Raw genomic sequence first — 57,671 nt, forward strand, 5'->3', positions numbered from 1 at the left:
TTAAATCAACAGTTTATGTGCTTAGCCTGACGGCTATGGCCTGCCGGCAGGCAGGGATTCTTGTCGAAGCTACTCTTAAAACCGCTGAAAATTCAGAGGTTTTTTTTGCCAAAGCCTTCCTACCTCAATCTACCGGTTCCCCTTCTTTTTTAAGGCTTTCTTCAAATTCCTCCTTCAGTCTTTTTTCTACTTTTAAATCAGTAAATACTGCTTGGACAAATTGTTCATCTTTGATAAAAAGGTTGATCCTTCTTTTTCCGTCTATTTTGTAGTAAACTTTTCCCTGTGTGGGATGATTGAGTAATTTAAAATCATCTCCATACCATTCCTTGTATTTTACCAATACTTTTCCCAAAAGGCTATCCGCCCAATACTGCTTGTTCCAGGGCGCCCAAGCGATGTATGAATAAGTTACAGGCATTTCAAAGATTTTATTGTCAATAAAAGTAGGGAAAAAGCGCATACTGACTTCATTGTCAAACTCGTTCTTGATCCTGTGTTCGACATTGGTATTTCCGCCCGGCCCTTGGGTAATCATCTGTTGCTTATTGAGTTCCGTACAATGGTCAAAGAAATCTTTTTGGGCCATACCCAAATGAATACCAAAGAACAAGCTGTCTGTTTGACTAATCTTGTCTTCCCCAAACCTGAACGAAGAGCTGTCACAAGCTTGAATACTGATCAGCCAACCTGTGATGAAAACTATCGAAATATTATTTTTGAGCAGTCTATATAATGACCTACGTTGATTCTTATAATTCAAATTCATTTGGATCTGGGTGTTTATAGAATTAAGGCCAAGTAAATGATTTTCCATTAATTCTTCAATCTCTCTTGTGATTTTTCTCTTGTGATTAAGATCTGGAAATAAAAAAGCAAGCTGAAATAAACATCTCAGCTTGCTCAGAATTTCTGGAATTTATTTTTTTAATTATAACCTGGGTTTTGACTCAAGTTAGGATTGGCCAAAAGCTGTGGTTCAGGAATAGGGAACAATTCCCAATGGCTACCTGGAGCATGAACTCTCTTTGGACGGTTCATTCCCTGGAATGGCCACCAAGCTTCACCATACTTCTTGAATCTGATCAGATCCTGTCTTCTTGTCATTTCCACATACATCTCTCTTCCTCTTTCCTCAAAAAGGTTTTGTTCAGTAAGTGTAGTAAATGGTTCGAGATTACCTGCCCTTTCCCTGATTTGATTGACCAAAGCAAGTGCTTCTGCTGTCTGTCCAAGTCTAAATCTAGCTTCAGCCAAGGAAAGAATGGCATCAGACAGCCTAAAGACAACAAAGTCATTGCTCATGTTGTTAGTACCACCCATTTCAAACTCGTATTTTGCAATTCTGGCACCTGCTTGTCTCAAACCTCCTGGAGAGATCTCATTTAGGAAAGGCATAAAGGTAATTGGTAAACCATCAGGATCATTTGTTTCCACTCCCGGATCTTCCAATCTTGATCCATCAGATCTAAATTGAGGACCAACCAAGAAATTACTTAACCTTCCATCAACTGTACCTACTGACTGTTCCAAGGCAAGACCCTTCCAAACAGGTCCTTGAACTCCAGGATTTTGGACAGGATCAACATAGGAATTATAAAACTCTTCCACAGTCTGATATCCATTCCATGGCTGTTGGGTAAGGTTGAAAGTTGCCTGACTGGCAATGTGCAAGGTCATCATCACCCAGTTAAAGCCCCCTGCAAACACCTTGTCATAAGGATAAACAAATATATTTTCAGCAGATCCTGCATTATTAATAGCAAAATTACCTTGATAAGTTGGGTTTAAACTATAAGGACCGGTATTGATAATCTCTTCTGCATCAGCAGCTGCCAAGGCCCATTGCGCTGTACCTGTATACACTTCAGCATTGAGATACATTTTCATTCTGATCATCAAAGCTGACCACTTGGTCATTCTGCCATAGGTAGTACCATCTTTTGCAGTAGGCAATAACGGAATAATCTCATTCAACTCAGAAAGGATGAAATTATAGATTTCTTGTCTTGGCTTTGTTGAAGGAGATTCCAAATCAGTAAAATCTGTCACCAAAGGTACATTCCCAAAAGCATCCATTGCCCAATAATAGTACAAAGCTCTTAATGCCCTCAATTCCGCTATAAACGCTGGAGAATTGGGATTATCCAAAGTCTCAAAGGAGAAAATCAACCTGTTACAGGTATTGATTCCACCAAAAAGGAAGTTCCATGAGTTTTGGAAGAAGGGATTATCAGGCAGAAAGTCATGTTGGTGCAATTGCAACAAAACCCCTCCATCAAACCAGTCTCCACCTTTATGAGAAACAACAATCTCATCTGATGATATCTCATTGATGGACCAAAGGCCCGAATGGTTTCCTAATCCACCTAAGGACCTATATGCTGCACCCAATGCTGAGATAAACTCTTCTTCAGTCTGAAAGAAGTTGTCTGCAGTTACATCACTGAATACTTGTTCCTCCAAATCAACACAGGATGAAGCGAAAAAACTCATCCCCAGGCCAATTAGGAAGTATCGTATGTTTAGTATATTTTTCATAAGATCTTAATTGTTTTAGCTTAGAAACTGACGTTAATTCCAAGTGTGGTGATAGTAGTAGTAAAATAAGTTGCTCTACGCTCGATTCCTGGCGCCAATGGGTCACCATTTTCAGAATCAAGGTACCTAACTTCGGGATCAACACCAGTGTATCCTGTAAACATGAAAGGATTCTGCACAGATATGAACGTCCTCAATCTGGAAACACTTCTTCCTTGTCCTATATTAAAATTATAACCTAAGGTCGCGTTATCCAAAACCACAAAATCTGCTTTCTCCACATGACTGCTGTTATACTGAGCCACGTTGATGGAAGGGTCATAATATTTAGTATTTACAATGTTATAGTTTTGAACTGTGGTACTTTCAGTGTTTTCATAGAAACCTCTATAACTGTTGATCAAGTAGTGACCGATAGAACCTCTAAAGAAGAAATTCAAATCCCAGTTTTTGTAGTTAATCGTATTGTTGAAACCAAAGTTGAAAGTGGGATAAGCCGTTCCTAATTGAGTCCTGTCATCGTTACAGTTACAGTACACCGGATTACCGTTATCATCAACAGCGGAACCGTCGATAACTTTCAATCTTGGGCTACCATTTTCATTGACACCGTCAAATAATGGCCCCCAAATCTGACCTAAAGGACCATTTTCCTGAACCCTGATCAATTGGGTCAGGTTTTGTCCAGGAGACCCGAAATTTGAACGGTAATTCACCTCACCAAACGAAAGGTCTCCCGCGGACAAGCTACGTAGGTTTGTTCTCAAAGTAGAGAAATTCAAACCTGTAGTCCAGCGGAACTGTCCTTTCTGAACAGCTTGATAGTTGACCATAAATTCGATTCCTGAATTCACCATTTCTCCTATATTCAAAACTGTTTGCGGGAAAAGGTTTGGTGGAACAGGAACGTTGATAGGAAGAAGCATTCCTGTGGTTACCCTCGTATAATAATCAAAGGAACCGTCTATTTTGTTATTTAAAATTACAAAATCCATTCCGAAATTGTATTCATCTTTTGTTTCCCAAGCCAAGTCAGGATTGGGATTTGATACAGGGCCAAACGAAGGAACGAAATTACCATTGTAGAAGAAGTTACCTTGACGACCAAATCTTAACAAAGAAAGATAAGATTGGCCAGGTTGAGTTCCAGTCCTACCATAACTTGCTCTTACTTTCATGGCACTTACGGTGGGTATATCTACTAGATTGGCGATGTTCACGCCGGCACTGATGGCTGGGAATAAACCCCACTTATTGTTGGCACCAAATCTAGAAGAACCTTCATACCTAGCACTGACAGACAATAAATAAGTATCGTCCCAATTGAAGTTAGCACGACCAAAGAAAGCTACCAACCTATTCTGATTTGCAAAACTTGAGACATTGGCCAAACCATTTGCTAAATCTAGGGCTGCGCCTACATTATTGTAAGTAAATACGTCTGTTAAAAAGTCTCCCGCCTCGATAAAGCTCCCCTGATTGAAAAACTCCTGGAATGAATATCCACCTAAAAACGCCATATTTAGTTTCCCTGCATTGGTATCATAATTTAGAGTTGTTTCAAACAGGTCATTCAACCTCTCTTGATTTCTGACTGAAGCCAATCCATTTCGACCAAATCCGCCTCCAAATTTAGCTGTTTTTGGAGAATAATTGCCCCTCCAATCACTTTCACGCTGGGTTGCGTAGAAAACAGCAGCACGGAATTTACTTGTAAAATTATATTCGCCTCGAATACTGGCCAATAATCTACTGTCACGTCCATCAGCTATATTTTGCTCAGCGATAGAAACAGGGTTGAACCAATCAAAAATATCCCGCTCATAATATCCACCAAAATCAGGGCTTTGTGGATTAGGATCAAATACGGGAACTGTTGGATTACTTACAATGGCATAACGGAATGAATTATCATTTCCGAACCTTCTGTCAATAGAAGTATTTGAAATATTGACGGTAAAAATTGCTTTATCCTTCAAGGCCCTTTGGGTAAGGTTTAACCTTGCATTCAGTTGGTTAAAGCCTGAGTTGATACCTACTCCCTCTGCATTTCTGGAGTTGATGGAAACCCTGTAAGCGGTAGTAGCAGAACCTCCACCTAGGGATAAATTGTGAACATTGGTATATGCAGTACTGGTAACTTCATCCAACCAATTGGTATTTCCACCTAAGTCAACCATACCCGGTACTTGACGGTATTCGTCAGCCGTCATGACCGAAATGGTTCTGGCTACATTTTCTACAGCACCGCTTCCATTGTATTCTACAACAGTCCTACCAGTTTTACCTGTTTTGGTCGTTACCAGAATTACACCGGCTGAACCCCTTGTTCCATAAATAGCCGCAGCTGAACCATCTTTCAATACATCAATGGATTCGATGTCATTGGGATCAACAGTCGCCAAAGAACCACCGATTACACCGTCAATTACTACCAATGGTTCAGCATTCTCACCAATGGAGGAGATCCCTCTCAAACGCATATTGAAACCTCCATTTGGGTTTCCACCTGGTCTCGCTATATTAAGGCCTGCCACTTTACCTTGCAGCAATTGCCTCGGGTCATTAACTGTACCTTGGTTGAAGTTTTCAGCTTTGACACTCGTTACTGCACTGGTAATTTCCTTTCTTTCTTGAGTTCCGTAGCCTACGACAATGACCTCGTTGAGGGCTTGAACTGAAGGTGATAAAGCTACATTGATGATAGACCTATTTCCAACTGCTTCTTCAATGGTCGTGAATCCAATAAAAGAAAATACCAAGACGTCACTGTCACCTGCTGAAATAGTAAAGTTTCCGTCCAAATCTGTAATAGCACCTCTAGTGGTGCCCTTTACAATAACACTGACTCCAGGAATTCCCTCTCCGGAATCCGATTCAGCCACTTTTCCTGTAATCTGTCCCTGCTGGGCGTAGGCAAAATTAATCACCGAACATCCCATGAGAAACAACAACAGGAAATACCTTGTAAATTGTTTTTTCATTGATTAATGGGTTTAATTGATGGGTTTGAATATATTTAATGAATGTTCTTTTTTTTCAAGAAGTAGATTTGTTAGACCTATTTCCTGTCAAAAAGACAATTATTCTGGAAAAGATATTGAGTTTTTTTTAAATTAAGGTAATCAATTAGCGTTTTATTTTGTAAAAATGTAAAAAACCCTGAATTCATACTTTTATGATTCGATTGCATACAAATATAATTTGGAATTTACATAAAATATCTATTCTCAAATCAAAAATGATTTTAACAATTCCTGTTAAAGGATGTTAATTTTTAACTTTATTAATAAAAAATATTAATAATTATATTTATTTGGAAATAAGCTATCTTTTTTACTTAATGTCATAGCCCTCGACTTATGTATTTAAGACCATGCTTTTCTCAGTAATCCTATCCAATTACCGAACATCACCCCTTCTATTTCTTTGGTATTATATCCTCTTTTGGTCAAAAGTGATGGTATAGATTGTAAATCTGCAATGGATTCCAAATCATAAGGACACTGCTCACTACCAAATGCCCCATCCAAATCGGACCCAATGCCAATATGATTGGCATTTCCTGCAAGCTGGCAGATATGATCCATGTGGTCAATCATTTTTTCAAGGTTGCAATCCATTGCTTTAGGGGTTGACTTGCCCCTTACCCAGCCGGGCACCATCATCCAAGCATCCAACGCTCCTCCAATCACGGCTCCTCTCTCAATGAGTACTTTAATCTGTTCATCTGAAAATTGACGGTTATGATCCACCAATTTTCGGCAGTTACTATGGCTTGCCCAAACATGGCCCTGAAAAACATCCATCGCTTCCCAGAAACTGTCATCACATAGGTGGGTTGCGTCCAGAATGATATTCAATCTTTCCATCTCCTTTAAAAGTTCTCTTCCATCAATGCCAAGTCCCCCCGTTGCATCAGTTCCATTGGCATACCTCCCTGGGCCATAATGCGCCGGCCCTAAGGCTCTCAGTCCATGCTGATGGGCTTTTTCAAGGTAATTTAAATTGACAATAGAATCTGCCCCCTCCAAAGAAAGGATATATCCTATGGGTTTTGTGCTCCATGGCAATTCATGCAACCAAAGCTGAAGATGTTTTTCAAGGCTTTCAAGATCATTGACCTGAACCATTTCTCCTTGCTCTTCCATGGCTTTGTACCAGGCCAATTGTCCTTGGGTCTGTGCCCATGCCTGTTCGGGAGAATGCCAGCCCGGCAAAGGATTGTCTTTCTTTACATATCGGGCAATCTGAGTAGCGACTACCAATCCGATATTCCCTTTTCTCAATTCAGGAAGGGATACGACCGCATTGCCCCTATCAGGTTTGTCTTTAAGCCCCTTCTCCCTTAAATTGATTTCGGCAACAGGTCTTTTAAGATCCCTGTTCCATTCCAGGGCGTTCATACTGAGGTCGAGGTGGGCGTCTATGGTGAACATTTGGAGGGTAGATTGTAGATTTTAGATTGTGGTTTGTGGTTTGTGGTAAAATTAAGAGGGCTCTTTATGTTTGCACTTAAGAAAACATGAAAAGGTCAAATTCTTAGTTTCACGCTACTTCTATCTTCGAGCTTCCGTCTCATTAATCTACTTCAACTCAAACATCGCTTCAATTTCCACGGGAATATTATCCGGCAAAGATCCAAAGCCAACTGCACTTCTAACTCCTATTCCATTCTCTGATCCCCATACGGAAGCAAAAAGCTCACTGCATCCGTTGATGACATAAGGATGTTTTTCAAAATCTGATGTACAGTTTACCATACCCAAAACCTTAATTACTCTTTTTACCTTATTAAGACTGCCAATGTTTGCCCTTATGGTGGCCAGCATGGCCAAGCCTACTTGCCTTGCTGCAAGTTTTCCTGCTTCAATATCTAAGTCTTCACCTATTCTGCCTATAATAAGGGTCCCATCTTTTTGAACTGTGCCATGCCCTGAGAGAAATAAGTATTTGCCATCTACCAAACAAGGCTTATAAACCCCAAGAGGTTTTGGTGGTGGTGGAAGTTGTAGACCTAGATCTGAGAAGTTTTCTTCTGGTGTTTTCATTTTTTAAGATATGAGACGTGAGACATAAGACCTGCTGACCTGTAGTCAAATGGTAGACAATAGATCGCTATCCTTTAGGAGATAAGATGAGTTTTATATTTTAAAATTCGTTTTTGGCTTTGGCATAGATATTATGTAAATATCAAAATGGATACCTACAATGATACAAGTATTTGTCAAAACCCAATAGTTTATTTGTTAAATTTTAGATTTTATCATCGTAATGCAGGCAGCGGATGCTCATCCGACATCTTTCACCGATCATCATTCAGATCTAATTTATCAGATAAAGGCATCCAAAATCATTACCCCGCCAAGTCCAACTACGGCCACAATGGTTTCCATCAATGACCAGGATTTGAGGGTGTCCTTGACGCTGACGTTGAAATATTCTTTGAATAACCAGAATCCAGCATCATTAAAATGAGAAAACATCAGACTTCCAGCCCCGATAGACAATACCAACAAGTTGGGATCGACGGAACCACCCGAGACCAAAGGGGCAATAATTCCTGCGGTGGTCAGGCCAGCGACAGTGGCAGAACCTACACAAACCCTGATGATCGCAGTAATGGTCCACGCCAAAATCAATGGGTGGACATCCCAACCTTGGAGAGAATCTGCTATGGTCTGACTCACCCCCGAATCCATCAATACCTGCTTCAGTGCACCTGCCCCGGCAATAATGAGCAAAATCATGGCCACATCTTTGGAAGCAACCACATATATGTCCATTAAAGTAGGAATAGAAAATTTCATCCTGACACCAATTGTAAATGTGGCAAGCAATAAAGAGATCAACATGACCATTCCGGGATCTCCTACGAATTTGATATATGGAAAAAGCCAATGCTCATTGGACATATTCAAAGTGAGAACCGTGGTGCCGATCAGAAAGAAAACCGGAAACAAAGCAGAGAAGAAACTATTAAAAGTTCCAGGAAGGTCTTCCTCAGCTTTAGGCTTGGCCTGAAAAGTCTCCAAAGGTTTGGCTTCAATATTCTTTAGAAATCTGGCAAATACCGGACCTGCAATGATAATTGTGGGAATTACGATGATCAGGCCATAAGCCAAAGTCAAACCCATATTGGCACCAAACTGTGCGACCAAAGCCGCCGGTGAAGGATGTGGCGGTAAAAATCCATGAGTTACAGATAGCGCTGCCAACAACGGAATCCCTACATAAACCGCAGGAAGTTTATACTGATAGGAAACAGTGAAAACCAAAGGGACCAACAAAACAAATCCGACATTATAAAATAACGGAATACCAACAACCAAGCCTGTCACCATCATAGCCCAGGTCACATTTTTGACGCCAAAAATAGACATCAATGTATCTGATATTCGCTGGGCAGCACCGCTTTCTGCCACCAGTTTGCCCAACATGGCACCCATCACGATAACAATTACCAAGTCGCCGAGGATTCCACCAATTCCTTTTTGGACCGAACCTGCAATCAGTTCGGGGGGTATTCCCAAAAGAAAGCCTGCGAGAATGGAAGAAATCAAAAATGCTATAAATGGATTAAACTTGAGCCAGGTGATCAATAGAATCAGCACCAAAATACTGATGAAGACAAATACAAATGACATAGGTTGGGTCTAGGTTAACGAACCAAGTTAAATAATTAATCGGGATTGACTTATCGAAGTCACCTCAATATTATTTGAATGGTCATACTTTTGTTTATATTTTACTTCTTCCTAAACCTCAAAAGATACCTTTGCCCATCATCACTTAACTCGAATAAATAAAGTCCCGAATTTAATCCCTCCACAATTTGCTCCAATTGATCTTCCCTAAAACTGCCTGAATAATAAACATGCCCTGTGAAATCAAATATCCTTAAGCTGAGGATATTCCCATCTAATTCCTGTGGTATCGAAACCTGAATTGGACCTGAGGTATAAGGATTTGGCCAAAGCAGTAATTTGGATTCGAGGTCAGAATTTTTGATACCTTCCAACCTAAAAACTTTGCTATCACTGCTTTCTCCATTTTGATCCACTTGTTTGATCCGATAAAAAACATTGGTTGAAGTGAGTTTTTCTCTATAAGTAAAATTATACTGCTGAACAGTTTCACTATTGCCCAAGGAGAGTACTTCACCGACCAAATGGAAATTGTCCAAGCCATCCAAAGATCTGTAGATCAAAAAGGTTTTATTTTGTGATTCCGTGGCAGTAGACCAAGAAATTTGGATTTCACCTTTGTTCCAATGGGCTTGGAAATTAAGCCATGATACTGGAAGAATAGAAAGTTCACGAAAACTTCCAATGGTAAATGTTACGCCATTAAGGTCTCCAAATTGCAAATCTCTTCTTGCCCAAAGGGTATCAGGGTCTGCGCCTGGCAAGTGTATTCCCGGTGCGGCTAGTCCATTGCTGACGATTCTGATATCATCCACATTGTCCACAATCAAATTCTCTGCGGAAATCCTTAATTCAATATCATCAGTACTTGGCGACAAACCTGAAAACTCAAAGTAACTGTTCAATTGGTATAATATGGGAGTCCCGTCAACATCATCAAACATCGGGTCCCAATTGGCTCCCGGGATTTCCATTAATCTCACTAAAAGATTTCCTCCGGGTGAATTGCCTAATAATCGGATCTTCCTCACCCCTCCATTGAATGTATCTTGAAAAGGAAATGTGGCATTTTCAGCATTCAGGTTTGTTGGAATCTGATTGTAGTGCAATTGATGGAGATTCAACCAATTTCCGCCGGAAAAATTAAGGCTACCCCCTCCACTGGTGTTAACATATAAATCAAAGCCATTGAAATCCAGCTGACCTTGCTTCATGAAAAAATTGGATTTGGCACGCAGGTCAGAAGACAAAACCACTCTTCCTGATGGCTTATCCAATTCAATCTGTTGAAGGTCCATTAGCCAATTGACCACCTGTTGTATTCCGGCACCTTCAAACCGCAAATAGGTGGGTGACTCCAGAATATTCCCTCCTGTCAACCTGACAAAATCCCCCCTTAAAAAAACCGAATCCGGGAGAAGCTTATTGGATGCATTTTCGAAAAGGATATTATGATAAGTTTTGGGGTTTCCTGAAACTGCCATTGAGGTCCTTATTAATCGCTGATTGCCAGCATTAGAGCGGAAATAAACATTTCCTTCAAAAAGGAAATTGGCAGCATCCATGACCGGATCATTTCCCAAAAGTACAATATTGGCTCCGGGTTTTAGGTGGACTAGATTGGCAGGGATTGTCTCCGATCTCCTGATGATTTGTGCCAGTGGAAAATAGCATTCGGAGATTAAGGTAGCTCCAGGTTCAATAATCAAATCACCATATGGCCCTGTTCCATTAAACATCGCTTGGTTATTGAAAGAGAATGTTGAACAAGCAGGTAATCCCATCGAATTGACAGTTTGAATTACTGTCCCCGATTGTATTATAAATGCATTTGCTTTGAATGCTGAATTCACAATTAATGTTTCTCCAGGATTCGGGTCAAAAACTACTGTAAATTTACTGTTTGTAGTGTTTGCACTCCAGGAAGGTCTATCCACCACTGTTCTTGAAGTTCCTTTGAAAACAATTCTTCCTGACTCGGGATAAATCCAATCTATGGTAGCATTTGTGACATTATTCAGCTCAAATTGGCCCGCGACTTCCCTCATCGCCCTAAGTGCTCCATATATATGTAATTCAAAACTTTGAAGGTTCAATAATCTTCCGGGTGTAGCAGCACTATACAAATAAATATTACTAGCCTCTTCAATCCCATTTAATCTGATCTCATGTCCTTGATCCAAAAAAATATTGTTATTTCTGTTTGGCTTCACGCCAAAACCTGCCGGTACCCAATTGACCCCATCCCATACCTCCCAAACAGAAGCATTGTCAAAATCCCCTGAGGCTATAGTCCTAAAATCCCCGGCTTCTAATGGAATTTGCGCATCTGCCTGCTCAAGGATGAAAAAAATGAAAACAAAAAAAACAATATAATTCCCATAAATTCGTACCGAATTTGTGTAAAAGCTGGAATATTTGTCTTTAAAAAAATTCATCTTTGAAAAAGATTAGAACCCTCCATGAATTTAATTTTATGAATCCTTATTTGAAAAAATTACTGCTCACTTATACGTTTATTTATTCGGTTATTTTTTTTGCACCGGCACAGGAATATCAGATCAGCCTGTTGACCTGCGATCCAGGGGATGAATTGTATTCTGCTTTTGGACATAGTGCCATCAGGGTGTTTGATAAATCCAGTGGGCAGGACTTTGTCTTCAACTATGGAACATTCGATTTTAATGTGCCCTTCTTTTACGTCAAATTCACTCAGAGGACACTGGACTATATGCTGAGTTTGACATCTTATGACCGTTTTTTGGTAGAATACAATTACAATCAGCGAGGGGTAAGGGAACAGGTTTTAGACCTGAGCCCTGAACAAACTAATAAGATGGTAGAATTTCTTAAAGTCAATTACCTGCCTGTCAATCGATTTTACCGCTATGACTTCTTTTATGACAATTGCGCCACCAGAATCAGGGATGCTATGGAGGAAGTCTTGGGAAAGCAGCTCGACTGGAATGAGGACCCGGTGGCAGAACAAAAAACTTTTCGGAATATGATCGATGAGTATGTTTATCGATTGGCTTGGGCTGATTTTGGGATAGACCTTGCTTTGGGTTCTGTCATTGATGTCAAAGCCAAAGAAAGAGAAAAACAGTTTTTGCCGGATTACATGGAGGCGGCTTTTGGAAGGGCAATAATTATAGGTGATGGCCCGACAAGACCCCTGGTAAAGGAAAATAATGTAATTATGGAGTTTCCTGAAAGATCTTCAGAATTGGATTTATTCAACCCCTATACCCTATGGTGGCTTTTTGCCATCATCATTATGATACTGACATATTTGGGCTTTAAAAGAAAAAAACTGTTCAAAGGTTTTGATATTGCTTTCTTTTCGGTGCTTGGTTTATTGGGACTTTTGATTGTTTTATTATGGTTCTTTACCTTCCATTCACAGACCAAATACAATTGGAATATTCTTTGGGCATTTCCAGGCCACTTGATTTTGGCATTTGCCCTTTGGAAGAATAACACCAGCAAATGGGTGAAAAAATATTTATTCTTTGCCATGATCATGGCCAATATCACCTTGGTGTTTTGGATTTTCGGTTGGCAGTCCTTTCATCCAAGTATTATTCCTTTACTGCTCGTGATTCTCCTCAGAACCAATTTCCTCTATTATAACTTCGAGAAGTTTAAAGTTAATACAGCCACTTAATCTTTGATTGTATAAACTATTTACCGTGTGGAAAATGTTATACCTTTTTGATTAAACATACGACATGGACTTCAAATTAGTATCAGATTATAAACCTACCGGAGATCAACCAAATGCCATCAAAGAGTTGGTGGAAGGGGTAAACAACGGAGACCCTGCCCAGGTGCTATTGGGAGTGACAGGTTCAGGCAAAACGTTCACCGTGGCAAATGTGATCCAGCAGGTTCAAAAACCAACTTTGGTACTAAGTCATAACAAAACCTTGGCAGCACAACTTTATGGGGAATTCAAACAATTTTTCCCGGAAAATGCTGTGGAGTATTTTATTTCCTACTACGATTATTATCAGCCGGAAGCTTTTATCCCCACTAGCGGGACTTATATAGAAAAAGACCTTTCAATCAATGAAGAAATTGAAAAACTGAGACTCAGTGCAACCTCGGCTCTTCTTTCCGGACGAAGAGATGTCATCGTAGTTGCCTCGGTTTCCTGTATATATGGCATTGGGAATCCGGAAGAGTTTGGAAAAAATGTCATCCGGCTTCAAGAAGGGGATCGGGTCCCAAGAAATCAATTACTTTTTAAATTAGTCGATATCCTTTACAGCAGGACCAATAATGAAATGACCCATGGTACATTCAGGGTAAAGGGTGATACAGTAGATATTTTTGTTGCCTACGCAGATTTTGCTTTCCGAATTTTCTTTTGGGGAGATGAAATCGAAGCCATGCAAAGAATAGACCCTGCTACCGGAAAGAAGTTGTCAGATGAAAAAATCATCTCAATTTTCCCAGCAAATCTTTTTGTTACGGGCAGGGACGTCATCGATACAGCTATACATGAAATACAAGATGACCTGATGAGTCAGGTTTCTTTTTTTGAAAAAGACATGAAACTCATTGAGGCAAAAAGATTGAGAGAAAGGACGGAATTTGACCTTGAGATGATCAGGGAATTGGGCTACTGTTCGGGGGTAGAGAATTACTCTCGCTATTTTGACAGGAGAAAGCCGGGGACAAGACCCTTCTGCCTGATTGATTATTTTCCAGATGATTTTCTTTTGGTCGTGGATGAAAGCCACGTCACTTTACCTCAGGTACGGGGAATGTGGGGTGGGGACCGTTCAAGAAAAATCAATTTGGTGGAATATGGCTTCAGATTACCGTCAGCCCTAGACAACAGACCACTGAATTTTGATGAGTTTGAAAGTCTGATCAATCAAGCCATCTATGTCAGTGCTACTCCTGCAGATTTTGAATTGGCAAAAACCGAAGGTGTGGTGGTAGAGCAGATAATCAGACCTACAGGTCTTCTGGATCCGATCATTGATGTCAGGCCGAGCGCCAATCAGATTGATGATCTTTTGGAAGAAATCGATGAAAGGGTAAAATCAGGGGATAGGGTATTGGTAACAACCCTTACCAAAAGAATGGCTGAGGAATTACAGAAGTATCTTGAGAAAACAGGGGTCAAAAGCCGCTATATACATTCTGAAGTGAAACCATTGGACAGGGTTGAAATCCTCAGGGAACTTCGATTGGGAGTATTTGATGTGCTCGTTGGGGTAAACCTTTTACGGGAAGGATTGGACTTACCCGAAGTTTCTCTTGTTGCGATATTGGATGCAGATAAAGAGGGTTTTCTTAGAAATGAGCGGAGTTTGGTACAGACCATCGGACGCGCGGCAAGAAATGAAAATGGAATGGTCATCATGTATGCCGATAAAGTAACCGCCTCTATGAAGTTGGCCATTGATGAAACAAGTAGAAGGCGAAGTCTCCAAATTGCCTACAATGAGGAACATGGAATAACTCCAACCACCATCATCAAATCCAAGGATAAGATCATGGGGCAGACCAAGGTGGCAGACAGTAAGAAAAATGCCAAATCCTACGAAGATACGGTCAATGCCGAAACTTTGGTTGCTGCGGATCCACTAGTCCAATACCTGAGCAAAGAAAAATTGGAAAAACTAATCGTGCAGACCCAAAAAATGATGGAAAAAGCAGCCAAAGAACTTAACTTCATGGAAGCTGCAAGGCTACGGGATGAATGGCAAGGATTGAAAAATAGGTTGGAGCAGATGAAGAGAGGGGTTTAATATAGGGATAAGGGATGAAGGGGGGGGTAGAGCTTCATTGCGAGGAGCACTTGAAAAACATTGATCTTTTGAATAGTTCTTCGTGCGACGTGGCAATCTCTGGGGGGCGGAGGGAGAAGCGAGAGACGAGAAGCGAGAATCAAGAGGAAAAAAGGATGAAGGAGAAGGGATGAAGGTAGAAAAGGTTTGAGACAAGAAACAAGATCCAAAGCCTGCCCCGATACTTTTATCGGGGAACCAAGATCAAATTACAGCGGCAGGGAAAATTGTTTAATGTGCAATGCCCCATTCGCCACTGCCTACAAGGCGTACTAAGATCAGCTGATTATTACCAAGAAGGAATCACGGAACACCAGAAGCTGTCACCTAAGACAAGTAAAAGCAGACTCCAATTAAATACTTTAAACCGGGACATGCTCAATTAATACAATCAATAAACCACCACTCATCCTAATTTATAAAATGACCTTACAGGAGATACATAAGATTGCACAGCAGGGAGAAGGATTGAAGGTGGAATTCAAAAAGAAAGCTGCTTTTCCGGAAAAAATAGTCAGGGAATTGATTGCTTTGGCAAATACTGAAGGAGGGTATTTGCTGATTGGCGTGGATGATGATGGAACTGTAAGCGGTCAGCGTTTTATAGAAGAAGAAGTCTTTGTGATGGAAAAGGCCATTTCAGATTATATCAAACCCAAATTGGAATATCAATTACACATTTTGAAATTGAATCAAAAAAAAGGTGTTGCGGTATTCAGGATCAATCAGTCCGACAATAGGCCTCATTTTTTAATGGAAGAAAACAGAAAGAAAGCTTTTGTACGGGTCAGGGATAGAAGTATTCAGGCCAGTAAGGAAATGTGGGAAATCCTCAGAAGAGGGAGAATTCCGAAGGATATGGTTTTCACTTATGGAGAAAAAGAAAACATCCTGATCAAAACCCTGAATGATAAAGGCAAAATCACGCTAAAAGAATTTCAAAGCTTGGCAAAACTTCCGAGGTTTCTGGCTTCAAAAACGCTGGTCAGACTCGTTTTGGCCAATGTAATTAAAATAGTGCCTCAAGAAATAGAAGATTTTTACACCCTCAAAGAATCATAAAGGTAAGGATGTTCCATATTTTTGGTTGTACCCGGCTATTCCCTGAAGTCCTCCGGTATGGATAGCCAATAAATGAGACCCCTTAGGAAAATGATCCTTACGAATAAGCTCTATTATACCAAACATCATTTTACCTGTATAAACCTGATCCAAGGGAATTTGGAATTGATCATAAAACCACCGAATAAAATCAATCAGTTCCCGATTGGTTTTTCCATAACCTCCAAAATGAAACTGATTGAAAATCTGGTATTCCCACGAATGTTTAATGTTGAACTTTGAAAACAGGTTAGTCATTTCATCAAAAATGAAATCCCCTTTCAAAGCTGAAAATCCAAGAAGCTTTTGGTGCGGGGCGATGCTGTCCAACAAACCTGCAAAAGTACCTCCTGTTCCGATTGAGGTAGCGATATGTGAAAATTCATAGGTAGATTCATTTAAGATCTCCTTTGTCCCCTGAATGGCCAATTCATTTGTTCCCCCTTCGGGGATTAGGTAGAAATCACCGAATTCCTTTTCTAAACTTTGAATAATTTCCTCATCATTTTTCCTTCTGTAATCTGTCCTATTGATATAATGGAGATGCATCCCAGAAGATGCTGCAAAGGAAAGGGTTGGGTTTAAACGTTGATGTTCTTCTCCACGAATCACACCAATGGAAGCAAAACCCAGTTTTTTTGCGGCTGCGGCAACAGCAAAAATATGGTTGGAATAAGCTCCACCAAAAGTCAATAATACTGATTCCCCCAATCTTTGAGCTTCAATGAGGTTATATTTCAATTTAAAGAACTTATTACCCGAAGCTAGCGGATGGACTTGATCGAGTCTTTTGATGGACAGTCGAATTCCCTTTTCCTTCAATAAAGGAAAATCAAGCTCTTGTGTCTCTATTTGATGGGGAATTAACAACTCTTTGATTAATAATACCCCAAATATCCAAAACTTTATCAAATGCCCTTAATTTTGCATCATGGGAAATCAGATTGAACCGGAAAATTTTGAAGAGGATGAAGAAGTTGAGTTATTTGAGCACCACAGTTTTGTGGTGGACAAAGGGCAAAGTTTGCTTAGAATAGATAAGTTCCTCACTGACAAAGTAGCCAACTCCACTAGGAATAGGGTTCAGAATGCCATTGAAGCAGGAAATGTTCTGGTGAATGGCAAACAGGTCAAACCCAATTATAAGATTAAGCCTTTGGATGAGATCAAGGTTTACATGGAAAAGCCTGTAATGCATACCGAAGTAATTGCAGAACCCATTGCGCTTGATATCATTTTTGAAGATGACTACCTTTTGATCGTTAACAAGCCCCCGGGAATGGTAGTCCATCCGGCCCATGGAAATTGGACCGGGACACTTGTCAATGGATTGGTATATTATTTCAATCAGCTTCCAACCTTGCCAGGAAATACAGGAAGGCCAGGTTTGGTACATAGGATAGATAAAGACACCTCAGGACTTCTGGTAATTGCGAAATCGGAAATTGCCATGACAAATCTGGCAAACCAGTTTTTCCACCATGATATTGACAGAACTTACTTGGCATTGGTTTGGGGAGAACCTAATGAAGATGAGGGAACGATTGTCGCCCATGTAGGTAGAAGTGCAAAAAACAGAAAAGTGATGGAGTCATTTCCTGATGGTTCTCAAGGAAAACATGCTGTTACCCATTGGAAAGTCATCAAAAGGTTACGCTATGTCACGTTGATCCAATGTAATCTGGAAACCGGTAGAACCCACCAAATCCGGGCCCACATGAAGCATATTGGACATCCCTTGTTCAATGATGCGATGTACGGAGGTGACAAAATCAGAAAGGGAACCCAATTTGCCAAGTACAAGACTTTTATACAAAACTGTTTTGACCTGATGCCTAGACAAGCATTACATGCCAAATCCCTTGGCTTTGTTCACCCCATCACTAAGGAAAGAATGTACTTTGAAACTACTCTGCCTAGTGATTTTTCAAATGTTCTTGAAAAGTGGGAGAATTACGTTAAATATGAGAATTGAGTGCTGTTGAAATTCAAAATCCAGGAATGATAATAGGTTAGGTTTTGGCAATTACTGCCTTCATTGATAACCCTTTAATTATTAATGAACCCATAATCCAAATTGGAAACTCAATTAGCATTGTTAAGTTATTAAAAGTGGTGCTTTCGCAATCGATTTAAAATTAATTATTTTTAAAAAAATGTAAATATTTTACAAATACTGTATTTTTTCTTTAATATTTTTACATTATTATTAGAATTTGAGATTTCTAATTAAATTTGTATCGTTGATAACAGCAATGAATATTTAATCATTGTAGTGTAGGATTAAATCAAGGAAGAAGTTTTGAAGAAAAACTTCGGAGGTTCGAAACCTTCTCCTACATCCGGTTATTTTGGGTTTATTGTTAATTGACTAAAGCTGTGAGATTTTGTTTCACAGCTTTTTGTTTTTAAATACAGCCTATCATAAAATTTCGACTTCTTGATTGTTGGTATTTTGTAACATTACCCATTGAAAAAACCCTAATATTATTCTCTATTTCAATAGTTAATTATCATATATGTATTTTTTTTATCTTTTCATTTTAAATAATGTAAAAAAAATATCTTTTATTTAATTTAATTTTAATAAATCGATCCCTTTCTTAATTTTGATCCATTCTTAAGCATTCAAATCTGATATGGAGAGTTTGCCAAGGAAGTATACGCTGCAAAAAGTGCAGTCAATTCATTGTAGGATGTTGAAACTGGCAGACAAGCCCTCCTGTCTCGGGGGTGGGGAATCCGATTATTTCGGTTCGGATAAAGTGCATCAAGAGCTCTGATGCTGCCTAACTACCCCGTGGAGGTTCGAATCCTTCTCCTACAGCAAAAGCTTTCGTTTTATCAAATAATTAGGCAACCGCATTGTTTTTCAGGAAACAGGAAAATGGTTGCCTCTTTTTTTTCAAGACAAAATCAAAATCCTTATCGCTATTTTTCCAAAGCATTTGTATTACTTTTACTTGCGTAGTTTGTATTATGGAAAACGAAAAGCAAGATAAAGTAGCAAAAAATAAGCGATACAGAAAATACTTCAAAATAAGTGGTATTCTTATTCTGGTATTGGTTTTTCTGCAAGCGGCATTTTATTTCGGTTCAGATTTTCTCTTGAGAAACTACCTGAAAGAAAAGGTCAATCAAGCCTCGAACAACAAATATGAAATAGATTTTGACCGATTTTATATCCTGCTCATTCAAAGGGGCATCTCTTTCAAAGGTTTAAAAGTAAATCCTGTGGAAGATAAATTCGTGGAGCTTGATGATGCACCCTATTACCGAATTTCAATTCCTGATATTTCACTGACAAGATTAAATTACCTTTTTAGGAAAAGAGAATTTATTGTAGGCAATATAGATTTGATCAATCCTGCAATTGACTTCAGTTTGAAAAAAGGGGATTCCTATGAACCTGCAACTGATGAAACTCCACTCCATATCTTGCAAGATGAAATCAAAAAATCCTTTTTAGGAACAAGTTTAAAAGAAATCCGGATCAAAAACGTCAATATAAAAGAGGCGGACTTACTGCTCAAGAATTTCATCTCACAAAAGGCCATCAAAGCAGAAAACACAAGCATTTATCTAAAAGATATTCAGCTACTTCAAATGAGGTCACCTGAAACACCTTTTAATGCTGAGGGCTTTTCCTTTGAGTTGCAGAATTTTGAAATCTTGCTTTCAGATAGTGTGCATACCATAAAATCATCCGAAATAAAAGTCTCCTCAATTGATCAATACATAGAAGCGATAAAGGTGAACATCACCCCGGACTTTAGCAAAGGTTCTTCTTCTTATTTTGAGGTTGACCTTGAGGATTTGCTCCTCAGCGACGCTGATATCAACAAGGTTTTTTATACATCCGAAGTAGAGGTCGGTGAACTCAAATTGCAGAGACCATCATTCAATCTTTTCTCTAGTGCAAGGCCTGGAAGGAAAGATCTTAATCCGGAAGCATTTGATCTTTATAACCTGATAGAGGGGATTTTGCAATCCATCAATATCAAACATTTCGAAATTGAAGAAGGGAAATTCACGCAAAGGTCTACCGCTGACCCTGATAATTATAGGATAAAGGCCGAGAGAATAGATTTCAATATGGAAGATTTCTATGTAGGCCCAAATGAATCCAAAAAAACCAATCAGTTCTTCTATGCCAATCAGGCATCAGTGGAATTATTTCAGGTGGATTTGGCCTTGGGAGACAGTCTTCATTGGATACAAGGGGAATATGTGAGACTTTCATCTTTTGATGATGAAATAAAAATTACAGGGTTTAAGCTTTTCCCCATCAATGAAGATCAAAAGCAAGAGGGGAAAACTCTGTTGGAAATTGAGGTTCCTGAATTGATGATCAACAATGCCAATCTCAAAAAAACATACAATCAGGGCATCATTGATATCAATGAAATCGTCATCAACAATCCTGACATCCTTTTGAGGGATGTTCAGGGCGGAAAAAATCAAGCGGGGGCCTTTGATATAAAAAAAATATCGAAAGATTATCTAGAGGGCATCTATGTAAATCGCTTGGTCATCAAAGAAGGTTCACTTGTTGTGGACAACAAAATCAGAATTAGGCAGGACAGTCTTTCATTCGGCAAAGTAAGTATTGTCTTAGAGAATTTTGCCTTGGATCAGGAAACAGAAGAATCCGAAAGCAAAGGAATATTTTGGGCAGACCACCTACAGCTTGAATTGGAGGATTATGCGCTTAAATTAGCCGATAACCTTCATGTCTTCAAAGCCGATCGGGTATTTATAGATACCAAAAGTGGTCAGATTATGATCAATGCTTTCGCACTTCAACCCTTCAACAAAAGTCAGATACAGTCATCAGTGGACAGATATGGGGTCAGTACTGCCTTGGACATCTTCGTGCCCCAATTTCAGGCAACGGGTGTGGATATTCCGCAGGCCTACTTTGATGGAATCCTTAAAGTAAGGCAAATTCGGGTTCCTTCTCCCAAAATCAACCTTTATAGATACCGGACCAAAGTTGAGGACGATTCTGAAAAAATGGACAGTGGGGAAATGTTGGGTTTACTGACCAATTACTTTTCGGAAGTAAAGGTAGACTCTGTTATCATTCAACGTGCAACCTTGAATTATGAAAACTTGGTAGGAGAAAGAACCAGGACCTTCTCTGAAGACAATGTTTCTGTTGCAGTAAAAAACTTTCACATCTATGAAGGAATCGACTCTGATGCCATCAATTCTCTTTTTTCAGAAGAAGTGGATCTAAGTCTCAATAATTATGTCTTCAACATAGCCGGCGGTAAATATAACCTTCTTGCAGACAGGATCAATTTCAATACCGCAACAGAGGAAATCATCACTAGAAATGTAAGGCTTACTCCGAGCGAAGTGTTTTCGGATAAAACCAGAATTACCGCAAATATACCCTCTCTCTCCTTCAGAGGGGTTGATCTGGAAGCTTTCTTATTTGACAATACCTTGAGCCTTGAAATGGTCAAACTTTCAGGATCTGCTGTAGAGATTCTGATTAACAATGACTGGCAGGAAACAGAAGCACAGTCTGCGAGAAGAAGAGGAAGAGACAGAACTCTCCCCAAAAATATCGAAGTGGTCATGATTGATTCAATCGAAGCCGGCAATGCACAATTCAGTCTTTCTTTTAGGGATAAAGGAATTCAGCGGGAATTGATCAATACCGGAATTAATTTAAGCGTTTTTGATTTTCTCCTTGATTCGGCAAAAATAGCAAAAGGTGAAATTGCAGGCTTCTTTGGAGGAATGTCATTGGGTATTGATGAGTTTTGGCTAACCCTAAATGACAGTATCCATCAGGTGACTTTCTCCAAAGTAGAACTTGATACCAGGTATGAAGGAATTTTGGTCAATAATTTCCGGATCATTCCCAAAAACCTCTCAGGAAAACCAGGTATTCCGGTTTTTTCAGGACATATACCGACTGCATTGATCAAAACAAATTCTTTAGCTGAATTGCAGACGAGCAAAGATCTTTGGATAAAGGAACTAAGACTTTATAGGCCCGATCTTGAAGTTTTTATTGATCAAGTGAAACTTGATATTGCAGGCAATGACAAAGACCCCAGCAAAAAAAGATTATTGGAAAGTTTAAGGATTGATGAATTTGAAATTGTTGAAGGAGACATCGGGATTTTCGATAAAAACTCATCAAAACTTCCACAAGAGTTTAAATCTTTCAATTTTGGACTTGAAGACTTGCGATTTGATTTAAAAGATCTCAGTGGATTGGATAGGAAAAAATTGCTGAATAAAGATTTTCAACTGACCCTGCCCAATTATGAAATCCTGCTCAAGGACAGTTTGAATAAACTGAAAATCGGACTGATTTCATTGACCAATAAGGAAATAAAACTCACTGATGTAGATTTCACACCAAGATATGGCAGGTTTCAATATAGCAGAAAAGTCGGGTTACAGACTGATGTGGCAAACATCCACATTCCTGTCATAATAATCGATGGTGCTGACCTTGATGGTTTCATAGAAAATGAAATTTTTACAGCCAAATCAATCAGAATCAGCGATATCAATGCCGATCTTTTCAGAGATAAAAGATTTCCAAGAAATGAGGATGTTTACAAGTCAATGCCTCAGGAATTGATGAAAAGGGCTGGAATTCAGTTATCTGTAGATTCATTGTTCATTGTCAATGCTACTATTAACTATTCTGAATTCCCCGAGAATGGCATGGTTCCCGGCAATCTTTCATTCAATAAGATGAATGTAGCCATTTACCCTCTTCACCTGAGCAAAGAAAATGAACCCTTTCCCGTCGATGAAATTTCTATTCTGGCTAATGCAAAACTCTATGATCAAGCAGACCTGAATCTTCAGGGACATTTATTTTTTGAAAAACCATTTCCTATGACAATCAGTGCTCAAATGGGTGAATTTGACCTGGATTATTTGAATCCAATCCTTCAATCCAATGCTTTTGTAAAAGTCGTCCGAGGAAAAATACATGGTGCTGATTGGTCATTTACAGCGGACGAAGTTGATGCAGTAGGAAACATGATTTTGTTGTATTCGGATTTAAAGCTGGAATTATTGGATGAAAGAACCTTGGAGAGAGGTACCGGAAGAAAATCCATCCTGACCTTTGTCCTCAATACTTTTGCAGTCAGAAGCAATAACCCAAGAAGATATCTCCGAAAACCCATCAGCTCCAAAATTTATGAACCCAGGGATACCACTCGCTTTATATTTAATTATTGGTGGAGAACAACCCTGAGCGGTTTAAAAGGTAGCCTTGGACTGGGTCAGCCAAAAGTGCCAAAAAAGAGGAAGCTGGAAGCTGAAGAAAGACGGCGAAAAAAGAAAGAAAAATAGAAATATCGCTAGGGAACTTGCTAGACGCAAGATGCTAGATACGGGAAGCGACAGGTTTAGAAACAAGTTACAACAGAAAGAAGGATAAAGATGTAAGAAACGAGATGTTCGAGATATGCCTTCCGGCAAGGTGAAGTGAGGGACGAAAAGAAGAGAATGACGAATTAAGGACCTCGCATCAATTATGGATTTTTACAAAAAAAAGCGGCAGAAAAGCCGCTTTTTTTAAAGATTGAAGGACCTCTTTAAGGTTTCCACATAATCGAGTTTTTCCCAAGTAAAGAGTTCTACATCGAAAGTCAATGTCTTGCCATCAGGAGTTTTAAATGTTTTCGAGACCACTTCATTTTCTCTTCCCATATGACCATAAGCCGCAGTTTCTTCATAAATAGGATTTCTCAGCTTCAGCCTTTGTTCTATGGCATAAGGACGCATGTCGAAAAGCTTCTCTACTTTTTTGGCAATCTCTCCGTCACTCAATGACACCTTGGAGGTTCCATAAGTATTGATATAAATCCCCATTGGTTTGGCCACACCAATGGCATAGGAAACTTGAACCAATATTTCATCGGCTATTCCTGCTGCGACCATGTTTTTGGCGATATGTCTGGTAGCATAAGCTGCAGAACGGTCGACTTTGGATGGGTCTTTACCTGAGAAAGCTCCACCTCCATGGGCCCCTTTTCCACCATAAGTATCAACAATGATTTTTCTACCTGTCAGACCAGTATCACCATGAGGACCGCCGATTACAAATTTTCCCGTAGGATTGATATGGTAAGTGATTTTATCTGTGAATAATGCCTGAATTTCTGGTTTCAGTTGTGCCACCACCCTTGGTATCAGAATATTGATCATATCCTCTTTGATCTTAGCCAGCATGGCAGGTTCATCATCAAAGTCATCATGCTGGGTAGATACAACCACTGCATCAATTCTTTGAGGCACGTTATCATCAGAATATTCTATGGTTACCTGCGCCTTGGCATCTGGCCTGAGATAGGTGATATCCTCGTTTTCTCTGCGCAAAACAGCCAATTCTTTCAAAATCCTATGCGAAAGATCCAAAGCCAAAGGCATATAATTATCTGTTTCTTTGGTGGCATAACCAAACATCATCCCTTGGTCACCTGCACCTTGTTCTTCAGGATTTGTCCTATCGACACCTTGATTGATATCAGGAGACTGTTCATGAATCGCAGAAAGAACCCCACAGGAGTTTCCGTCAAACATGTATTCACCTTTCGTATAACCGATTCGATTGATCACATCCCTTGCGATTTTCTGAACATCCAAATAGGTCTCGGACTTAACTTCTCCGGCAAGTATTACCTGACCGGTGGTAACAAGCGTTTCACAGGCAACTTTCGAACGGGGATCAAAGGCCAAAAAATTATCAATCAAGGCATCTGAAATCTGGTCGGCGATTTTATCGGGATGACCTTCAGATACTGATTCTGAAGTAAATAAATAAGGCATATAAATAATCGGTTTTAACGCATTTTCTAATGGTGCGTAAAAATAAGGTTTCAAAGGGAAATAAAAAATTGAAAAAAATTTAGAGCTGATTCAATAAGAATAATGAGGGGGAGTTGGAACTTAAATATTAATACTATATTTTTAATTGATTTTAATACAATTATGTCGCAGAATAGTTTTATCCCATTATTCGCTGCTTTAATGATCGTACTTTTTCATCATTGCGCTCCAAAAGAAAATATACCTGAAATCAAATTTGATCTGCACGGTGAAAGTAAACTCACTTTTTCCAATTCAAGTAAATCGGATGTGTGGATCAAATTTGAAAAATGGTCCAGTATTCCCGTTGATTATATAACTGTAGATACGCTCATAGTTTCTGGTGCCGATTTTCAGATTAACCTGAAAAACCATAGTATGGATTATATCCATTGGGATTTAAATAAAGTTAATATTGATATTTTTATGCTTCCGGGTTCGGATGAAACCATTACTATTTATGAAAATGATTCGATTAATTTCTCTGGCGGATTAAGTGAAATCAACCAATTTCTTTATCAAAACTCCAAAAAGGACCTAAGCTTTAACAAGCTTAATCATGTCCGTGCCATGGCAACTCATGGAGAAAAAGATTTTATGCGTTTCATCGAAAAAAGTGACTCAATTCATCAGATACAACTAAAAAACCTCGAATCTAACAAATCGCAATTGCCTGATTGGTACGTCAACCTTGAAAAGGAGAGACTGAACTATAGGAATGTAGCAAGTAAGATGAACAGCATATCCTACAGGAAAAATATGCTTAAAACTGAAGATGAGATTCCTAATGGATTTATGGAAGGATTGATACAATCCGTACAATTGGAAAATGAGAAATTTATTGGGGAGTCAAATTACATGCTTTTTCTACATGAATACGGCAATTTTCACAGCCAAAAAATATCCATTATAGAAACTGATAGTAGCGATGCCAAACAATCATGGATGATATTGAAAGCACAAGAAATTGATAAATTATTTACCGGTAAAGTGAAAGATGCCTACTTAGCTGAATTGACAAGCATGTTGATTAAAAATGCCAGATCGGAATATGATGCTATGGTTTTAAATTATTTCACTGATGAAGAATTACGGGATTTAATCAGGGAGTACTATGAATCGAGTGTGACATTGAAGCCTGGGACACCAATGCCCTATTTCTTTCTTGAAAATCAAATGGGAGAAGATGTAGAATCCAGAGACTATCTCGGAAATATTTTGCTGATCAACTTTTGGGCAGATTGGTGCAAGCCTTGTATTGAGGAATTCCCTCATGAGAATGCTTTAGTGGAAAAATACCAAGGGAAACCAGTCAAAATCCTCAATATCTGTATTGAGTCCAACCGTGAGAGATGGAAAGAATACATCCTCAGATATGGCCTAAAAATGGACAACCTATTTGCAGGAGAGAATTGGACCAAAAAACTTAAAAGTTCTTATGACATCAGTGGCATCCCGCATTCGGTGCTCATAGACTGGAATGGAAATATTGTTGAAAACAGGACTAAAACTGCGAGTAAGGGAATAGATAAATTGATTGATGAGTTGTTAGGGGAAATGAAATCACCCTTTTAATCATTACCTTTGTCCTCCATATAACCAATCCCAAAACCCTCATGAACGAAAGGTATATGCAAAGGGGTGTTTCTGCCTCCAAAGAAGATGTACACCAAGCGATTTCGAAATTAGATAAAGGACTTTTTCCTAAGGCATTCTGCAAAGTTGTGGAAGATACCTTGGGAAATGACCCTGATTTCTGCAATATCATGCATGCCGATGGGGCAGGTACCAAGTCATCGTTGGCCTACATGTACTGGAAGGAAACAGGTGACTTGAGTGTCTGGAAAGGTATAGCCCAAGATGCCATCATCATGAATATTGATGACCTAATTTGTGTCGGTGCCATCAACAATATTCTTGTCTCTTCAACCATTGGTCGAAATAAAAATCTCATTCCCGGAGAAGTAATTTCAGCCATTATCAATGGCACAGAAGAAGTCCTTCAAATGCTGAGAGACCATGGTGTCAATGTAGTCCTTACCGGTGGTGAGACTGCTGATGTGGGTGACCTTGTCAGGACTGTGATTGTGGACAGCACCGTAACCTGCCGGATGAGAAGGGATGAGGTGATCTCAAATGACAAAATCAGACCCGGAGATGTTGTAGTTGGCTTAGCCTCTTCCGGTCAGGCAACCTATGAAGACTTTTACAATGGGGGCATGGGTAGCAATGGACTGACCTCAGCCAGACATGACGTTTTCAACAAATTGCTCAAAACTAAGTTTCCTGAAAGTTTTGACCCTGCAGTACCCGATCAGTTAGTCTATACGGGTAAGTACAACCTGACCGACCCTGCACCAGGACTTCCGGTGGATATGGGCAAGTTGGTGCTTTCTCCAACAAGAACTTATGCCCCTATCATGGTGGATGTTTTGAAATATCTTCGTCCTAAAATCAATGGAATTGTACATTGTAGCGGAGGGGCACAAACCAAGGTGCTCCATTTTGTGGATAATGTACATGTGGTCAAAGACAACCTCTTCGATACACCTCTGCTCTTCAGAACCATTCAGGAAGAAAGCGGGACCGATTGGAAAGAAATGTACAAGGTATTCAATATGGGACACCGCTTAGAAATATACCTAGAAGAAAGGTATGCCGAAGAAATAATCGACATTGCCGAAACTTTAGGCGTTGAAGCCAAAATAATTGGAAGAGTTCTGCCTTATGAAGGGAAAAAAGTAACCGTACAAGGACTTCATGGTACCTTTGAATATGAATGATAATCAAGAGAAATGAATAGTCTGGATTATACAACAGTTTAAGTGATCTGGGTCAAACAGGAATTTCTTTCTGATTTTTTACCTTCGTGTAATTTAGTATATTCCTAAACCCAAAATAAAATCAGATGCCCTCCTCCATTGCTCACCGAATTTTCAAAGTATTTGCGTGGATATTGGGTATCATAGTATTTTTGGCTTTGGCTACTTTGACCAGGGTGGATTGGAGGGACTATAAAGAAATGGATTATTACCATGAAACGATGGCTCATTTAGATACCCTCAGCATTCAATCCACTGAAGGTGAAACATGGTTTGCAGGTTGGTCATCTGTAAATGCGACACCAAACAGTCCGGCGAAATTAGTAGGATACAAGCCTCGCGGAAGATACCAATTTGTACAGGATAGCAGCTTTGTAAAAACTTTGGTTGTCGGCAACGGCAAATCAAATGTTGCTTTTTTGAATTATGAACTGATGATTGTACATCCCTATCTTTTTAAAAGAGTTCATGAAGCTATCGAAAAAGAAAATCTTTCACTTGATCATATATATTTTACCGCTACCCATACCCACAGTGGCATGGGCGGATATATTCCTGGTATAGTTGGAAAGTTAGCACTTGGGGGAAAAGACGAAAAAATAATCAATTTATTGACGTCAAAAACGATAGCAAGTCTGAAAGAAGCAATTAACAGTCAGGATTCAGTAGCTATTATTTTTCAAAAATCCAGAGCAGATTCATTGGTAGCTAATCGACTGATCGCAGAAGATCCAATAGATCCGTTCATCCGCCAAATGATCTTTGAAAAAAGGAACGGTCAAAAGGCAGTCATACTCACCTTCAGTGCTCATTCCACTATTTTGAATTCAAAATTTATGGGCCTGTCAGGCGATTACCCTCATTACCTAACAAAAATCATGGAAGATTCAGGCTATGAGTTTTCACTTTTTGCCGCGGGTACTGTTGGTAGCCATAGGCCAGTACCAAGTGGAAATCAGGCAGAAAATGTGCTGGAATATGCAGAAGATCTTCATAAAAATATAGAAGGAAACATAGTATTCAATGAAAAAAATAGCCAAAATAACTTGAATACCGCTGAAATTCCTTTGGAACTTCGGAAAGCACACTATAGGATCAGGGAAAAGACACGACTAAGACCATGGATTTTCAATTTGGTATTTGGAGATACCAATCCACATTTCGATATGGTCCAAATCGGAAACACTTTGTTTATTAGTTCAAGTGGGGAGATTTCAGGAGTATTTATGTCCGAATGGGAATCGCTCGCCAATGAAAAAGGCCTAAACCTGATCATAACCTGCTTCAATGGAGGTTACATTGGCTATATCACTCCTGACGAATATTATAATTATAAACTTTACGAGGTTAGGGATATGAATTGGTTTGGCCCCTACAATGGCGCTTATTTTGATGAAATCATTCAAAATCTCATCGAAAAAGCAAAGTGAAATTTAATAGTTAAATTATAATCAATACTAGCGGTAAAATAAAAACAGCTTCCATCTTTTGACGGACCATCTCCAAATCTTTACCAATGGAAGCAAGCTGAATAAGGTGAAACAAAAGCATTGCCAAAAGCAAGCTGGAGTGAATCCTAAAATAGGAAGGTTGCCAAAAGAGGATTACCATCAAAAACACAAGGCAGATAATCCCCAAGATCCAAATGAGGTTAAATAATTGAGATTTTGATAGTAAAACTAAAATTGATCCAAATCCATCATTTTCGTCACCCTTTTTATCGATATAGGAAAGAATTAAGAGATTTATTAATGCAATGATCAGATATCCTGTAAGCATCAAAAAATAAGTTTTCTCATCATATTCTGGATCCTTTAATAACCAAGGAACCAAAGTAATTCCTATAACATAAAACAAAGCAGTGGAAATTTCTTTGAGCCAGGATAATTTTTCGCCCATCCATTTCAAAAAGCCCATCCATAACGTCATCATGAAGGCTAAAATAATACCGGGAATAACCACGAAATGAACCTCTTGACTTAGAATCAACAAAGAAAAGCCCGTAATACCTACCACTAGCCAAACCAATGATATGACCTTAAAATACTTTTGATGAAATTGGTGTCTCGGTGAAGAGGCTCTTTTGTTTATCATTCTGGCATCTGCCAAATGGTCTAAGGTATAGATGCCCCAAACTGCTATTCCAAGTATAAAATAGGACAAAAGTGGGCTAGAGGTTTCAAGGATTTCCGAAAAAAAATACATGCCAGCCATCGAACCCAATACCACATCCAGTGACATGAGGTTAAAAAAGTGCAAGGTTCTTGTAAAAACTTTCATGAAGCATAAAGATAAAGTCTATAAATTTAAACGCTAAAATCAATTACATCTCTTATTAATTAATAAATTGACACGTATATACGCAATGATGCCAGTAAAATGGTAATTCAAAATAATTTCCGCGGTAAACTGAAATGTCATGTACCTGCCTGCCGGCAGGCAGGGGACTTCCTATCTGTTTTTTATAGAATATTGGATTACTGACAAAAAAGCGGATAAACATTTAAATTGATTCCTATAAATCTCAAACCATGAAAAAATTACTTTTAGCTCCATTTCTGTTTCTTTTCCTGATTTCTTTGGCATTTGCACAAGACAAAATCAAAGTCGCCTGTGTTGGAAACAGCATCACCCAAGGACCTGGTAGAGAGCATCCCGAAAGTTACCCACTCCAATTACAGGAAATCCTTGGAGATACCCATGAAGTCAAAAACTTTGGTGTAAGCGGAAGAACATTGCTCAAAAAAGGGGATTATCCTTATTGGAACGAAGCCCAGTTTGGCGAGGTAAAAGAATTTCAGCCTGATGTTTTGATTATCAAATTAGGGACGAATGATTCCAAATCCCAAAATTGGAAATATCAAGATGAATTTGTCCAGGATTATATAGAACTAATTGACACATTCAAAAAATCCATGCCCAAAAAGGGGAAAGTTTATATCTGTATTCCAGTACCTGTTTTTAAAACAAACTATGGAATCACTGAAGATATTTTGGTAAATGAAATGAGACCAATGCTACTAGAAATTGCCAAAAAAACCAAGTCACAGATCATTAACCTATATGACCCTTTATTGGGGCATTCCGATTTATTACCAGATGGCATTCATCCTAATACTCAAGGATTAGCCATCATGGCAACCGAGGTAGCAAGAGTCATAAAATAAAAAAAGCTGCCTGGGAGACAGCTTTAGGGTTTAATTGTTATATATGTTTTAATTGCCTTCCAGGGCATTGGCACCGGCTACAATCTCAAGGATTTCATTTGTAATGGCAGCCTGACGCGATCTGTTGTAGAGCAATTTCAATTCTTTCAATAAATCTCCGGCATTTTCTGTAGCCTTATCCATTGAGGTCATCCGCGCTCCATGTTCAGAGGCATTACTTTCCAACACTGCTTTGTAAAATTGGGTTTTCAATGCAGTTGGAACAAGATCTTGAACAACATATTCTTTGGAGGGTTCAAGGATGTAATCGGTATTGCTTACCGCGGTAGCCTTAGCTGCATTTACACCCATCGGAAGAAATTGCTCCACAGTCAAATCTTGGACAGCAACATTCCTGAAATGATTGTAAACCATCATGACACGATCAAACTTTTTAGAAGCAAAGCTTTCCATGACATACAGGGCAATTTTACGGACCTCATCATAAGATACGTCAGAAAAAATCCCATAGTAATCAGGATTTACCTTATATCCCCTTTTTGAAAAAGATTCAAAGGCTTTTTTCCCTAAAGGAAGTATGGTAACATTTGAATCTTTGAATTCTGTTTCAACCAATTGTACTCCCGCTTTGATTGCATTCGAGTTAAATGCACCACAAAGTCCTTTATCTGAAGTCATCACAACTACCAGCACATTTTGAATTGGTCTTTTCTCGGCATAAACCACTTCCAACTCACTTCCCATACCCGAAATCACATCATTCAGGATAATAGTCAATTTTTGGGAATAGGGACGCATTTTAAGGATTCTATCTTGGGCTCTACGTAGCTTGGCAGCCGCTACCATTTTCATGGCACGGGTAATTTGCTGGGTAGAAGTCACCGAAGTGATTCTTTGTTTTACTTCCTTAAGGTTTGCCATAAGAGGATATAGTCAGAAATAAATATTTTAGAACAGGTCTTGAAAAGATTTACTTTATCAAGACCTATTTATTGATGAATTATTGTTTGGCATACTTTGCAGACAAATCCTTAGCTGCACGCTCAAGGATTTTTCCGGCTGCATCGATATCATTTTTCAAAATCAACTCCAATGCCTCAGGATGACTGCTTTTCAGGAGATTGAAAAACTCTTTTTCGAATTGTCTTGCCATGTCAACAGGGATACTATCCATGAAACCTTTGGTAGAAACATAAATTATTGCAACCTGGTATTCTACAGGTACAGGTGAATATTGTGCCTGTTTGAGGATTTCTTGGTTTCTTCTACCTCTTTCAATGGTCCTCTTGGTAGTGGGATCCAAATCTGATCCGAATTTAGAGAAAGCCTCCAATTCACGGAACTGAGCCTGATCTAGTTTCAGTGTACCGGCTACCTTTTTCATAGATTTGATTTGGGCATTTCCACCAACTCTCGATACAGAGATACCAACGTTGATCGCCGGACGAATACCCGAGTTGAAAAGGTTGGTTTCCAAGAAAATCTGACCATCGGTAATGGAAATTACGTTCGTTGGAATATAAGCTGAAACGTCTCCGCCCTGAGTTTCAATAATCGGCAGAGCAGTTAAAGACCCTCCTCCTTTAACCAAATGTCTGATAGATTCCGGCAAATCGTTCATTTGCTTGGCAATTTCATCAGAGTCATTGATTTTAGCTGCTCTTTCCAACAATCTTGAATGAAGATAGAATACATCACCTGGATAAGCTTCACGTCCCGGTGGTCTTCTCAATAGCAAAGATACCTCTCTATAGGCTACTGCCTGCTTGGAAAGGTCATCAAATATAATCAACGCAGGACGACCGGTATCTCTCACAAATTCCCCGATACAAGCACCTGTAAAAGGAGCAAAAAACTGCATTGGAGCTGGGTCAGAAGCTGCTGCTGATACTATTACAGAATATGGAAGTGCTCCACCTTTTTCAAGTGCTGCTACAATACTAGCTACTGTAGATGCTTTTTGACCAATGGCAACATAAATACAGAATACAGGTTCACCCCTATCATAAAATTCTTTTTGATTTAGAATAGTATCAATGGCCACAGCAGTTTTACCTGTCTGACGGTCACCAATAATCAATTCACGTTGACCTCTTCCGATTGGAATCATGGAGTCAATCGCTTTGATACCTGTTTGAAGTGGTTCGGTCACCGGCTGTCTGTAGATTACCCCAGGAGCTTTACGTTCCAAGGGCATTTCATAAAGTTCTCCTTCTATCGGACCTTTCCCGTCAATTGGGTTACCAAGGGTATCCACAACCCTTCCCAACATGCCGTCACCTACTTTGATAGAAGCAATTTTCTTGGTTCTTTTGACATTATCTCCCTCCTTCACCAACTTGGAATCACCAAACAATACCGCACCAACATTGTCTTCTTCTAAGTTGAGCACCATTGCCTTTAGCCCGTTATCGAACTCCAGCAATTCACCAGCCTGGGCTTTGGTAAGTCCATATATACGGGCTACACCGTCACCCACTTGGAGTACGGTTCCCACTTCTTCAAGTTCAGCCTCAGTTTTGACATTGGAAAGTTGTTCTCTCAATATCGCTGAAACTTCATCAGGTCTAACTTGTGCCATTATATTTTTATTAAAATGTTATTCGATGATTTTAGTATGTTTTGACGAAATATCTTTGTCCAAATCTGAGTCGTAAGATTCTCAATTTATTGCTGAGTGAGTCGTCTAGTAATTTATCGTTGACTTTGAGTACAAAACCACCGATAAGGTCTTTATTGATTTTTTCCACCAACTCTACTTTATCGAGTCCAGAGATCTCATTGACTATTTCAATGAAGCTTTTCTTCAGGTCCGCAGTTAATGGTAAAGTTGTAGTCACTTCAGCAACTTGTATCCCCTTATGCAGATTGTATTGCCTTAGAAACTCATTTGCGGTGGTTAAGAGTACATCAGATCTATTTTTTCTAGTCACTATTTCAAAAAAAGTTATCGTAATGGGATTGGCTGTTTTTCCAAAAAGTATTTTGAGGATTTTTATCTTCTTATCAGCGGATACAATTGGGCTGTGCAGCATAAGAACAAAATCTCTGTTTTCCGATGCAACCGACAACAATTGATGAACATCAGCCATTACCGCTTCCAGTTGATTTTTCTCAACAGAAAGCTCTAACAAAGATTTAGCGTAACGGGATGCAACTTTTATTTCTGACATAATTAGTTCAGCTTAAGATCGTTTACTAATTCCTCGACCAATGCCTGCTGTGCAGTGTCTTCGGAAAAGTTTCTCTTTAAAAGTTTTTCAGCGATTGCAAGTGATAAAATACCAACCTGAACCTTCACCTCTTCCAAGGCGGCAAGCTTTTCGGTTTCAATCGCAACTTTTGCGTTTTCGATCATTTTTTTACCTTCGAGGGATGCTGTGCTTTTGGCCTCTTCGATCATATTTTTAGCAGTCTCACTTGCTTTGAGCAACATCTCATCTCTTTCAATCTTAGCCTCATGAATGATTTTCTCATTTTCTGCTTTAAGATTGGACATCTCATTTCTTGCAATTTCTGCTGATTTCAGAGCTTCTTCAATGCTCTTTTCTCTCTCATCCAAAGCTGATAGGATAGGTTTCCAAGCATACTTGGAAAGTAGAAAAAGAACGATCAGAAATCCAAGAGCGGACCAAAAGATCAAACCTAAACCTGGAGTAATAAGTCCCATATTGAATTTATTTATTTGTTATAATACTTGTCCAATTCAAGAAAGATAGAGGTTGGCCTAGCGCCAACCTCTTGATTCTTTTTACAAAGAGTAATCACCCAATGCAATTAGTAGACAAACTACTACTGCAAACAGGGAAACCACCTCAATAAGTGCAGCGATAATCAACATGGCGGTTTGGATTTTTCCAGCTGCCTCAGGTTGACGGGCAATGCCCTCCATCGCTTGACCACCGATTCGACCAATACCTAGACCTGCGCCTATTGCAACAATTCCAGCACCGATACCAGCACCCATAAGTGCAAATCCGGCAGTTAATAAGATTGAAGTTAACATACTTGTTAGTTTTTATAAATTGAACAAAGAAATTACTTAATTAATGATGATCATGTTCTGCGACAGCCATTCCAATATACATGGCTGAAAACAGGGTGAATACGTAAGCCTGAATTGTAGCTACCAATATCTCAATGAAATTGATGAAAACCACCATCACTGTACTGGCTAGCCCTACTGCAAAAGATTCAAAAACAAAAATCAAAGCAATAAAACTCAAGATTACAATATGCCCCGCTGTGATGGCTACAAAGAGTCGGACCATTAAAGCAAAGGGCTTGGTAAATAGGCCAATAATTTCTACTGGCACAATAATTAACAATAAAGGAACAGGTACACCGGGAGTTGCGAAAACGTGTTTCCAATAATCCTTATTTCCATTGACATTGGTTATGATAAATGTAATGATTGCCAATGTAAATGTTAATGCGATATTTCCGGTAAAGTTGGCTGCCTCAGGAAATAAACCCAATAGATTACCGATCCAAATAAAGAAGAACAATGTCAAGAGATATGGAGTAAACCTCATGTATTTCTTATGGCCGATATTTGGCAACGCAATCTCGTCCCTGACAAAAATAATAATAGGTTCAATAAATGATGCTATTCCCTTAGGTGCTGTTCCCGGATGTTTTCTGTAGTGCTTTGCAGCTGAAAGCATCAAGTAGAGAATAACCGCGATGATGATGAACATCATCATCACATTTTTGGTAATGGAAAAATCGTAGAATGCTCTGGATTCATCTAGGGCATGTAGGGTATAGTCTTCATCAATATAATATCCGCCAACACCATAATCTTTTCCGAATTTGTGTGTGTCATGATTTTGGAAATTAGAAGACATGAAAAATTCCAAACCTTGATCCGGAGAATAAATTATTACCGGTAATGGAAGTGTCACATGCGTATGACCGATGGTAGCAAAATGCCACTCATAATTATCCATCACATGTGGCAGGAGAAATCCTGTTTTACTCTCTTCATCTCCTGCTGCTTGCACAACATTTGAAAAACCTAGCCAAAATACTGATATTAAAATACTTAGGCAAAGAAATTTACGGACCATCAAATGATTTTTTAGTACCTAATTTGAATTCGGGCGCAAATTACTTATTAAGGTGTATATATCAAACAATAAGTAAAAGAAATAAATCGCAAAGAAATTGACCACAAACAAAATTAAATTTTCAGTACCTATAAAGAGAAGAACTGCAACAAAAGCAATGCTTGCTAAAAACCGGATGGCTATGGCACCCAAAAGAATATTCACGGAATTTTCTTTGCTCAGTTCTAATAGGTAATGTGTGAACATTCCCGTCAGCCAGGTTAATAAAACAAAAAATGAAAGGATAATCCACATGGTTTCATGCACCCAATCAGGTTTGATGAATTCCTGCAAGATGTAAATGATACCTGCTATTATCAGAGAATAAAACAATAATTTAGCAGTCAGTTTTTTTATGGCTTTCATTCGAATGGCATGTAGCCCGCAAAACTATACTTTTTTATTATTATCCTCTGATTTTTCATCATTTTTCATGCTGATGAACAGTTGATAAAAAGCAATCAAAATGGAAAGAAAACAAAACAGTAACAGCCACACCGGAAATCTCATCTGGCTTTTTTGTTGGACATACCATCCAAACCAGGTTCCAAGCCCAATGATTGTGAAAAGCTGAAACGAAAGACCTATATATTTGAGATAGGTATTAGAGTGAGGCAATTTGTTTTTTGGGTTGCTCTTCACTTTGGTTGGATTTGGATACCACCAAGGATTGGGTTGAAGATGTCATCTGACATTTTCCATTGAAAACAGCACCGTTTTCGACAACCAGTTTCTGTGTGGTTATATTACCTGTAACAATTGCTGATTTGTTGAGATAAAGGGTCCCGGAACAATGTACCTCTCCTTCTACTTTACCTGAAATCTCTGCATCGGGGGAAGAAAGGTTCCCTTTGATGATGGCAGAATCTCCAATTACAATCTTGGTCTTGGATTGAACTATACCTTCCAAGTGTCCTTCGATACGAATATTACCGGCTGCATTGATATCACCCACAATTTTTGTTTCTTTTGAAATTACATTTGTGGAGTTTACCATCTCTACTGCAGATTTTTTTTCAATTGTTTTGTTGTTGTTGTTGAACATAGCTAATCAAATGTTATGAATTCTTGGGGATTAAGTGGGGTACCTTTGTACCAAAGTTCAAAATGAAGATGTTGACCGGAAGTGAGTTCTCCTGTGTTGCCTATGATGGAGATGATCTCTCCTCCTCTGACTACATCTCCAATCTGCTTCAATAATACCGAATTATGTTTATAAATTGAAATCAATTCGTTGGAATGTTGGATGCCAATGATATAGCCTGTGTCCAAAGTCCAGGTGGAAAGTATCACTGTTCCATCTGCAATGGTTTTTACAGGTTCATTTTCTTTCGCTACGATATCCACTCCGAAGTGGTCATCCTGTGGGGCAAATACTGATGTGATCACCCCTTTGATAGGTGAAAAGAAAAATGTCTCTATAAAAGTATTATTTGAAACCTCAATCTGTCCAGTAAAGTCCAATGGCATTCCTTTGAATTCTTCAAGAATGCTTTTGGTGGCTTCACTTGGCTGAAAAGATTCAGGACGCCTTGTTGCTTCAAGGGTAATGGTATCCTCCAACAAAAATGGATCAAAATCACCTTCCCCATCAATTACCCTTTGAATATTTGACAAATAATTGTCTTTTTGTCGCACTGTATTGGAAAGAGAATCGACCATATCAGATAGGGCAATTATCTTTGCTGTATTCTCAGACTCCATATAGACCGGGTCAAACCACTGTCTAAGGATGGTTTTGGTCATAAGAAGCGAAAAACCAAACACCAACAAAAAAAGAAAGGAAAACAGGATGATGATCCTCCCAAAAGAGATGTTAAATGATCCTAAAACGGAAAAATCCTGTTCTTTTCGGATGACAAAAAGATATTTCGCCGTTAGCCAGTTTGCTATTTTTTTCTTCAGACTCAAAATTTTACTATTTGATTTGGGGATTCAAAAATATAATAATAATTCAAAGCGTTTACTAAATTACATCATTTACAGTAATTTGGGACAATTATGGCAAAGGCGTTAGCATGAACCGATTCAAATACCTCTTTCTTACTATCATCACCCTGTTGGTACTATCCTGTTCCTCAGAGCGCAACACCTTTACCAATAGGATGTATCACAATACAACGGCAAAGTATAATGCGTATTTTTATGCAAATGCGAAAATTGAAGAACTCGAAGCGGGCATTCAACAAAATCACAGGGAGGACTTCAGTCAGGTACTGCCTGTTTTTTATACCATAGACAGTGCTTTTATTGAACAAAACGAGGAGTTGCTGACAGAAGTCAGAGAGTTTGCGTCCCGGGCCGTTGATTGGCACAGGATTTCAAAATGGAAAGACCCCAGTTATTTTTTGATTGGGATGGCAGATTACTACAACGCAGAATTTGATGATGCTGCCAATACCTTTAGGTATCTCAATGTAAACAGCAAAAAGAAGAAAATCCGGCACCAAAGTCTTATCCAATTGATGAGACTATATACCGATCAGAAAAACTTTGATGATGCCACTTATGTGATTGATTTTTTATCCAAAGAATCCGGCATAAGTAAAGAAAATAAATACCGCCTTTTCAAAACGCTAGCATATTATTATGACAGTAGGGAAGACATTAATGGAAAGGTAGGTTCTCTCGATAAAGCCCTTGGTTTTACAAAAGACAAAAAGGAGAAGTCAAGAATCAACTTTATCCTTGCCCAACTCTATCAAAGAGAGGGTCTTGATGCCTTGGCCTATGACTATTATTTGGAAGCTGTAAAAGGCAATCCCCCCTACGAAAGAAGTTTCTTCGCACTTTTATATGCCCAACAGGTAGCGGAACTTAACAAAAGTAAAGACATCAAAAGGGTAAGAAGTTATTTTGATGACCTGTACAAGGACAGTAAAAACAATGATCTAAAGGATGTTATCCTTTATGAAAAGGCACTTTTTGAATTAAAACAGAATGAGCTGGAAGAAGCCGAAATTCTACTCCGAAGAGCAGCTAAGGAAGAGGGTAGTAACCCAATCCAAAAAGGATATATCTATGAAAAACTTGCTGAAATAAGTTTTGATATCAAAAATGACTTCAGAGCCGCTAAGTTCTATCTCGATAGTGCACTGACACATTTCAGACCGACAGATTCTTCCTATGATTTTATTATCGCAAGAAAAGAAATCTTAGACAGGTATGTTGCCAACTATGACACAGTAGAAAAATATGACAGTCTTATCCAACTCAGTGGCCTCAGTCGCGAGGAACAAGAATTAATTGCCGAGGCATTTATAAAAAGCGAGGAAGAAAGACTATTACTTGAAGCAGCTAAAGAGGACCAACCCAAATCAACCGGGATTTTTGACAACTTATTAGCTTTTGGCGGGAGAGGTGGGGGTGAATCCTTTTACTTTGACAATGCCGTAGCCTTGCAGCAAGGTTCTATTGATTTTTATCGAAATTGGGGCAATAGACCCTTACAGGATAATTGGAGAAGAAATGTTCAGAGTTTACAATCCACCGCAACAAGTTCTTCCACCACTGATCTGGATGAAGCAAGGAATTCAGAAGAAGAATTAAACTCAGAAGAAAATACCGCTCTTTCACAAATTCCCGATTTGGAGACGCTATTGGCACAAATACCCAGTGATCCTGAGCAAATTCAAATCATGAAATTAGACTTGGAGAAATCTTATTTTGAATTGGGCAAGATTTTATTTTTTGACCTGAAAGTTCCCGAGATCAGTATAGAATACCTTGAGAGCTTAATAACCAAATATCCCAACACCATCAAAAAACCTGAAGCCTATTACATATTATATCTGGCCAAAAAAGAAATCGGTGCAGATTTTGAGGCCTACGCACAGCGATTGAACAGAGAATTTCCCGAATCACCCTATACACTTTCGGTAAACAATCCAGAGGGGAGTGTTGGAAATTTAGCATATTTGGAATCATCCAAAAACTATAAGCAAGCCTATGAAATGTATTACAACAGGCAATATCAGACCTCAAGGGAATTGATACGTACTACTCTTGAGGCTTATCCACTTACCAGGAACACTGATAGGCTTTTGCTTTTGGATATTATGGTTTCAGGCAAGATCGATGAAACTGACCGATATAGACAAAGACTCGAAAATTATATCCAAACTACCGAAAACGAAGAATTGACAAAAATGGCAAGAATTATGCTTGGAGCATTGACAGGTGAAAGTGATGGTTTAAATGCAGATGATCTAGAAGAGGCTTTGGATGAAAATATTGAAGATGAAGATCAGGAAGAAGCAGAGAATGATGATCAGGAAGACGGTATCGAAGAAAGTCCTTACAGTGAAAATCCTAATCAAACCCATATATTTGTGATCGTTCTTCCCTCAGATCAATCCAAAGAGTCCAAAAACCTATTGGCAGACCTTGAAGTATTCCACTCTCAAAATTACGCCAGTTCAAGACTCCGTACAGGCAATATGAACCTTAGCCGTGAAAATGTGATTTTCATAGTAAGTCCTTTTAATAATTCAGAAAAAGGCATTGAATACAGGGACAAATTTCTGAACAGTTTCCAAACAGCTGCCATGTCTGATGAAGACAAGGCAAATACTTTCCTGATTTCAATCGAAAATTTCCAGGAATTGAACAAAAGAAAAAATCTGGATGAATACAGATCCTTCTATAAAAAAACATACCAATAAATTACCCCCATCATTAATTTTAGAATTTAGATGACCCAAAAAATAATTAGAGTAATATGGATAGCCTTTGCGGCAGGGTTGATAGGATTTGTCTTATTTGTCTGGGCAGTGAGCGGCAATTTTTTAGGACTCTTTGGTGAGTTACCGGATTTCCAGGAACTGGAAAATCCTCAAAGTGAGGTTGCCTCAGAATTATATTCATCAGATGGCATGCTCATGGGCAGTTACTTCAGAGAAAATAGGAGTCCTGTTTCTTACTATGAACTTTCCCCCAATTTAGTCAATGCCCTTATAGCAACAGAAGACGTTCGGTTTGAAAAACATTCCGGAATTGATCTGCAGAGTATGGGTAGGGTTTTATTCAAATCCTTGATTCTCAGGCAATCCGCTGGAGGGGGAAGTACCTTAAGTCAGCAGACCGCCAAGAACCTTTTTAAAACACGTAATCTAGAGTCTCAGGGAATTTTGAGCCGGGTTCCGGGACTCAGAATGCTGATCATCAAAACCAAAGAATGGATCGTTGCTGCAAAGCTGGAAAAATCATATACCAAGGACGAGATTCTTACACTCTACCTCAATACTTCGGAATATGGAAGTAACGCCTATGGTATCAAGACAGCCTCAAAAACTTTTTTCAATAAAGAACCTGCAGACCTCAACGTTCAGGAATCTGCCGTTCTCGTAGGATTGTTCAAAGCACCATCTTATTATAGTCCTGTTTTTAATCCAGACAATTCCCTGAGAAGAAGGAATACAGTGCTGTATCAAATGGAGAAATACGATATGCTTACTGAGTCGGAATATGACTCTTTAACAAAAATGCCGATTGAACTTGATTATAAGGTAGAAAACCAAAATCAGGGTATGGCTACCTATTTCCGTGAAGTAATCAAATCAGATCTGATCAAATGGACCAAAGAAAACCTGAAACCCGATGGGACACCATATGATCTTTTTGGAGATGGCCTCAAGATCTATACTACCATTGACAGTAGGATGCAACGCTATGCCGAAGAAGCAGTAGATGAACATATGCGGGAGTTACAAAAAAAGTTTGAAAAAGAAATGGGCAACAGAGATCCCTGGATTGACAATAACGGTCAGGTTATTTCAAATTTTATTGAAACGCAAGTAAAACGTACAGAAGCATACCGAAACTTGGTAAAAAGATATGGTGCCGACTCGGATTCTATCAATATCAAACTCAATGAGAAAAAAAGAATGAAAGTTTTCTCATGGGATCTGGGTGAAATTGACACCCTTTTGAGTACCATGGATTCCATGAGGCACTACAAAAAATTCCTTCAAACCGGATTTGTATCCATGGATCCAAAATCAGGACATATTAAAGCATGGGTCGGAGGCATCAATTACAAGCATTTCAAGTTTGATCATGTGCGTCAGGGAAAAAGACAGCCCGGCTCCACTTTCAAAGCCTTTGTATATGCTGCGGCAATTGAAAACGGCTATAGTCCCTGCTACACCGTTGTTGACCAACCCATTGAAATCAATATTCCAAATCAACCTACTTGGACGCCAAAAAATGCTGATGGCAAATTTTCCTATGAAAATATGTCTATCCGACTGGCAATGGCCCAATCGGTGAATTCCGTGTCGGCCTACATGATGAAAAAACTTGGCCCAAGAATAGTAGTGGAAACTGCACACCGACTTGGTATCATCAGTGACCTGGAAGAAGTTCCGGCATTGGCTTTGGGTACAAGTGATGTCTCTGTAATGGAAATGGTGGGAGCAATGGGGACTTTCGTCAATCAGGGGGAACACATCGTCCCCTTTTACATAGATAGAATTGAAGACAAAAACGGAAATTTATTGCAGCAATTCACTCCTAAGAAAAAGCCTGCAATGAGTGAAGAACATGCTTACTTGATGCTGCATATGTTAAGAGGAGGCTTTGAAGAAACCCGTGGAACAAGTCAGGGGGTACCTTGGTCATTGAGAGATGAAGGAAACGAATTGGGAGGAAAAACAGGTACAACCCAAAATGCTTCAGATGGTTGGTATATGGGATTGAGCAAAGACCTGGTATCAGGTGTATGGGTAGGTGGAGATGACCGTGCCATTCACTTCCGAAGCTGGACGAGTGGACAGGGTGGACAAACCGCAAGACCTATTTGGGTCAAATATATGTCGAAAGTTTATGCTGACAAATCCTTAGGGATCACCAAGGGGCCATTCCCAAGACCTGAAAGGCCGCTTAGTATTGAAATTGATTGCTCAAAATATGAACTTGAAAACAGCAGGTTTTCTGATTTTGATTATGATGCCAAAAAGAACGATTTTTAATTTAAGTCTCTATTGCAATACCGAACGTTTGAATTGTATTTAAGCATAAAAAAATCCACCAATGCCTGTATTGATACAGGCATTGGTAATTCTACAGTAAATAAACTCTTTTTTATATTTGTAAATGATGCAAGCCTCATCCTATTCAGTTGAAGAGCACAATAATCTCCCGGGTTTACCAGGGGTTTATAAATATTACAATACAGAAAATGAACTGATTTATGTAGGAAAGGCCAAAAACCTCAAAAAAAGAGTCAGTAGTTATTTTTTGAAAAACACGGGGGTAAACTACAAGACCAAACGCATGGTCAGGGAAATCCGCAAAATTGAAATTACCATTGTAGACAATGAATTTGATGCGCTACTTCTTGAAAACAACCTAATCAAAAAGACGCAGCCAAAATACAACATACTGCTGAAGGATGATAAGACTTATCCTTACCTAATGCTGACCAATGAGCCTTTTCCAAGGATTTATCCCACCAGAAAACACATCCCCGGAAGAGGAACTTATTATGGGCCATTTGCAAGTGTAAAGGCCATGAACAACGTGCTGGAACTTATCAGGAACATTTTTACAGTGCGCACATGCAGGTTGGACTTAAGTCCCCATAAAATCAGGGAACAGAAGTATAAAGTTTGTCTGGAATACCATATCGGAAACTGCTTGGGTCCTTGTGAAGGCCTTCAATCAGAACCTGATTATCTTATTGACATCGAACAGGCCAAAAACATTCTGAAAGGAAATTTGGGCATTGCAAAGACCTATTTCAAAAAGAACATGCAGGAAGCAGCCGAAAACCTGGCTTTTGAGCGTGCCCAATACTTCAAAAATAAATTGGATCTATTAGAAAAATATCATGCAAAATCACTCATTGCAAATCCATCCATCAGCAATCTGGATGTATTCGGGATTGAAACAGATGAAAAAATTGCTTATGTAAACTACCTGAAAATCATAAATGGAGCCGTTATTATTACCAAAACGGTAGAGCTAAGAAAAAAATTGGATGAAACAGAAGCTGAGTTATTACTTACAGCCATAGTAAGACTTAGAGATCAATTCAACAGCGACGCACAGGAAATTATAGCCAATATTCCCTTGGAAGAGGAATTTGAAGGCTTCAATTTTTCCGTTCCAAAAATCGGTGACAAAAAGAAACTGATCGAGCTTTCTTTAAAAAACGCCAAATACTATAAAAAAGAAAAACTACTGGCCTCCGGTGATGTAAGTGATAAGAAGTTCAGAGTATTGAAGCAGCTTCAATCAGACCTTTCCCTCAAAGAAATGCCTGACCATATCGAATGTTTTGACAACTCAAACATCCAAGGGACTAACCCTGTCGCAAGTATGGTCTGCTTCTTAAATGGCAAACCCGCAATCAAAGAATATAGACATTACCATATCAAAACAGTCATCGGACCTGATGACTTCGCCAGTATGACAGAAGTCGTTGGAAGAAGGTATAAGCGGTTGATTGAAGAAGAAAAGCCACTACCCAAACTTATTGTAATCGATGGAGGCAAAGGCCAACTCTCTTCTGCTGTCGAGGCACTAAAGGAACTGAATATTTATGGGAAGATTCCAATAATCGGTATAGCCAAGCGGTTGGAGGAAATATATTTCCCTGAGGACCAGTTTCCGATCCACATTGACAAGAAATCAGAGTCTTTGAGGTTGATCCAAAGGATAAGAGATGAGGCCCATAGATTTGCCATTACTTTTCATAGACAAGTCAGAAGCAAAAATGCCATTGGATCCAAATTGACTGAGATAGAAGGGATCGGGGAGCATACTGCAGAAAAACTGTTGAGCAAATTCAAATCCCTTAAAAAAATCCGTGAATCAACTTTTGAAGAAATCTTGAGTATAGTGGGAAAAGATAAGGCTGAAAAAGTATATGATGCATTAAAAGAAAAAAAGAGCGGTTGAAACCGCTCTTTTATTATTTAACATTTGTTTTTACCACTCCCAAAGTCCGTTTTCGAAATCGAGTAGCTTATATTCAAATTCGAGTGAATTCAAATATGCCTGCAACTCAGGATTGGGATGATCAGACTTAACCAAATCTGCTATGTAAGCATTATCCGGATTGGTATATCTCCTGACTATTGATCTAAATAACCTTTGATCAAATACTTGATCATAGGTCAAGACTTTTGCAGTATTCTGGAAAATCAACCATTTTGCCTCAGGATGATCCATAAAGTGGTTATAGAAATCCTTAAACCTTATAAATCCGATCGTCTTTTGACCAGCATTGGCATTGGTTTGTGAGGGCATTACCAATTCAATGTATTTGACATCAAATTTGATCTGGGAATGATGCTTGTCAAAGACAAAGTCTTCCATGAAATCCAGGAAATACAATTGCTTTACAAAGATACTGTCTCCATTTGCTGCGATCCAGAAATTTTCCTGAAACTCAGCAATGGACAAAGGTCTTGTAAACTCATCGTCTCCGAAAACCTCCAAAGCATTATCCTCAACTATAGCTTTGTAGATATGGTTTACGATACCATCATTTTTGGTATCACCGGATCCATAAAGCGGCTGATTATACTTTTCTCTAAGGTCAATCCTTCTCCAAACAGCCAATTGATACATTTTATCATCCTCCCTGATGGGATGGGCCGAAAATATGGTATCTTTTTTAAACTGCCTATCTCCGACACTGGATGGATTGACACTGGTGGCGCCCTGTCCTTTGGCATCAAGGCCAAGCAATATCACGCAAAGTGATAATAGACCAATGAATTTATTATGAAGTTTCATATTCATTTTATTTAGGGACAATACCCAAAGGCATTGACCAATTATTTAATTGCCATTCTGTAAATTTCAGGATTGGCCAAGGTATTCTTGATCTTATTTTGACGGAAATTGGTTCTTGTCACCTCCGTTACCCTTACTATCAGATCATCACCACTTCTAGCGGAAGCCAATAGATTTCTGATGGCTACATTCTTACTTGAAATGTTGACCCTTTCACGAGGCACATCATTTCTCAAAAGAATCACTTCACCACCTGTAACCTCAAAATTGGCATCTCTTGCCATAGTCCTTCCGAAAGTAGGCTCAGGAATTGCTTCTACAATAAGGGATGACGGGCCAGGAGCTGGATAAGCTACACTAAGGTCAATCGGACCCCTACCATCAAACAACCTGATTGTCGGTGCAGGTACCGGCTTAATATCATACGAAACATCTCCGATTTTATTGCCTCCACTACTTACTCCGATATTTACTTTTCCAGAGGCTCCTGGAATTACAGTCAATTGGCCGGGTCTAGTACCCTGAATAGAGGTACCATTAGACACTGTAAAACTTGGCGCATATGAATTACCCAATGCAGGTACATCTATCAACAAGTCATTGGCACAATCTGCATACAATTGGTTGACAACCTCTGAAGTGACCTTAATGATCGGCTGTGCAACATAATATTCATACTCAACAGGAAGGACTTTGTCTTCACCTCCCACGTTGGTAGTGATTTCACCTTTCAGAACTCTTTTGGCCAGACCTCTATCGTCATATTGACCTGCGGGTTGTGCTGTGAATTCTATTTTTCCAAAACCGTTTTCTACTGATACCGATCTTCCATCTATCGTCATCTCCGGAGCATCCGAAGAAGAAGATGAAGCAATAAACATGTCAGCTTGGAATTTGGTACCTGCTGCTACTACATTGGATAAAGCGGCAATCCTTGCCTCAACGATGTCAGCTTTGAAGTAAAATGAACCGATGGAAGAAGTAATTGCCGACAAGGCTTCACTTTCAATGTTCAACACTTCATTCTGATATTGAGAAATCAAGGCCATTACCGCACCTACTGGAGATTTAACAAAATTGAGATTCACAAAGTTTTTGTTTCTTGCTTCCGAATCGTTTTGGAAAATCTCGATATCCTTGGCATCCTTGGCGATATCTTCAAAAGACATCTCAATTCCAAGGTCATTCAATATTTGTGATATTTGAACCGGATAAGCATTTAGCTTTTCCTGCATTTCAAACCCTTTCCTGTTGTTATTGAAAATATTACCGGGAACGTCAGTATTTTTTAAAGACGAATTTCTGAATTGACCTTTTTCATCTCTTGCATTGGAAGTTTCAATCAGCTCTTGCTTTAAGCTTTCAAGATAATTGAAAATTTCTGCAGTTTGATTTCGGACTTCTTGGGAAGCCGCAACCTTAGGAACATCACGTGGATTGTTACCTTGCTGTTCGACAGTATTCTCTATAGAAGAAACTGTGAATTCATTTTTATTGATGTAGTTTTTTGAAGTTCTCTCCAAACCATCATTCAACAGTACAAACTTCTGAAGGATCTGATTACTTACCTGCAATGCCAGCAAAGCTGTCAATACAAGGTACATCATTCCTATCATCCGTTGCCTTGGTGTTTCTTTTCCTCCAGCCATTTTATTTCTCAAAAAGATTAAACATAGATTTAATTAAGCTTAACCTTTCATGGCTGTTAGCATGCCACCATAAATTTTATTAAGTGAACTCACGTTTTGGTTGAGTTTGGCCAATTCATTTTTGAACTGCTCAGTTTCTTTTCCTGCTTCATTGAGACCTTCCATAGCTGTAGAAACATTTGCATAAAACTTATTCAAAGTTTTCAAATGGGCCTGCGCATCCAACAATTCCATTTCATAGACATTGTTGAGTGCTGAAAGGTTTTTGGTAACTGTTACCACTTGGCTATGGTATTCTTTGGCATCAGTTGAAGCGTTTGAAAGTTCTGATAGCGCCATGGCTGTTTTACCATAAGACTGATTGATGTCTACCAAAGTCTTGGACGCGGTTTTTACATTTGTTGCATATTCATTGGTAGCTACTGCTGCATCAGCAAGAGTTCCCATTTTCTCTGCAGAGGTTGCGAGATTTTGGATTCCTTTACCTAGGCTGTCTAACAAGTCGGGACCGATTTTTGCGTTAGAAAGCATGTCATCAAACTTTTGGGTGATGTTTTCTTTAGGCTCTTTTTTGGATGATTTAGCCGCCTCAAGTTCTTCGCCTGCCAATTCAGGATATACTTTTGCCCAATCTATTTCTTCGTGTTTGGGTTCGAAAGCAGATAAGAAAAAAATCAGTGCTTCAGTAGTCAGACCTACACCGATCATTAAACTGGCTCCTTGCCAGTCCAGAATTTTAAACATCGCACCAAGAATTACAATTGATGCACCGATACCGTATATCATTGGCATGATATCACCGTAGAATTTGTGTTTAAAGGAATTTTTGTTCTTTGCCATAATAAATAAAAGTAAAGAGTTTAGAGTGATTAAGTTTAGAGTTGTTGATTTACCTTTTCCTTCTCCTATTGTTGTTCACGTTCATAGAGCCGGATCTTCCTAAGTAAGTCATTGTTGTTCTGAATCCAATATGAGCAGTTTTTACATCTTGGAATTCATAAGTTCTTGTACTTGTTTCCAAATAGTGAGCGATGTCCTTCCAGGATCCACCTCTTACTACTTTTCTTTTTTCATTCGGGTTATCATACTTAGGATCCAAATCCCAAGTCAATGCCCCACCAACTGGACTGTAAGCGTCCAATACCCATTCGGCTACATTGCCTGACATGTTGTACAATCCAAATCCATTTGGAGCAAATACATCAACGGGAGCAGTGTATGCAAATCCGTCATCGATATAATTTCCTCTACCTGGTTTGAAGTTGGCCATCAGACAGCCTCTCTTGTTTTTCAAATAAGGACCGCCCCAAGGATACTTGGCCACTTCCTTACCACCTTTTGCAGCATACTCCCATTCAGCCTCTGTTGGTAATCTGAATTGCGGATAATCGAAATCAGATCTGTCATTGGCGTTCAGATGGTATGTTCTCCACTCACAGTACATGTGAGCCTGCTCCCAGCTTACACCAACTACAGGATAGTTGTCAAAAGCCGGATGGTCAAAATAGAACTCCATCAAGGGATCTCCATAATGGAAAGTAAAACTAGTGTTCCAAACAGTAGAGTCAGGAAGTACCTCATCAAGATTAAATTGAGGAGGATCTTTCAATGTAGTCGGCGTGCTGTAGGTATATTCACCTAATCTCACAGCTTCTACAAATTGCCTGTACTTGTTGTTGGACACCTCGTACTTATCCATGTAAAATTCCGAGATGGTAATCTGTTTGTTTAAAGAAGACTGTGAGAATGCAATATCCTCATCAGCCTGACCCATCCAAAAAGTCCCTGCTTTTACGGGTACCATGTCTTGAGGCAGAACTTGCTGCCAAATGACTCTCTTCGGAACACCAGTTACTTCACCCCGTCTGTTGTCTTTTTCACTGGCTGAACCCTTCTTGCCTAAAAGTCCACAACTTGGCAGAACTGCTACTACCAAAAGGGCTAAAATCAAGGTGAAAATGCGTGAATTCATTTTTCTAGACATAAATTACATATAATGAGTTGTTAAATAACTTGTCCATTTTTTAATAGGAACAAGAGCGAAAAGTAAAGTAAATTCTTAGAAATACACAAATTTAATTTACCAATTTCTTTTATTTTTTTTTAAAACCTGAATCTTGGAGTTCTTTGAATTGTCCTTTGAAACTCCTTTGTCACGTCCGGCAATACATAAGATAACATGAATTCGTGACTGGTCGGAGATTTGGCTTCTATACCACTTACTACCAAGTCAAATGCATATCCAATCCTAAGTGAGTTGTCTCTGAGAAGGCTATATCCTGTAATCAATGAAACAGATTCTTCTCCTCTAAACGCAAGACCCGCGCTTATTTTTTTATTGTATGTCGCTATAACGCTCACATCATAAGAAAAATTATTGAATGAGACAGTTTTCAACAAAATACTTGGCTCAAAATCCCAAAGCGCAAATGTTCTTATCCTATATCCTACCATTAAGTAAGAATGATTCCTTAATTGGTTTTCCAATGCCCCTTCTCCAAAATCAAAACCGGGTTCATTGATATGTCGACTACTTAATGCCATGTAATACTTTCCCCTGTCATAGATGACACCTGCACCATAATTGATGTTCATTTGGGTTTCTGAACCTGTTTGAGGAAGTGTGGGGTCTTCATTCACAGTCCTTAAGTCTTCATAATTTAAGGTGCTGGAATAAACACCACCCATGGCACCGAAGCTCAATGTTCCCATCCTCAACCTTTTGTGGTATGCCAATGATAGATTCACTTCCTGATTGGTGGTCGGTCCGATATTGTCATTAACAAAATTAAGGCCAACTCCTAATTTAAGTTTTTCTATAGCTGCTTGGGCAGATACCAATTGAGTAATCGGCGGATTGCCATTGCTTCCTGTGTAATTTAACCATTGAGATCGATGAAGGGCAGAAAACCTATAGCCACCATCCTTGCCAGAAAAAGCTGGATTAAAATAAGTGCTGTTATACATGTACTGTGTGAATTGGGCATCTTGTTGCCCCTCTGCTTCCAAAAACAAAAAACAACTTGTTGCAAGAACAAAGATGTACTTTAAGAAACTAAACTCAAGCTTAACCATGCATAAATAAAATAATCATTTAAAACCCTATTCTACACAATTAAACTGATTTTAGCCATAAAAGATTGTAAGAATCACAAATTATTTGCCTTTTTTATGTACAACTCCAATGCACCTGTCATACTTGGGGCATTTGGCATTGGAGCTTCTATATCTAAAATTAGCCCTTGATCCCTGACTTCCTGAGCTGTGGTTGGACCAAAAGCTGCTATACGGGTATTGTTCTGTTGAAAATCAGGGAAATTATGCTTTAATGACTTTATACCTGAGGGACTGAAAAATGCAAGAATATCATATTTGATATCTCTCAAATCATTCAAGTCCGCAGCAACTGTATGATAGATGATAGCTTCGGTGATTGCTATATTCATCTTGGTCAAATAATCCGGTATCTCGGCTTTTCTAATATCAGAACAAGGGAAAAGATACTTTTCAGATTTATGCTTTTTAAAATAGTCAAACAAATCAGTGGCTGTCTTTTGACCTACAAAAAGCTTTCTTTTCCTTATTACAATGTATTTTTGAAGGTAATGAGCCGTTTGATCAGAAATACAAAAATATTTCATATCAGCAGGCATCTCTATTTTAAATTCTTTGCAGATGGTAAAAAAATGATCTATAGCATTCCGACTGGTAAAAATGATGGCAGTATGTTTTAAGATATCAATTTTCTGCCTCCTGAAATCTTTAACCGAAACAGGCTCAACCTGAATGAAAGGTCTAAAATCAATTTTCAAGTTGTATTTCTCCGCCAATTGAAAATAGGGGGATCTATCATCTGCCGGTTTTGGCTGGGAAACTAAAATACTCCTAACCGGATTGAATCTGTCTTTGGTAGATTTAGTCATCGTCTTACTCTTCTCCTTTTGATTACTGTTCTCTATTCTTTCACCCAATGATAACTTTTGTAAGTATCAAAAAAGGGACTATTTCCGCGCTGCAAATGTAAACAAATAAATGGTAATTTTTAAAAGAGAGCCTATTCGACATGATTATAAATAGTATTGCAACTCCTATTAAATAAATCCAAAAAAAACCGTACAAGAGATATTTAATTGTAAGTTCCAGTTCAAATAAATCATTCAATAATACGAAACTCACTATAAATGCAATACTGAAAGTGGAAATTGAAATGATTCTGAACAGATAAAAAAAATGAGCATTGACAATTTTTCCAAGCTCAAAGAAATAAGCCATTATCCTCAGAAACACAAACTTCAAGACTGCCAACAAGATCAGAAACCCCGAACCGAACAACCAATTGAGGAACAATTGGTTGAGGTCGCCGTTCACTATCCCAATAAGATTCTCGCTGTCGAGAACCTTGATAGACATCATTCCTAACAAAAATGCAAGCATGTTAACGATCAAGAGATAGAAAATAACATCCAATGTAAAGAATTTTTGAAGCGAGTTGGATTCAGAAAAATCCTCAGCTGAAAATACCGCTGAAGGCATGATAATCAATTTGAGTACAAGCGGGTAAATCATTTTATAAATCGCTAAAAGAAACAGAATCGTCAAAAGTGCAAAAAAGAAAAAATCATTAAAGTTGCTTTTCTCTCTTTTTTCTGGCAATTGACTATCCAACTTGTCTACACCTGCGCGTTCCATCACTTTTTCAAAAAAACCTTTCTGAACCGATACTGCTTCAGGATCTATTCCTTTTTTGATGATGCTCAAAACAACCTCACCTTCAGATTTACCCTCCAAAATATTTTCGATAACAGATGAAGGTACAATCAGTGTGGTATCCTGGGCCGCATAAAACCAAAGCCTCTCATCCAAAAACATGGTTGATTCTTTTGGAAAACTCAATCTAAAGCTGCTTTTGGGAAAGGATTGAAGATCTATCTCAATGTTAATGGCTGAATAGGAACGTGCTTTTCTTTGAGGATATAGTTCCTGGATTTTGTTGTTGTAATTTTCAAGTATTTGGGAAAACCCATCTACAGCTAAAAACAGCAAACAAAAACTTAAGATCAATTTATAAAAATTTCCTCGCATCACTTAAAATCTACCGGTGTATCCAAAATGGATTTTTGAAAGGTTAAAAGCAAAGTCCTGTACATTAGATCCTCCCAAACCATAAACAAAACTGAAAATCCCATTGCCTGTCTCTAGACTAAATCCCATTCCTGCCGAAAAGGTATTGTCGACGGGTAATCCCTGTACATTATTCTCTAGCCTTCCCATATCGGCAAAAATCATAAAATATGAGTAGGTATCAAAATAAAATCTTGGCTCCACATTGAGATAAACATAATTGTTGGCAAAAAAGAAATTTTCATTGAACCCGCGGACACTCTGAAGTCCACCCAACCTGAATAAATCATTGAGTAAAAGATTTTCATTTTGAACAAAACCTCCTGATAACCTTGTAAACAATCCCCACTGTTGGTTGAAATAGAAATGCTTTTCAAACCTTCCTTGCAAGTAATATTGTAAAGTTTTTAAAACAATCCCTTCATATAGGGAAGGTGGTATGGCCGTGTTTTGGATCAGGTTTTTGTTTCCGATGGCAAATTCCAATTCTGCAAATGCACCCCTTCTCGGAAAAAACACATCATCCAACCAATAATGGGCATAATTTAACCCATAATTGTTGAACCTGAAATCCCCTGCTTCCGGCAAAGCAGTGATCTCACTCAGTCCAGATGAAGTTAACAAATCACCGGCCTGCCTACGTATGAAGAATTTTAAGTAGCCATCTGAATTGAACCTGTACCCAAAACTTAGCCGGAAATCCCTATTCAAAAAAGTAGTGTCCTCTTTCAACAAGGAAAATGAAACGCCCATATCAATCATTGAACCCAACAACATCGGTTCAAAGGCCGCTACCTTCAAATTCTGAGAAAATTGATTGAACCTTTGCCAATGAAGTTCGTAATTCCTACCACTTCCACCTAGATTGTGGAGCATGACATCAAATTGACCTGTTACCAATAACCTCCCTCCTTCGAGTTCATTGGGCAAAAAACCAATGATACCATCTATTGAATTGATTCTTCGATCATTGATGGGTAAGTAAAGTGTTGCCTCCTCATTTTGAAAACTCAGTTCAGGTTCACCTGACCATCTGAGATAAGGCAAGTTCCTGATCTGCTGAATTCCATTCTGTACTTTTCTTTGGGAGAAAGGTTCGCCAGGTCTGATCTGTAGAAAGTTGCTAAGAAACTTAGGCTTTGTTTTTGAATCACCGGTAACTTTCAAAGTGTCAAAAGTGATAAAAGGCCCAAGATCCAAGTTCAATGCTGCCGAAATTCTATTGCCATCCCTTTCGAGGCTATCCAATTTTACGGCAGCAAAGGGATAACCTTTATTTTCTGATTCTTTGATGATGGATTCAAATAGTCTGTAAACCTGCCTGTAATCGAATGGTTTTTGGTTGAACCTTTTCATGTCTGCACCCGCTTTGACCAATACCACAGGTTCCACATTCCCCTGTCTCAAGGTTACCCATTCAAACTTTTTACCTGTATCCACACTAAGCCAAAGGGAATCTTTGGATTGGAGCAACACACTTTGGATAGGATCCAAATACCCCAATTGGTACAATTCCTGAAATCGTGTCCTTATAAATGCAGCTTTTGCCAAAGAATCGCTGAAAACCTGCTCTTCCACCAAGTTAAGGCCTCCTTTGGTTTCCAACTTCAACCATTTTCCCCCTTGGGAAAAGGATTGGAAGCAAACCAAAAAAAATAAAGGCAGAAGGAATAGTAGGGTGCTTTTCAATTTTGAGCAATTGGTTTAACTATCTTTGAAGGCTAAAAGTAAACAAATTGTCCGGTATCTACATTCATATTCCATTTTGCAAGCAAGCTTGCCATTACTGTGATTTTCATTTCAGTACCAACTTCAGTCGGTCAGATGAAATGGTGGATATGATCTGCAGGGAACTGGAACTGAGAAGCGATTACCTCCCCAAAGGTCAACCTGTAAATACCATTTATTTTGGAGGAGGAACCCCATCATTACTCAATGCTTCTCAGATCGAAAAAATTCTGTCGCATATTCACGATTACTACCAACTTGATTTGAAGGAACTCACACTTGAAGCCAACCCTGATGACCTGCACCCAAAAAAACTCGAAGACTGGAAAGCACTCGGATTGGATAGGCTAAGTATTGGTATTCAAACCTTCAATTCCGATATCCTTCGATTTTACAATCGTGCACACACTTCTGAAGAGTCACTTAATGCCATCATGTTGGCCAAGTCAGCTGGCTTCCAAAAACTTTCCATAGACCTGATATATGGTTTCCCTTCAGATGACCATAAAATCTGGGAAAATGATCTCAGAATAGCTTTGGACCAAGACCCGGGACATATCAGCAGTTATTGTCTGACGGTGGAACCAAAAACAGCTTTGGGCAACTGGGAAAAAAGAGGATTGTACTCCCATTCAACAGAGGACTTTGCCGCTGTGCAGTTTGAAATTCTGATGGAGTCTATGGATAAAGCGGGCTATGTTCAATACGAAATCTCCAATTTTGGAAAACCCGGACAGTTTGCTGTTCACAATACCAATTATTGGTCAGGCGTTCCTTACCTGGGGATTGGGCCGAGTGCACATTCCTTTGATGGCAAAGTCAGGGGCTTCAATATCGCAAACAATCCAAAATATACCGAAAAGTTGAAAAAAGGGGAGCTTGCTTTCACAGAAGAACCTTCCACAACCATAGATATTACGAATGACCGAATCCTTACGGCTTTAAGGACTATTTGGGGTTTGGACCTGATTTCCCTTAAAACCGATCTTGGGTTTGACCTGCTTGATTTAAAAAACAAACAGATTGCCCTGCTGCTAAATGAACAACTGCTCAACTTGGATAACAATCACCTGACCCTGACCACTAAGGGTAAACTTTTAGCAGATAGCATTGCAGCTTCCTTATTTTTGGATTAAATGACCTAACTTTGAAAATCCATGGAAAACAATAGATTCAACTCAGGAAGAAAAAAAGATGCCGCCCCACTTCAGGAGGCTTTTGAAGAACTCTTGAAGGCCTACCGGTTAAAAGATAAATTTGATGAGAAGGTATTGATGAATGCCTGGCCTGAACTCATGGGCAAAACTGTCGCTTCCAGGACCTCGGGATTGTATATCAAGGATAAAAAACTTTTTGTAAAAATAACCTCCGGTCCTGTCAAGTCCGAGCTGAACATGAACAGGACCAAAGTTTTGGATTTGATAGCTTCTAAATTCGGGAAGGGGATTATTGAAGATATTGTTATACTATAAGTCTAATCTTGCGCCGCAAAAACCTTTCTCATCAATGCAGAAGTTCTTTGCATGGGATTTTCACGGATATTTTTCTCTTCCTCCGCTATCAATGTAAACAATCCATCTATCGCCCTATTGGTCACATAAGCATTCAGATCAGGATCGATTTTTCTGGTAGTCAGCGGAATGTTGTTGTAGGCATTGGCCAAATCCCCGTAATATTTTGTAGCCCCGACTTCATTGAGGGATTCTTGGATTTTGGGCTGAAACAAGGCCACCAATTGACTTTCCGTGGTTCTTCTAAGATAGTCTGTAGCGGCGTTTGGATCTCCCTTAAGGATCTGGAATGCATCCTGAATGGTCATTTGTCTGATAGCGCTTATAAATATTGGCTTTGCTTCTTGGGCTGCTTTTTCGGCACCTCTATTAATAGCGAGCATTGCCCTGTCCATTTCACTTCCAAGTCCAATTTGTCTTAAGGTATTTTCTACCCTTCGGGCATCTTCGGGTAATAATATTCTGATCAGGTCATTTTTGAAAAATCCATCAGTCTGGGAAGCTTGGTCCGCTCCGTTGCTGATTCCTTGGATTAAGGCTTCCTTAAGTCCTGAACCAACTTCCTGTTCGGTCAAAGTTCCCTGGCCAGCTGCCTGAAGGATCTTATTGATATCTGCGGACGAACATGCACCGGAAAACAATAATATAATAATGCTGTAAATTTGAATGGATTTCATAAAATGGTTTTTAACAATATTTTGCAACTATGGCGGTTAACGTGATCAGGATATTTAAGTTTGTTTCTGTAATATTGTGTTTGACTTTCTAAAATGCTTAACATCCCAAGACCAAATATCGGTAAAGTAAGTGTTTTGGTGGCCATATTAGCATGGTTGGCTTTACTTTTTGTCGATATCACCAGGATTTTTGAGACAGTAAACCGATTGGAGCCCAATATGGCACCACAGGTATCTTATGTTTTGGAAATTCTTTTTTTCATTACCGTATACCTCTTTTACAACTATTCCATCAATAAAAATGAAGACCTTGATTTCCTTGATCTGATATGGCGGGGTGCATCCACAGGACTTTTGGCAACTTCAGTTACCTTGATTATCAATTTTTTTTATCAGATGTTGGGTGAAGGTAGGTTAGCCTCTGACCCTTTGCTGCGGAATTTCTTTTATCATATCAATTTCGCCATGATTTCGCTTTTCCTGATTTCCTGTTCCCTGCTTTGGAAACATTTGATTTTATACCAAAAGTCCAAAAGAGTAGTCCAACAATGGCAGGCCTTCGAAATCTTGATGCTGATCAGTATGTTTTTCATTTTTTTCAATGAGAACAACCTGGACTACAGTTTTCTTTTTGGATTTGTCTTCCTTACTTTTTTCTCTGCTTCGCTGTCTGTCAATCTAAAATGGATACCCTATCTCACATTCAAGGAAAAATGGAAATCTATCCTGTTTTTTGTGATCATCCTGGTTTGTACTTCTTTTCTTTTCTTTGAGCTATTATCTTACAGTGGTACCAATCTTACTTTTGTCAATCTGACAGATAACCTTTTTTTGATGGGCCTTTTTGCCTTTGTCTTTATTTATTCACTATTCAGCTTTTTGGTCACGCTATTCAATTTACCTACCTCCTCAGTATTTGAACAAAAACTGGTAGAAGCGATCAATTTTCAAAGATTAAGTCAATCGATCAAACCCGGACAGGATGAAACACAGGTCTTGGATATTCTGATAGATTCGAGTATGAGTGCCGCCTATGCAGATGCCGGGTGGCTTGAATTGTTGGATAGCGAAGATAATAAGGTGATTATTCAAGAAAGGTTCATCAATGAAGAAGTCAGGGAAGAACTTTATGCACTGATCAGCAACACAAAACCATTTTCGGAGTTTAACTGGAAAGCTTCAG

At 39.0% G+C, this 57,671-nt stretch carries 44 protein-coding genes (1 of these 44 running past the window's edge); 15 read left to right on the forward strand and 29 right to left on the reverse strand.

All coding sequences use genetic code 11. The annotated features are described in order from the left end of the window. Nucleotides 1–124: 124 nt before the first annotated feature. The 7 genes from HMJ38_RS19695 to HMJ38_RS19725 all read right to left on the reverse strand — a co-directional run bounded on the left by HMJ38_RS19695 (nt 125) and on the right by HMJ38_RS19725 (nt 11,626). The gene (locus tag HMJ38_RS19695; RefSeq protein WP_194976157.1) at nt 125–769 is read right to left on the reverse strand and encodes a hypothetical protein; all 645 of its coding nucleotides are present in this window, start codon (nt 767–769) and stop codon (nt 125–127) included. A gap of 158 nt (nt 770–927) precedes the next feature. Further along, complete coding sequence (locus HMJ38_RS19700) at nt 928–2,541, reverse strand: RagB/SusD family nutrient uptake outer membrane protein (RefSeq protein ID WP_194976158.1); 1,614 nt, start codon at nt 2,539–2,541, stop codon at nt 928–930. A gap of 20 nt (nt 2,542–2,561) precedes the next feature. Further along, nucleotides 2,562–5,525, reverse strand: coding sequence for a SusC/RagA family TonB-linked outer membrane protein (locus HMJ38_RS19705; protein ID WP_194976159.1), 2,964 nt, complete (start codon nt 5,523–5,525; stop codon nt 2,562–2,564). A 384-nt stretch (nt 5,526–5,909) separates the two neighbouring features. Next, on the reverse strand, nt 5,910–6,980 hold the full coding sequence (locus HMJ38_RS19710; protein WP_194976160.1) for a dipeptidase: 1,071 nt from the start codon (nt 6,978–6,980) through the stop codon (nt 5,910–5,912). Between the two features lie 147 nt (nt 6,981–7,127). After that, nucleotides 7,128–7,592: a RidA family protein gene (locus tag HMJ38_RS19715; RefSeq protein ID WP_194976161.1), complete on the reverse strand. Its 465-nt coding sequence runs from the start codon at nt 7,590–7,592 to the stop codon at nt 7,128–7,130. 282 nt (nt 7,593–7,874) lie between these two features. Beyond that, entirely contained in the window at nt 7,875–9,188 is a 1,314-nt protein-coding gene (locus HMJ38_RS19720) for a gluconate:H+ symporter (protein ID WP_194976162.1), read from the reverse strand. A 101-nt stretch (nt 9,189–9,289) separates the two neighbouring features. Next, nucleotides 9,290–11,626 (reverse strand): T9SS type A sorting domain-containing protein, encoded by a 2,337-nt coding sequence (locus HMJ38_RS19725; protein WP_194976163.1) that lies wholly within the window; start codon nt 11,624–11,626, stop codon nt 9,290–9,292. A gap of 38 nt (nt 11,627–11,664) precedes the next feature. Here HMJ38_RS19725 and HMJ38_RS19730 point away from each other — a divergent pair, with 38 nt between their 5' ends. From HMJ38_RS19730 to HMJ38_RS19740, 3 genes are all read left to right on the forward strand, one after another. Beyond that, nucleotides 11,665–12,855, forward strand: coding sequence for an Lnb N-terminal periplasmic domain-containing protein (locus tag HMJ38_RS19730; protein ID WP_194976208.1), 1,191 nt, complete (start codon nt 11,665–11,667; stop codon nt 12,853–12,855). 64 nt (nt 12,856–12,919) lie between these two features. Beyond that, nucleotides 12,920–14,956, forward strand: coding sequence for an excinuclease ABC subunit UvrB (gene uvrB, locus HMJ38_RS19735; protein ID WP_194976164.1), 2,037 nt, complete (start codon nt 12,920–12,922; stop codon nt 14,954–14,956). A gap of 462 nt (nt 14,957–15,418) precedes the next feature. Continuing rightward, nucleotides 15,419–16,057 (forward strand): AlbA family DNA-binding domain-containing protein, encoded by a 639-nt coding sequence (locus HMJ38_RS19740; protein ID WP_194976165.1) that lies wholly within the window; start codon nt 15,419–15,421, stop codon nt 16,055–16,057. Here HMJ38_RS19740 and HMJ38_RS19745 read toward each other — a convergent pair. Further along, the gene (locus HMJ38_RS19745; RefSeq protein ID WP_228780162.1) at nt 16,052–17,008 is read right to left on the reverse strand and encodes a 1-aminocyclopropane-1-carboxylate deaminase/D-cysteine desulfhydrase; all 957 of its coding nucleotides are present in this window, start codon (nt 17,006–17,008) and stop codon (nt 16,052–16,054) included. The two genes, HMJ38_RS19740 and HMJ38_RS19745, sit on opposite strands and share 6 nt — an antisense overlap. Before the next feature lie 19 nt (nt 17,009–17,027). Here HMJ38_RS19745 and HMJ38_RS19750 point away from each other — a divergent pair, with 19 nt between their 5' ends. Then, nucleotides 17,028–18,071, forward strand: a complete 1,044-nt coding sequence (locus HMJ38_RS19750) for an RluA family pseudouridine synthase (protein WP_194976166.1) — start codon at nt 17,028–17,030, stop codon at nt 18,069–18,071. A gap of 1,004 nt (nt 18,072–19,075) precedes the next feature. Next, the gene (locus HMJ38_RS19755) at nt 19,076–23,437 is read left to right on the forward strand and encodes an AsmA family protein (protein WP_194976167.1); all 4,362 of its coding nucleotides are present in this window, start codon (nt 19,076–19,078) and stop codon (nt 23,435–23,437) included. A gap of 225 nt (nt 23,438–23,662) precedes the next feature. On the opposite strand, the gene metK is transcribed toward HMJ38_RS19755, so the two are convergent. Next, nucleotides 23,663–24,916, reverse strand: coding sequence for a methionine adenosyltransferase (gene metK, locus HMJ38_RS19760; protein ID WP_194976168.1), 1,254 nt, complete (start codon nt 24,914–24,916; stop codon nt 23,663–23,665). A gap of 162 nt (nt 24,917–25,078) precedes the next feature. On the opposite strand from metK, the gene HMJ38_RS19765 reads away from it, so the two are divergent. The 3 genes from HMJ38_RS19765 (at nt 25,079) to HMJ38_RS19775 (ending at nt 29,207) form a co-directional block, all read left to right on the forward strand. Next, complete coding sequence (locus tag HMJ38_RS19765) at nt 25,079–26,530, forward strand: TlpA family protein disulfide reductase (RefSeq protein WP_194976169.1); 1,452 nt, start codon at nt 25,079–25,081, stop codon at nt 26,528–26,530. A 41-nt stretch (nt 26,531–26,571) separates the two neighbouring features. Beyond that, on the forward strand, nt 26,572–27,738 hold the full coding sequence (locus HMJ38_RS19770) for an AIR synthase related protein (protein ID WP_194976170.1): 1,167 nt from the start codon (nt 26,572–26,574) through the stop codon (nt 27,736–27,738). A gap of 125 nt (nt 27,739–27,863) precedes the next feature. Next, entirely contained in the window at nt 27,864–29,207 is a 1,344-nt protein-coding gene (locus HMJ38_RS19775; protein ID WP_194976171.1) for an alkaline ceramidase, read from the forward strand. A gap of 10 nt (nt 29,208–29,217) precedes the next feature. Here the strand turns inward: HMJ38_RS19775 and HMJ38_RS19780 are convergent, their stop codons facing one another. Continuing rightward, nucleotides 29,218–30,057: a hypothetical protein gene (locus HMJ38_RS19780; RefSeq protein ID WP_194976172.1), complete on the reverse strand. Its 840-nt coding sequence runs from the start codon at nt 30,055–30,057 to the stop codon at nt 29,218–29,220. 251 nt (nt 30,058–30,308) lie between these two features. On the opposite strand from HMJ38_RS19780, the gene HMJ38_RS19785 reads away from it, so the two are divergent. Then, on the forward strand, nt 30,309–30,944 hold the full coding sequence (locus tag HMJ38_RS19785; protein ID WP_194976173.1) for a GDSL-type esterase/lipase family protein: 636 nt from the start codon (nt 30,309–30,311) through the stop codon (nt 30,942–30,944). Nucleotides 30,945–30,992: 48 nt separating this feature from the next. Here HMJ38_RS19785 and atpG read toward each other — a convergent pair whose 3' ends face one another. From atpG to HMJ38_RS19835, 10 genes are all read right to left on the reverse strand, one after another. Beyond that, nucleotides 30,993–31,865: an ATP synthase F1 subunit gamma gene (gene atpG, locus HMJ38_RS19790; RefSeq protein ID WP_194976174.1), complete on the reverse strand. Its 873-nt coding sequence runs from the start codon at nt 31,863–31,865 to the stop codon at nt 30,993–30,995. A 79-nt stretch (nt 31,866–31,944) separates the two neighbouring features. Next, nucleotides 31,945–33,525 (reverse strand): F0F1 ATP synthase subunit alpha, encoded by a 1,581-nt coding sequence (gene atpA, locus HMJ38_RS19795; RefSeq protein WP_194976175.1) that lies wholly within the window; start codon nt 33,523–33,525, stop codon nt 31,945–31,947. A 31-nt stretch (nt 33,526–33,556) separates the two neighbouring features. Then, nucleotides 33,557–34,117 (reverse strand): ATP synthase F1 subunit delta, encoded by a 561-nt coding sequence (atpH, locus tag HMJ38_RS19800; protein ID WP_194976176.1) that lies wholly within the window; start codon nt 34,115–34,117, stop codon nt 33,557–33,559. A 2-nt stretch (nt 34,118–34,119) separates the two neighbouring features. Beyond that, nucleotides 34,120–34,614 carry a F0F1 ATP synthase subunit B gene (gene atpF / locus HMJ38_RS19805; RefSeq protein ID WP_194976177.1) on the reverse strand — a complete coding sequence of 165 codons (495 nt, stop codon included), beginning with the start codon at nt 34,612–34,614 and terminating at the stop codon, nt 34,120–34,122. 81 nt (nt 34,615–34,695) lie between these two features. Continuing rightward, a complete protein-coding gene (gene atpE, locus HMJ38_RS19810) occupies nt 34,696–34,950 on the reverse strand; it encodes an ATP synthase F0 subunit C (protein ID WP_194976178.1) in 255 nt (84 codons plus the stop codon). A 40-nt stretch (nt 34,951–34,990) separates the two neighbouring features. Beyond that, on the reverse strand, nt 34,991–36,016 hold the full coding sequence (gene atpB, locus HMJ38_RS19815) for a F0F1 ATP synthase subunit A (RefSeq protein WP_194976179.1): 1,026 nt from the start codon (nt 36,014–36,016) through the stop codon (nt 34,991–34,993). An 18-nt stretch (nt 36,017–36,034) separates the two neighbouring features. Continuing rightward, nucleotides 36,035–36,421, reverse strand: coding sequence for a hypothetical protein (locus tag HMJ38_RS19820; RefSeq protein ID WP_194976180.1), 387 nt, complete (start codon nt 36,419–36,421; stop codon nt 36,035–36,037). A 24-nt stretch (nt 36,422–36,445) separates the two neighbouring features. Then, the gene (locus tag HMJ38_RS19825) at nt 36,446–36,697 is read right to left on the reverse strand and encodes an AtpZ/AtpI family protein (RefSeq protein ID WP_194976181.1); all 252 of its coding nucleotides are present in this window, start codon (nt 36,695–36,697) and stop codon (nt 36,446–36,448) included. Next, nucleotides 36,660–37,100, reverse strand: coding sequence for a bactofilin family protein (locus HMJ38_RS19830; RefSeq protein ID WP_194976182.1), 441 nt, complete (start codon nt 37,098–37,100; stop codon nt 36,660–36,662). Before HMJ38_RS19830 ends, HMJ38_RS19825 begins: the two co-directional genes overlap by 38 nt. A 2-nt stretch (nt 37,101–37,102) precedes the next feature. Further along, a complete protein-coding gene (locus HMJ38_RS19835; RefSeq protein ID WP_194976183.1) occupies nt 37,103–37,966 on the reverse strand; it encodes a M23 family metallopeptidase in 864 nt (287 codons plus the stop codon). Between the two features lie 107 nt (nt 37,967–38,073). On the opposite strand from HMJ38_RS19835, the gene porW reads away from it, so the two are divergent. From porW to uvrC, 3 genes are all read left to right on the forward strand, one after another. Next, a complete protein-coding gene (porW, locus tag HMJ38_RS19840; protein WP_194976184.1) occupies nt 38,074–40,719 on the forward strand; it encodes a type IX secretion system periplasmic lipoprotein PorW/SprE in 2,646 nt (881 codons plus the stop codon). A gap of 30 nt (nt 40,720–40,749) precedes the next feature. Next, nucleotides 40,750–43,026, forward strand: a complete 2,277-nt coding sequence (locus HMJ38_RS19845; RefSeq protein WP_194976185.1) for a penicillin-binding protein 1A — start codon at nt 40,750–40,752, stop codon at nt 43,024–43,026. A gap of 127 nt (nt 43,027–43,153) precedes the next feature. After that, nucleotides 43,154–44,959, forward strand: a complete 1,806-nt coding sequence (gene uvrC, locus HMJ38_RS19850; protein WP_194976210.1) for an excinuclease ABC subunit UvrC — start codon at nt 43,154–43,156, stop codon at nt 44,957–44,959. A 30-nt stretch (nt 44,960–44,989) separates the two neighbouring features. On the opposite strand, the gene porN is transcribed toward uvrC, so the two are convergent. The 8 genes from porN to HMJ38_RS19890 all read right to left on the reverse strand — a co-directional run bounded on the left by porN (nt 44,990) and on the right by HMJ38_RS19890 (nt 54,261). Next, a complete protein-coding gene (gene porN, locus HMJ38_RS19855) occupies nt 44,990–45,802 on the reverse strand; it encodes a type IX secretion system ring subunit PorN/GldN (RefSeq protein WP_194976186.1) in 813 nt (270 codons plus the stop codon). A gap of 41 nt (nt 45,803–45,843) precedes the next feature. After that, nucleotides 45,844–47,451, reverse strand: a complete 1,608-nt coding sequence (gene porM, locus HMJ38_RS19860; protein WP_194976211.1) for a type IX secretion system motor protein PorM/GldM — start codon at nt 47,449–47,451, stop codon at nt 45,844–45,846. A gap of 39 nt (nt 47,452–47,490) precedes the next feature. Beyond that, on the reverse strand, nt 47,491–48,291 hold the full coding sequence (gene porL, locus HMJ38_RS19865) for a type IX secretion system motor protein PorL/GldL (RefSeq protein ID WP_194976187.1): 801 nt from the start codon (nt 48,289–48,291) through the stop codon (nt 47,491–47,493). Between the two features lie 49 nt (nt 48,292–48,340). Then, nucleotides 48,341–49,435, reverse strand: a complete 1,095-nt coding sequence (porK, locus tag HMJ38_RS19870; RefSeq protein WP_194976188.1) for a T9SS ring complex lipoprotein PorK/GldK — start codon at nt 49,433–49,435, stop codon at nt 48,341–48,343. Between the two features lie 119 nt (nt 49,436–49,554). Beyond that, nucleotides 49,555–50,526 (reverse strand): PorP/SprF family type IX secretion system membrane protein, encoded by a 972-nt coding sequence (locus HMJ38_RS19875; protein ID WP_194976189.1) that lies wholly within the window; start codon nt 50,524–50,526, stop codon nt 49,555–49,557. Nucleotides 50,527–50,600: 74 nt separating this feature from the next. Continuing rightward, nucleotides 50,601–51,374: a uroporphyrinogen-III synthase gene (locus HMJ38_RS19880; protein WP_194976190.1), complete on the reverse strand. Its 774-nt coding sequence runs from the start codon at nt 51,372–51,374 to the stop codon at nt 50,601–50,603. Nucleotides 51,375–51,414: 40 nt separating this feature from the next. Continuing rightward, entirely contained in the window at nt 51,415–52,533 is a 1,119-nt protein-coding gene (locus HMJ38_RS19885) for a DUF4271 domain-containing protein (RefSeq protein ID WP_194976191.1), read from the reverse strand. 3 nt (nt 52,534–52,536) lie between these two features. Next, entirely contained in the window at nt 52,537–54,261 is a 1,725-nt protein-coding gene (locus tag HMJ38_RS19890; protein WP_228780164.1) for a POTRA domain-containing protein, read from the reverse strand. 47 nt (nt 54,262–54,308) lie between these two features. Here HMJ38_RS19890 and hemW point away from each other — a divergent pair, with 47 nt between their 5' ends. Both hemW and HMJ38_RS19900 read left to right on the forward strand, forming a co-directional pair. Next, nucleotides 54,309–55,436, forward strand: coding sequence for a radical SAM family heme chaperone HemW (gene hemW / locus HMJ38_RS19895; protein WP_194976192.1), 1,128 nt, complete (start codon nt 54,309–54,311; stop codon nt 55,434–55,436). Nucleotides 55,437–55,457: 21 nt separating this feature from the next. After that, nucleotides 55,458–55,772, forward strand: a complete 315-nt coding sequence (locus tag HMJ38_RS19900; RefSeq protein ID WP_194976193.1) for a DUF721 domain-containing protein — start codon at nt 55,458–55,460, stop codon at nt 55,770–55,772. Nucleotides 55,773–55,774: 2 nt separating this feature from the next. Here the strand turns inward: HMJ38_RS19900 and HMJ38_RS19905 are convergent, their stop codons facing one another. Further along, nucleotides 55,775–56,488 carry a DUF4197 domain-containing protein gene (locus HMJ38_RS19905; RefSeq protein WP_194976194.1) on the reverse strand — a complete coding sequence of 238 codons (714 nt, stop codon included), beginning with the start codon at nt 56,486–56,488 and terminating at the stop codon, nt 55,775–55,777. A gap of 93 nt (nt 56,489–56,581) precedes the next feature. Between HMJ38_RS19905 and HMJ38_RS19910 the strand changes: the two genes are divergently transcribed. Further along, a protein-coding gene (locus tag HMJ38_RS19910; RefSeq protein ID WP_194976195.1) for a GAF domain-containing SpoIIE family protein phosphatase crosses the window boundary here: on the forward strand, nt 56,582–57,671 show its 5' portion. 974 nt of this gene lie beyond the right edge of the window; 1,090 of the gene's 2,064 nt are visible here — the first part of the coding sequence; the start codon lies at nt 56,582–56,584; the stop codon falls past the right edge of the window.

Source organism: Aquiflexum lacus, from assembly GCF_015476655.1.
GTDB lineage: Bacteria > Bacteroidota > Bacteroidia > Cytophagales > Cyclobacteriaceae > Aquiflexum > Aquiflexum lacus.

Coding starts and splice junctions, on each gene's coding strand:
- HMJ38_RS19695 (WP_194976157.1), bottom strand. CDS start 769: ATGAATTTGAATTATAAGAATCAACGTAGGTCATTATATAGACTGCTC.
- HMJ38_RS19700 (WP_194976158.1), bottom strand. CDS start 2,541: ATGAAAAATATACTAAACATACGATACTTCCTAATTGGCCTGGGGATG.
- HMJ38_RS19705 (WP_194976159.1), bottom strand. CDS start 5,525: ATGAAAAAACAATTTACAAGGTATTTCCTGTTGTTGTTTCTCATGGGA.
- HMJ38_RS19710 (WP_194976160.1), bottom strand. CDS start 6,980: ATGTTCACCATAGACGCCCACCTCGACCTCAGTATGAACGCCCTGGAA.
- HMJ38_RS19715 (WP_194976161.1), bottom strand. CDS start 7,592: ATGAAAACACCAGAAGAAAACTTCTCAGATCTAGGTCTACAACTTCCA.
- HMJ38_RS19720 (WP_194976162.1), bottom strand. CDS start 9,188: ATGTCATTTGTATTTGTCTTCATCAGTATTTTGGTGCTGATTCTATTG.
- HMJ38_RS19725 (WP_194976163.1), bottom strand. CDS start 11,626: ATGAATTTTTTTAAAGACAAATATTCCAGCTTTTACACAAATTCGGTA.
- HMJ38_RS19730 (WP_194976208.1), top strand. CDS start 11,665: ATGAATCCTTATTTGAAAAAATTACTGCTCACTTATACGTTTATTTAT.
- uvrB (WP_194976164.1), top strand. CDS start 12,920: ATGGACTTCAAATTAGTATCAGATTATAAACCTACCGGAGATCAACCA.
- HMJ38_RS19740 (WP_194976165.1), top strand. CDS start 15,419: ATGACCTTACAGGAGATACATAAGATTGCACAGCAGGGAGAAGGATTG.
- HMJ38_RS19750 (WP_194976166.1), top strand. CDS start 17,028: ATGGGAAATCAGATTGAACCGGAAAATTTTGAAGAGGATGAAGAAGTT.
- HMJ38_RS19755 (WP_194976167.1), top strand. CDS start 19,076: ATGGAAAACGAAAAGCAAGATAAAGTAGCAAAAAATAAGCGATACAGA.
- metK (WP_194976168.1), bottom strand. CDS start 24,916: ATGCCTTATTTATTTACTTCAGAATCAGTATCTGAAGGTCATCCCGAT.
- HMJ38_RS19765 (WP_194976169.1), top strand. CDS start 25,079: ATGTCGCAGAATAGTTTTATCCCATTATTCGCTGCTTTAATGATCGTA.
- HMJ38_RS19770 (WP_194976170.1), top strand. CDS start 26,572: ATGAACGAAAGGTATATGCAAAGGGGTGTTTCTGCCTCCAAAGAAGAT.
- HMJ38_RS19775 (WP_194976171.1), top strand. CDS start 27,864: ATGCCCTCCTCCATTGCTCACCGAATTTTCAAAGTATTTGCGTGGATA.
- HMJ38_RS19780 (WP_194976172.1), bottom strand. CDS start 30,057: ATGAAAGTTTTTACAAGAACCTTGCACTTTTTTAACCTCATGTCACTG.
- HMJ38_RS19785 (WP_194976173.1), top strand. CDS start 30,309: ATGAAAAAATTACTTTTAGCTCCATTTCTGTTTCTTTTCCTGATTTCT.
- atpG (WP_194976174.1), bottom strand. CDS start 31,865: ATGGCAAACCTTAAGGAAGTAAAACAAAGAATCACTTCGGTGACTTCT.
- atpA (WP_194976175.1), bottom strand. CDS start 33,525: ATGGCACAAGTTAGACCTGATGAAGTTTCAGCGATATTGAGAGAACAA.
- atpH (WP_194976176.1), bottom strand. CDS start 34,117: ATGTCAGAAATAAAAGTTGCATCCCGTTACGCTAAATCTTTGTTAGAG.
- atpF (WP_194976177.1), bottom strand. CDS start 34,614: ATGGGACTTATTACTCCAGGTTTAGGTTTGATCTTTTGGTCCGCTCTT.
- atpE (WP_194976178.1), bottom strand. CDS start 34,950: ATGTTAACTTCAATCTTATTAACTGCCGGATTTGCACTTATGGGTGCT.
- atpB (WP_194976179.1), bottom strand. CDS start 36,016: ATGGTCCGTAAATTTCTTTGCCTAAGTATTTTAATATCAGTATTTTGG.
- HMJ38_RS19820 (WP_194976180.1), bottom strand. CDS start 36,421: ATGAAAGCCATAAAAAAACTGACTGCTAAATTATTGTTTTATTCTCTG.
- HMJ38_RS19830 (WP_194976182.1), bottom strand. CDS start 37,100: ATGTTCAACAACAACAACAAAACAATTGAAAAAAAATCTGCAGTAGAG.
- porW (WP_194976184.1), top strand. CDS start 38,074: ATGAACCGATTCAAATACCTCTTTCTTACTATCATCACCCTGTTGGTA.
- HMJ38_RS19845 (WP_194976185.1), top strand. CDS start 40,750: ATGACCCAAAAAATAATTAGAGTAATATGGATAGCCTTTGCGGCAGGG.
- uvrC (WP_194976210.1), top strand. CDS start 43,154: ATGCAAGCCTCATCCTATTCAGTTGAAGAGCACAATAATCTCCCGGGT.
- porN (WP_194976186.1), bottom strand. CDS start 45,802: ATGAAACTTCATAATAAATTCATTGGTCTATTATCACTTTGCGTGATA.
- porM (WP_194976211.1), bottom strand. CDS start 47,451: ATGGCTGGAGGAAAAGAAACACCAAGGCAACGGATGATAGGAATGATG.
- porL (WP_194976187.1), bottom strand. CDS start 48,291: ATGGCAAAGAACAAAAATTCCTTTAAACACAAATTCTACGGTGATATC.
- porK (WP_194976188.1), bottom strand. CDS start 49,435: ATGTCTAGAAAAATGAATTCACGCATTTTCACCTTGATTTTAGCCCTT.
- HMJ38_RS19875 (WP_194976189.1), bottom strand. CDS start 50,526: ATGGTTAAGCTTGAGTTTAGTTTCTTAAAGTACATCTTTGTTCTTGCA.
- HMJ38_RS19880 (WP_194976190.1), bottom strand. CDS start 51,374: ATGACTAAATCTACCAAAGACAGATTCAATCCGGTTAGGAGTATTTTA.
- HMJ38_RS19885 (WP_194976191.1), bottom strand. CDS start 52,533: ATGCGAGGAAATTTTTATAAATTGATCTTAAGTTTTTGTTTGCTGTTT.
- HMJ38_RS19900 (WP_194976193.1), top strand. CDS start 55,458: ATGGAAAACAATAGATTCAACTCAGGAAGAAAAAAAGATGCCGCCCCA.
- HMJ38_RS19905 (WP_194976194.1), bottom strand. CDS start 56,488: ATGAAATCCATTCAAATTTACAGCATTATTATATTATTGTTTTCCGGT.